The sequence below is a fragment of the Streptomyces sp. NPDC006544 genome (genome assembly GCF_040611715.1).
Classification (GTDB): Bacteria; Actinomycetota; Actinomycetes; order Streptomycetales; family Streptomycetaceae; genus Streptomyces.
Window position 1 is genome coordinate 1 of the sequence record NZ_JBEXOV010000023.1, and the last position, 51,994, is coordinate 51,994.

At 71.1% G+C, this 51,994-nt stretch carries 70 protein-coding genes, 2 pseudogenes and 1 riboswitch (1 of these 73 cut by a window edge); of the genes and pseudogenes, 19 read left to right on the top strand and 53 right to left on the bottom strand.

Features of this window, described 5'->3' with window-relative positions; translation table 11 throughout:
* Positions 1 to 223 precede the first annotated feature (223 nt).
* The 23 genes from ABZY44_RS13540 to ABZY44_RS13650 form a co-directional block, all read right to left on the bottom strand.
* On the bottom strand, positions 224 to 646 hold the full coding sequence (locus tag ABZY44_RS13540; RefSeq protein ID WP_356653148.1) for a minor capsid protein: 423 nt from the start codon (positions 644 to 646) through the stop codon (positions 224 to 226).
* Complete coding sequence (locus ABZY44_RS13545) at positions 639 to 992, bottom strand: hypothetical protein (protein WP_356653150.1); 354 nt, start codon at positions 990 to 992, stop codon at positions 639 to 641. The genes ABZY44_RS13540 and ABZY44_RS13545 overlap by 8 nt, the downstream gene beginning before the upstream one ends.
* Positions 989 to 1,309 (bottom strand): hypothetical protein, encoded by a 321-nt coding sequence (locus ABZY44_RS13550; protein ID WP_356653152.1) that lies wholly within the window; start codon positions 1,307 to 1,309, stop codon positions 989 to 991. Before ABZY44_RS13550 ends, ABZY44_RS13545 begins: the two co-directional genes overlap by 4 nt.
* Positions 1,306 to 1,722 carry a hypothetical protein gene (locus tag ABZY44_RS13555; protein ID WP_356653154.1) on the bottom strand — a complete coding sequence of 139 codons (417 nt, stop codon included), beginning with the start codon at positions 1,720 to 1,722 and terminating at the stop codon, positions 1,306 to 1,308. Before ABZY44_RS13555 ends, ABZY44_RS13550 begins: the two co-directional genes overlap by 4 nt.
* Before the next feature lie 11 nt (positions 1,723 to 1,733).
* Positions 1,734 to 2,240 (bottom strand): hypothetical protein, encoded by a 507-nt coding sequence (locus ABZY44_RS13560; RefSeq protein WP_356653156.1) that lies wholly within the window; start codon positions 2,238 to 2,240, stop codon positions 1,734 to 1,736.
* Positions 2,241 to 2,250: 10 nt separating this feature from the next.
* Complete coding sequence (locus tag ABZY44_RS13565; protein ID WP_356653158.1) at positions 2,251 to 2,838, bottom strand: hypothetical protein; 588 nt, start codon at positions 2,836 to 2,838, stop codon at positions 2,251 to 2,253.
* Positions 2,835 to 3,056, bottom strand: a complete 222-nt coding sequence (locus ABZY44_RS13570) for a hypothetical protein (RefSeq protein WP_356653160.1) — start codon at positions 3,054 to 3,056, stop codon at positions 2,835 to 2,837. Before ABZY44_RS13570 ends, ABZY44_RS13565 begins: the two co-directional genes overlap by 4 nt.
* Before the next feature lie 14 nt (positions 3,057 to 3,070).
* Positions 3,071 to 4,075, bottom strand: coding sequence for a major capsid protein (locus tag ABZY44_RS13575; protein ID WP_356653162.1), 1,005 nt, complete (start codon positions 4,073 to 4,075; stop codon positions 3,071 to 3,073).
* 16 nt (positions 4,076 to 4,091) lie between these two features.
* Positions 4,092 to 4,841, bottom strand: a complete 750-nt coding sequence (locus ABZY44_RS13580; RefSeq protein WP_356653164.1) for a hypothetical protein — start codon at positions 4,839 to 4,841, stop codon at positions 4,092 to 4,094.
* 43 nt (positions 4,842 to 4,884) lie between these two features.
* A complete protein-coding gene (locus ABZY44_RS13585) occupies positions 4,885 to 6,024 on the bottom strand; it encodes a phage minor capsid protein (protein WP_356653166.1) in 1,140 nt (379 codons plus the stop codon).
* Positions 6,024 to 7,562: a phage capsid protein gene (locus ABZY44_RS13590; RefSeq protein ID WP_356653168.1), complete on the bottom strand. Its 1,539-nt coding sequence runs from the start codon at positions 7,560 to 7,562 to the stop codon at positions 6,024 to 6,026. The genes ABZY44_RS13585 and ABZY44_RS13590 overlap by 1 nt, the downstream gene beginning before the upstream one ends.
* Positions 7,549 to 8,844, bottom strand: coding sequence for a PBSX family phage terminase large subunit (locus ABZY44_RS13595; RefSeq protein ID WP_356653170.1), 1,296 nt, complete (start codon positions 8,842 to 8,844; stop codon positions 7,549 to 7,551). Before ABZY44_RS13595 ends, ABZY44_RS13590 begins: the two co-directional genes overlap by 14 nt.
* The gene (locus tag ABZY44_RS13600) at positions 8,834 to 9,370 is read right to left on the bottom strand and encodes a helix-turn-helix domain-containing protein (protein ID WP_356653172.1); all 537 of its coding nucleotides are present in this window, start codon (positions 9,368 to 9,370) and stop codon (positions 8,834 to 8,836) included. Before ABZY44_RS13600 ends, ABZY44_RS13595 begins: the two co-directional genes overlap by 11 nt.
* 15 nt (positions 9,371 to 9,385) lie before the next feature.
* Positions 9,386 to 9,844, bottom strand: a complete 459-nt coding sequence (locus ABZY44_RS13605; RefSeq protein WP_356653174.1) for a hypothetical protein — start codon at positions 9,842 to 9,844, stop codon at positions 9,386 to 9,388.
* 284 nt (positions 9,845 to 10,128) lie between these two features.
* The gene (locus ABZY44_RS13610; RefSeq protein ID WP_356653176.1) at positions 10,129 to 10,548 is read right to left on the bottom strand and encodes a DUF6221 family protein; all 420 of its coding nucleotides are present in this window, start codon (positions 10,546 to 10,548) and stop codon (positions 10,129 to 10,131) included.
* Positions 10,548 to 10,748: a hypothetical protein gene (locus tag ABZY44_RS13615; protein ID WP_356653178.1), complete on the bottom strand. Its 201-nt coding sequence runs from the start codon at positions 10,746 to 10,748 to the stop codon at positions 10,548 to 10,550. The genes ABZY44_RS13610 and ABZY44_RS13615 overlap by 1 nt, the downstream gene beginning before the upstream one ends.
* 120 nt (positions 10,749 to 10,868) lie before the next feature.
* The gene (locus ABZY44_RS13620; protein ID WP_356653180.1) at positions 10,869 to 11,636 is read right to left on the bottom strand and encodes a hypothetical protein; all 768 of its coding nucleotides are present in this window, start codon (positions 11,634 to 11,636) and stop codon (positions 10,869 to 10,871) included.
* Positions 11,633 to 11,959 (bottom strand): hypothetical protein, encoded by a 327-nt coding sequence (locus ABZY44_RS13625; protein WP_356653182.1) that lies wholly within the window; start codon positions 11,957 to 11,959, stop codon positions 11,633 to 11,635. The genes ABZY44_RS13620 and ABZY44_RS13625 overlap by 4 nt, the downstream gene beginning before the upstream one ends.
* A 12-nt stretch (positions 11,960 to 11,971) precedes the next feature.
* Positions 11,972 to 12,130, bottom strand: coding sequence for a hypothetical protein (locus ABZY44_RS13630; protein WP_356653184.1), 159 nt, complete (start codon positions 12,128 to 12,130; stop codon positions 11,972 to 11,974).
* Positions 12,127 to 12,960 carry a protein transporter Sec31 gene (locus ABZY44_RS13635; RefSeq protein WP_356653186.1) on the bottom strand — a complete coding sequence of 278 codons (834 nt, stop codon included), beginning with the start codon at positions 12,958 to 12,960 and terminating at the stop codon, positions 12,127 to 12,129. Before ABZY44_RS13635 ends, ABZY44_RS13630 begins: the two co-directional genes overlap by 4 nt.
* 59 nt (positions 12,961 to 13,019) lie before the next feature.
* On the bottom strand, positions 13,020 to 13,235 hold the full coding sequence (locus ABZY44_RS13640) for a hypothetical protein (protein ID WP_356653188.1): 216 nt from the start codon (positions 13,233 to 13,235) through the stop codon (positions 13,020 to 13,022).
* A 115-nt stretch (positions 13,236 to 13,350) separates the two neighbouring features.
* Positions 13,351 to 13,662 (bottom strand): hypothetical protein, encoded by a 312-nt coding sequence (locus ABZY44_RS13645; RefSeq protein ID WP_356653190.1) that lies wholly within the window; start codon positions 13,660 to 13,662, stop codon positions 13,351 to 13,353.
* Positions 13,659 to 14,093: a hypothetical protein gene (locus tag ABZY44_RS13650; RefSeq protein ID WP_356653192.1), complete on the bottom strand. Its 435-nt coding sequence runs from the start codon at positions 14,091 to 14,093 to the stop codon at positions 13,659 to 13,661. Before ABZY44_RS13650 ends, ABZY44_RS13645 begins: the two co-directional genes overlap by 4 nt.
* 138 nt (positions 14,094 to 14,231) lie before the next feature.
* Between ABZY44_RS13650 and ABZY44_RS13655 the strand changes: the two genes are divergently transcribed.
* The gene (locus ABZY44_RS13655; RefSeq protein ID WP_356653194.1) at positions 14,232 to 14,483 is read left to right on the top strand and encodes a hypothetical protein; all 252 of its coding nucleotides are present in this window, start codon (positions 14,232 to 14,234) and stop codon (positions 14,481 to 14,483) included.
* 48 nt (positions 14,484 to 14,531) lie between these two features.
* Here the strand turns inward: ABZY44_RS13655 and ABZY44_RS13660 are convergent, their stop codons facing one another.
* From ABZY44_RS13660 to ABZY44_RS13770, 23 genes are all read right to left on the bottom strand, one after another.
* Positions 14,532 to 15,245: a hypothetical protein gene (locus ABZY44_RS13660; RefSeq protein WP_356653196.1), complete on the bottom strand. Its 714-nt coding sequence runs from the start codon at positions 15,243 to 15,245 to the stop codon at positions 14,532 to 14,534.
* Between the two features lie 91 nt (positions 15,246 to 15,336).
* On the bottom strand, positions 15,337 to 15,615 hold the full coding sequence (locus tag ABZY44_RS13665) for a hypothetical protein (protein ID WP_356653198.1): 279 nt from the start codon (positions 15,613 to 15,615) through the stop codon (positions 15,337 to 15,339).
* Entirely contained in the window at positions 15,612 to 16,040 is a 429-nt protein-coding gene (locus ABZY44_RS13670; RefSeq protein WP_356653200.1) for a hypothetical protein, read from the bottom strand. The genes ABZY44_RS13665 and ABZY44_RS13670 overlap by 4 nt, the downstream gene beginning before the upstream one ends.
* Positions 16,037 to 16,381, bottom strand: a complete 345-nt coding sequence (locus tag ABZY44_RS13675; RefSeq protein WP_356653202.1) for a hypothetical protein — start codon at positions 16,379 to 16,381, stop codon at positions 16,037 to 16,039. Before ABZY44_RS13675 ends, ABZY44_RS13670 begins: the two co-directional genes overlap by 4 nt.
* Positions 16,382 to 16,475: 94 nt before the next feature.
* Positions 16,476 to 16,778: a hypothetical protein gene (locus tag ABZY44_RS13680; RefSeq protein WP_356653204.1), complete on the bottom strand. Its 303-nt coding sequence runs from the start codon at positions 16,776 to 16,778 to the stop codon at positions 16,476 to 16,478.
* Complete coding sequence (locus tag ABZY44_RS13685; RefSeq protein ID WP_356653206.1) at positions 16,775 to 16,984, bottom strand: hypothetical protein; 210 nt, start codon at positions 16,982 to 16,984, stop codon at positions 16,775 to 16,777. Before ABZY44_RS13685 ends, ABZY44_RS13680 begins: the two co-directional genes overlap by 4 nt.
* The gene (locus ABZY44_RS13690) at positions 16,984 to 17,340 is read right to left on the bottom strand and encodes a hypothetical protein (RefSeq protein WP_356653208.1); all 357 of its coding nucleotides are present in this window, start codon (positions 17,338 to 17,340) and stop codon (positions 16,984 to 16,986) included. Before ABZY44_RS13690 ends, ABZY44_RS13685 begins: the two co-directional genes overlap by 1 nt.
* Positions 17,341 to 17,418: 78 nt before the next feature.
* Positions 17,419 to 17,688, bottom strand: a complete 270-nt coding sequence (locus tag ABZY44_RS13695) for a hypothetical protein (RefSeq protein WP_356653210.1) — start codon at positions 17,686 to 17,688, stop codon at positions 17,419 to 17,421.
* Between the two features lie 47 nt (positions 17,689 to 17,735).
* Complete coding sequence (locus ABZY44_RS13700) at positions 17,736 to 17,939, bottom strand: hypothetical protein (protein ID WP_356653212.1); 204 nt, start codon at positions 17,937 to 17,939, stop codon at positions 17,736 to 17,738.
* 10 nt (positions 17,940 to 17,949) lie between these two features.
* A complete protein-coding gene (locus tag ABZY44_RS13705; protein ID WP_356653214.1) occupies positions 17,950 to 19,737 on the bottom strand; it encodes an AAA family ATPase in 1,788 nt (595 codons plus the stop codon).
* A 78-nt stretch (positions 19,738 to 19,815) separates the two neighbouring features.
* Positions 19,816 to 20,037 (bottom strand): hypothetical protein, encoded by a 222-nt coding sequence (locus tag ABZY44_RS13710; RefSeq protein ID WP_356653216.1) that lies wholly within the window; start codon positions 20,035 to 20,037, stop codon positions 19,816 to 19,818.
* Entirely contained in the window at positions 20,034 to 20,318 is a 285-nt protein-coding gene (locus ABZY44_RS13715; protein WP_356653218.1) for a WhiB family transcriptional regulator, read from the bottom strand. Before ABZY44_RS13715 ends, ABZY44_RS13710 begins: the two co-directional genes overlap by 4 nt.
* Positions 20,315 to 20,908, bottom strand: a complete 594-nt coding sequence (locus ABZY44_RS13720) for a hypothetical protein (protein WP_356653340.1) — start codon at positions 20,906 to 20,908, stop codon at positions 20,315 to 20,317. Before ABZY44_RS13720 ends, ABZY44_RS13715 begins: the two co-directional genes overlap by 4 nt.
* Positions 20,909 to 20,913: 5 nt before the next feature.
* The gene (locus tag ABZY44_RS13725; protein WP_356653220.1) at positions 20,914 to 21,198 is read right to left on the bottom strand and encodes a hypothetical protein; all 285 of its coding nucleotides are present in this window, start codon (positions 21,196 to 21,198) and stop codon (positions 20,914 to 20,916) included.
* The gene (locus ABZY44_RS13730; RefSeq protein WP_356653222.1) at positions 21,198 to 21,944 is read right to left on the bottom strand and encodes an exonuclease domain-containing protein; all 747 of its coding nucleotides are present in this window, start codon (positions 21,942 to 21,944) and stop codon (positions 21,198 to 21,200) included. Before ABZY44_RS13730 ends, ABZY44_RS13725 begins: the two co-directional genes overlap by 1 nt.
* Positions 21,941 to 23,038, bottom strand: coding sequence for a hypothetical protein (locus tag ABZY44_RS13735; RefSeq protein WP_356653224.1), 1,098 nt, complete (start codon positions 23,036 to 23,038; stop codon positions 21,941 to 21,943). Before ABZY44_RS13735 ends, ABZY44_RS13730 begins: the two co-directional genes overlap by 4 nt.
* Complete coding sequence (locus tag ABZY44_RS13740; protein ID WP_356653226.1) at positions 23,038 to 23,958, bottom strand: hypothetical protein; 921 nt, start codon at positions 23,956 to 23,958, stop codon at positions 23,038 to 23,040. The genes ABZY44_RS13735 and ABZY44_RS13740 overlap by 1 nt, the downstream gene beginning before the upstream one ends.
* Positions 23,955 to 24,212, bottom strand: a complete 258-nt coding sequence (locus ABZY44_RS13745) for a hypothetical protein (protein ID WP_356653228.1) — start codon at positions 24,210 to 24,212, stop codon at positions 23,955 to 23,957. The genes ABZY44_RS13740 and ABZY44_RS13745 overlap by 4 nt, the downstream gene beginning before the upstream one ends.
* Positions 24,209 to 24,571 carry a hypothetical protein gene (locus ABZY44_RS13750; RefSeq protein ID WP_356653230.1) on the bottom strand — a complete coding sequence of 121 codons (363 nt, stop codon included), beginning with the start codon at positions 24,569 to 24,571 and terminating at the stop codon, positions 24,209 to 24,211. Before ABZY44_RS13750 ends, ABZY44_RS13745 begins: the two co-directional genes overlap by 4 nt.
* Entirely contained in the window at positions 24,564 to 25,445 is an 882-nt protein-coding gene (locus tag ABZY44_RS13755) for a hypothetical protein (protein WP_356653232.1), read from the bottom strand. Before ABZY44_RS13755 ends, ABZY44_RS13750 begins: the two co-directional genes overlap by 8 nt.
* On the bottom strand, positions 25,442 to 25,729 hold the full coding sequence (locus ABZY44_RS13760) for a hypothetical protein (RefSeq protein WP_356653234.1): 288 nt from the start codon (positions 25,727 to 25,729) through the stop codon (positions 25,442 to 25,444). The genes ABZY44_RS13755 and ABZY44_RS13760 overlap by 4 nt, the downstream gene beginning before the upstream one ends.
* An 83-nt stretch (positions 25,730 to 25,812) precedes the next feature.
* Entirely contained in the window at positions 25,813 to 25,989 is a 177-nt protein-coding gene (locus ABZY44_RS13765; RefSeq protein WP_356653236.1) for a hypothetical protein, read from the bottom strand.
* Positions 25,986 to 26,291, bottom strand: a complete 306-nt coding sequence (locus tag ABZY44_RS13770) for a helix-turn-helix domain-containing protein (protein ID WP_356653238.1) — start codon at positions 26,289 to 26,291, stop codon at positions 25,986 to 25,988. The genes ABZY44_RS13765 and ABZY44_RS13770 overlap by 4 nt, the downstream gene beginning before the upstream one ends.
* A 262-nt stretch (positions 26,292 to 26,553) precedes the next feature.
* Here ABZY44_RS13770 and ABZY44_RS13775 point away from each other — a divergent pair, with 262 nt between their 5' ends.
* From ABZY44_RS13775 to ABZY44_RS13800, 6 genes and pseudogenes are all read left to right on the top strand, one after another.
* Complete coding sequence (locus ABZY44_RS13775) at positions 26,554 to 26,955, top strand: hypothetical protein (protein ID WP_356653240.1); 402 nt, start codon at positions 26,554 to 26,556, stop codon at positions 26,953 to 26,955.
* A 194-nt stretch (positions 26,956 to 27,149) separates the two neighbouring features.
* Complete coding sequence (locus tag ABZY44_RS13780) at positions 27,150 to 27,407, top strand: hypothetical protein (RefSeq protein ID WP_356653242.1); 258 nt, start codon at positions 27,150 to 27,152, stop codon at positions 27,405 to 27,407.
* 18 nt (positions 27,408 to 27,425) lie between these two features.
* Positions 27,426 to 28,814, top strand: a pseudogene (locus tag ABZY44_RS13785) (ATP-binding protein); the annotation flags it as partial.
* Positions 28,811 to 30,148, top strand: a complete 1,338-nt coding sequence (dprA, locus tag ABZY44_RS13790; RefSeq protein ID WP_356653244.1) for a DNA-processing protein DprA — start codon at positions 28,811 to 28,813, stop codon at positions 30,146 to 30,148. The pseudogene ABZY44_RS13785 and the gene dprA, both read left to right, overlap by 4 nt.
* A 209-nt stretch (positions 30,149 to 30,357) precedes the next feature.
* The gene (whiG, locus tag ABZY44_RS13795) at positions 30,358 to 31,194 is read left to right on the top strand and encodes an RNA polymerase sigma factor WhiG (RefSeq protein WP_356653246.1); all 837 of its coding nucleotides are present in this window, start codon (positions 30,358 to 30,360) and stop codon (positions 31,192 to 31,194) included.
* Positions 31,195 to 31,256: 62 nt separating this feature from the next.
* Positions 31,257 to 31,814 carry a helix-turn-helix domain-containing protein gene (locus ABZY44_RS13800; protein WP_356653342.1) on the top strand — a complete coding sequence of 186 codons (558 nt, stop codon included), beginning with the start codon at positions 31,257 to 31,259 and terminating at the stop codon, positions 31,812 to 31,814.
* A gap of 101 nt (positions 31,815 to 31,915) precedes the next feature.
* Here ABZY44_RS13800 and ABZY44_RS13805 read toward each other — a convergent pair.
* Positions 31,916 to 32,434: pseudogene (locus tag ABZY44_RS13805) on the bottom strand (M23 family metallopeptidase); the annotation flags it as partial.
* 269 nt (positions 32,435 to 32,703) lie between these two features.
* Here ABZY44_RS13805 and rpsB point away from each other — a divergent pair.
* The 9 genes from rpsB (at position 32,704) to ABZY44_RS13850 (ending at position 42,636) form a co-directional block, all read left to right on the top strand.
* Complete coding sequence (gene rpsB, locus ABZY44_RS13810) at positions 32,704 to 33,627, top strand: 30S ribosomal protein S2 (protein WP_356653248.1); 924 nt, start codon at positions 32,704 to 32,706, stop codon at positions 33,625 to 33,627.
* Positions 33,628 to 33,791: 164 nt separating this feature from the next.
* Positions 33,792 to 34,628, top strand: coding sequence for a translation elongation factor Ts (gene tsf, locus ABZY44_RS13815; RefSeq protein ID WP_356653250.1), 837 nt, complete (start codon positions 33,792 to 33,794; stop codon positions 34,626 to 34,628).
* 162 nt (positions 34,629 to 34,790) lie between these two features.
* Positions 34,791 to 35,570, top strand: coding sequence for a UMP kinase (gene pyrH / locus ABZY44_RS13820; RefSeq protein WP_356653252.1), 780 nt, complete (start codon positions 34,791 to 34,793; stop codon positions 35,568 to 35,570).
* Positions 35,571 to 35,684: 114 nt separating this feature from the next.
* On the top strand, positions 35,685 to 36,242 hold the full coding sequence (gene frr, locus ABZY44_RS13825; RefSeq protein WP_214947881.1) for a ribosome recycling factor: 558 nt from the start codon (positions 35,685 to 35,687) through the stop codon (positions 36,240 to 36,242).
* A complete protein-coding gene (locus ABZY44_RS13830) occupies positions 36,242 to 37,321 on the top strand; it encodes a phosphatidate cytidylyltransferase (protein WP_356653254.1) in 1,080 nt (359 codons plus the stop codon). Before frr ends, ABZY44_RS13830 begins: the two co-directional genes overlap by 1 nt.
* A 158-nt stretch (positions 37,322 to 37,479) precedes the next feature.
* The gene (gene rlmN / locus ABZY44_RS13835; protein WP_356653256.1) at positions 37,480 to 38,592 is read left to right on the top strand and encodes a 23S rRNA (adenine(2503)-C(2))-methyltransferase RlmN; all 1,113 of its coding nucleotides are present in this window, start codon (positions 37,480 to 37,482) and stop codon (positions 38,590 to 38,592) included.
* A gap of 59 nt (positions 38,593 to 38,651) precedes the next feature.
* Positions 38,652 to 38,760, top strand: a riboswitch (TPP riboswitch).
* An 83-nt stretch (positions 38,761 to 38,843) separates the two neighbouring features.
* Positions 38,844 to 39,935 (top strand): thiamine ABC transporter substrate-binding protein, encoded by a 1,092-nt coding sequence (locus tag ABZY44_RS13840; RefSeq protein WP_356653258.1) that lies wholly within the window; start codon positions 38,844 to 38,846, stop codon positions 39,933 to 39,935.
* A 62-nt stretch (positions 39,936 to 39,997) separates the two neighbouring features.
* Positions 39,998 to 41,614, top strand: coding sequence for an iron ABC transporter permease (locus tag ABZY44_RS13845; RefSeq protein ID WP_356653344.1), 1,617 nt, complete (start codon positions 39,998 to 40,000; stop codon positions 41,612 to 41,614).
* The gene (locus ABZY44_RS13850) at positions 41,614 to 42,636 is read left to right on the top strand and encodes an ABC transporter ATP-binding protein (protein ID WP_356653260.1); all 1,023 of its coding nucleotides are present in this window, start codon (positions 41,614 to 41,616) and stop codon (positions 42,634 to 42,636) included. Before ABZY44_RS13845 ends, ABZY44_RS13850 begins: the two co-directional genes overlap by 1 nt.
* A gap of 106 nt (positions 42,637 to 42,742) precedes the next feature.
* On the opposite strand, the gene ABZY44_RS13855 is transcribed toward ABZY44_RS13850, so the two are convergent.
* From ABZY44_RS13855 to ABZY44_RS13880, 6 genes are all read right to left on the bottom strand, one after another.
* Positions 42,743 to 43,642, bottom strand: coding sequence for a hypothetical protein (locus ABZY44_RS13855; RefSeq protein WP_356653262.1), 900 nt, complete (start codon positions 43,640 to 43,642; stop codon positions 42,743 to 42,745).
* A gap of 90 nt (positions 43,643 to 43,732) precedes the next feature.
* On the bottom strand, positions 43,733 to 44,830 hold the full coding sequence (locus tag ABZY44_RS13860; RefSeq protein WP_356653264.1) for a Rossmann fold nucleotide-binding protein: 1,098 nt from the start codon (positions 44,828 to 44,830) through the stop codon (positions 43,733 to 43,735).
* Positions 44,831 to 44,856: 26 nt separating this feature from the next.
* Entirely contained in the window at positions 44,857 to 45,930 is a 1,074-nt protein-coding gene (locus ABZY44_RS13865; protein ID WP_356653266.1) for a hypothetical protein, read from the bottom strand.
* Positions 45,912 to 46,670, bottom strand: coding sequence for an ATP-binding cassette domain-containing protein (locus ABZY44_RS13870; protein ID WP_356653268.1), 759 nt, complete (start codon positions 46,668 to 46,670; stop codon positions 45,912 to 45,914). The genes ABZY44_RS13865 and ABZY44_RS13870 overlap by 19 nt, the downstream gene beginning before the upstream one ends.
* 182 nt (positions 46,671 to 46,852) lie before the next feature.
* Positions 46,853 to 48,232: an aspartate aminotransferase family protein gene (locus ABZY44_RS13875; protein ID WP_356653270.1), complete on the bottom strand. Its 1,380-nt coding sequence runs from the start codon at positions 48,230 to 48,232 to the stop codon at positions 46,853 to 46,855.
* Positions 48,217 to 48,720 (bottom strand): Lrp/AsnC family transcriptional regulator, encoded by a 504-nt coding sequence (locus tag ABZY44_RS13880; protein ID WP_356653272.1) that lies wholly within the window; start codon positions 48,718 to 48,720, stop codon positions 48,217 to 48,219. Before ABZY44_RS13880 ends, ABZY44_RS13875 begins: the two co-directional genes overlap by 16 nt.
* Before the next feature lie 171 nt (positions 48,721 to 48,891).
* Between ABZY44_RS13880 and ABZY44_RS13885 the strand changes: the two genes are divergently transcribed.
* The 3 genes from ABZY44_RS13885 to ABZY44_RS13895 form a co-directional block, all read left to right on the top strand.
* Positions 48,892 to 50,331, top strand: coding sequence for a gamma-aminobutyraldehyde dehydrogenase (locus tag ABZY44_RS13885; RefSeq protein ID WP_356653274.1), 1,440 nt, complete (start codon positions 48,892 to 48,894; stop codon positions 50,329 to 50,331).
* A gap of 104 nt (positions 50,332 to 50,435) precedes the next feature.
* On the top strand, positions 50,436 to 51,614 hold the full coding sequence (locus ABZY44_RS13890; RefSeq protein WP_356653276.1) for a spermidine/putrescine ABC transporter substrate-binding protein: 1,179 nt from the start codon (positions 50,436 to 50,438) through the stop codon (positions 51,612 to 51,614).
* Between the two features lie 92 nt (positions 51,615 to 51,706).
* Positions 51,707 to 51,994, top strand: the 5' portion of a protein-coding gene (locus ABZY44_RS13895) for a hypothetical protein (protein ID WP_356653278.1). It continues 252 nt past the right edge of the window; only the first 288 of its 540 coding nucleotides appear in the window; its start codon is at positions 51,707 to 51,709; its stop codon lies off the right edge, out of view.

The window sequence follows — 51,994 nt, forward strand, 5'->3', positions numbered from 1 at the left end:
GCCGAAGGTGGTGACGTCGGTGGTCTCCTCCTCCTCGCTCTTGGTCCACGTGTTGATCGCGCCGATCGCGATGTCCACCCAGGTGCCGGGCGCGTTGTAGTCCTCGATCTGGAAGCGCGCGTCACGCGCGTTGTACGTGGTCACTGCCATGGCTGTATCTCCTCCGGGCATGGCGAGGAGCCCGCCGGCAGTGCCGTACGGGCTGAAGGAAAGGGGTGGTAGGTCAGACGCGGTGCGCGGTCACGCTGCGGACCCGCATCCGCAGGTTGCACACGTGTTCGTGGCGCCGGTTCTCGTCCGTGCCGATGCCGGCCACGGCCTGGGTCGCGCGGGAGAGGAGTAGGTACGTGCCGTCGGGCAGCGTGGTCTCGCCGAGGCCGTGGAGCTCGGAGCGGATGTCCTGGCAGAGCTGGCGGGACACCCGCGGGTCGGTGGTGCCGCGTACCCGGACCTGCACGGGGGCGTCGTCGTAGCCGAGTTGGCTGTCGGACTCGGCGCCGTCGTCGTAGATGGTCAGCACGATGCACACGTCGGGGGTGGAGGGCTTGGCCTCGAGGAAGATGCTGCCGGTGACGCCGGTCTCGTCGTAGACGCCCAGGCCCTTCGCGGCGAGGTGGCGGGCGAGGCCGTCGAGGAGGTCAGCCACGCAGCCACCTCCGAAGGGACACCTGCATAAGCCGGAGCATGACGTCCTTGTCCCTGTTGAAGGGGATCTCCAGGTACTTCGCGGAGCGGCCCGGCAAGTGCTTCCAGGTCAGCTCCTCGTGCTGGCGGCGGGCGTACACAGTGTCGTAGGTGACGAACCCGTTCAGCCCGGCCCGGACGACCCGCCCGGACCGTTCGAGGGTGCCCTCGTCGAGCGGCACGAGCTTCCGGGACTCGGTGAGGAGGTGCTCCAGAGCTCTCTGGAGGCCCTCCTCCGCTGCGGCCCGGCCGCGGGTGGTCGCTCCGAGGCGACCGCCCCGCCAGCTCATGCGCACGTACTGGCTCACGTGCAGGTCACCTCCCGGTGATCCGGTGTCCGCAGGCCGCCGCCGGTGTACAGCGTCGAGGAGATGACCGAGGCGACCCGCCCGGATGGAAGCGTCATCCGGGACTCCGGGGGGCACTCCTGGTCGGGGAACAGCCAGACCTTCGTGTCCTTCGAGGTGACCTCCTCGCCGTCCTTGGTTCGGGCTGTACGGGCCGTCTCCTCAACGTAGGCCCGCGCAGTGACCGGCGCCGCGTACAGCGGGCCGTAGGCCGCCTCTCCGGTGTAGATCTCGATGGTGACCGTGGAGAGGAGGAGCGATCCGGGGATGGTGCTCACCAGGCCACCGCCCCGAGCTGGATCCGGTCCGGAGTGAGGTCCGGGGCCCGGAGCGCGTCCCATACCGCGGGGGCGATCTGCCGGGCCGGGGAGTCGTCGCCGGAGACTGCGGTGACGGATCGGCTCAGGGTGACCGAGCCAATCTGTACCGACCCGTACCCGACGCCGGCCGCCCCGGTGGTGTCGCCGACCTCGACGCCCCACTGAGCCTGCGCGCAGACCGCGTCGGCGAACGCGGCGGCGACCACGGTGTCTGTGGGGAGGCCGGTGTCGCCGACGGTGTACGCGCAGAGCCGGAAGACCTGCGCGTCGAGCATCTGGCTCGCGCGGGTCAGCCGAGAGTCGATGTCTGCCGGGGCTGCGGCGCCGGTGTACGTCTCGTACTGGTCGGCGGTCGCGTAGATGCGGGCCATGCCGCCACCTCCTACGCGCTGGAGCCGATGATCACGATGTCGTACGTGACGGACGTGGACCCGGCCGAGTTGGTGATCTTCAGGACGTCGCCGGTGGCCGCGGTGACCGCGTAGGTAGTGGCGTCCGCCGCGCCCGCCCCGAGCACGAAGAACGCGCCGGGCCGGAGGGTGATGGTGCCCGTGCTGTTGAGCGCGGTGATCCACGGGTTCGTGCCCGCGCCCACGACCACGTTGTTCGTGTTCGTGGCGGCCGCGGCGATGACGATCGCCTTGATCTTCGCGAAGGTGAGCGTGGCCCCGTAGATGTCCACCAGGACACCCGCGAGGTCGATGTCCTCCGTCGCGGACGCAGTCAGAGTGCGCGTGTCCGCGAACCGCAGGTCCGCCTTTCCGGCGCCGGTGCCCGAAGCGAGGTACGCGCCGTACCGCTTCGACATGTTGTCCGCGGCGGTCGAAAGGTCGGCGGTCTTGGTGTAGATCCCATCGACGGTGACGCCGATCGTGGTGGTCAGAGCCATGCCAGCCCCCTCACGTGGCCACGACGTACGGCACGAACTGCTTTGCCGTAGGCGTCGCGATAGTGGCCGGTGCGGTCGTGGTGAGCGACGAGCCGGACGACTGGGACAGATTCCGCTCCCCGGTCACGATGGCCGGCGCGGCGCACGCGCCGAGCAGGGTCGGCGGGGTCGTCGCCGTGACGTTGATCGCCGCCCAGTAGACGCCGGTCTTCGGGACCGTGTACGCGGCCGACAGGGCCTTCGTCATGGTCGTGTTGGCGGCCCACGCGGTGGACGTCTGGTCGGCGGTCTGTGCGAGCAGCGCCGGAGTCGCCGCGTCGCTGTACAGGGCGAACCACCACGCGGTGGGCGTACCGGCTGCGGTCGCTCCGGAGCGGAACGACAGGTTGGTGATGACGTCTCCGGCCTGGAGGTAGATCGGCACGGAGGTCATGACGCCGGTGGCGAGGGCGGCCTGCCCGGTGTCGCTGGCCGAGTCGTACAGGCCCACGCGCGGCAGGTTGCGCCGGTAGAAGGTGTCCGGCGACGCGGGGTCGGCCAGGTTGAGGTGCGCGAGCGCGTCGCGCACGTTGCGGGTGTAGGCACCGAGCTGGCTCACTGGTCAGCCCCCTTCGGAGTCGTCTTGCGGGTGCTGGCGGGCTTCTCCGGCTCGATCTCGTCGACGCCGTAGCCCTGGGACCGGAAGTAGGCCAGCGCCCGCGCGTTCGGGTGCTGGGGGTCGTCCGGGACGTCGATGTCCGCGGTGCCGCCGGTGAAGTTGACGCCGGCAGAGACGCCGGTGAAGTCGATGACGGGCGCGGTGATGCGGTACTGCATGCGGTCCACCCCTCTCAGACGACGTCGATGCCGCGGAGTACGCCGGCGGCCTTGGTGTTCTTGACGACGAGCGCGGCCGGGCCCATCTCGATCTCGCCGGTCTTGACGGCGCCCGCAGTGCTGAAGTCGGGCAGCCATGTCTGGACGAGGGGCTGTCCGGCGGCGGATGCGGCGTGGACGGAGTCGAGGCCGAAGGTGACCGCGTACAGGTCCGTCGAGCTGGAGGAGACGGGGATGATCGGGGCGGAGCCGTCGGCGCGGTCGCCGAGGTCGACGAGGACCCAGTCGCCGTACCGTTCGATCTTCCGGCCGAGGGAGTCCTGCTCCATGCTGTAGAGCGCCGCCCAGCGGGCCAGCGCCTTGAACCGGGTGATCGACTTGGTGTTGCCGAGGATGGCCTTCGTGCCCGGCGGGAGGGCGCCGGGGGTGCCCTGGTCGCCGCCGCCGGTGTGGGAGGGGACGATCGAGGACAGCCACTCGTCGACTTCGTCGAGGCGGGCCATGGCCAGCGCCTGCGTGATGACCGTGGAGGCGGTCCAGTCGGCGACCACGGCCGTCTTCTCCGTGGAGGAGCCGACGAGGAGCTTGGACAGGCCGTCGTAGCCGTTCGCGTCGACCGCGGTGTCACCGAGGATGAGTTCCTGGGCGAAGCGGGTCCGGATGGAGGTCTCCAGCTGCTGCATCTGGAACGTGACCTCGTTGGTCGCCGCGGCGCCGAGGTTCTTCAGGACGCGGTCGACGGAGAACGAGCCACCCATGGGCTTGAGGTCCACGGTGTAGCGGGTCCGGGTCGCCTGGCCGGGCGTGTACTCCGAGTTGATCGCTCGGAAGGCAGCCGGCGCGGCGGTCGTCAGGCGGGTGTAGCCGTAGGTGAGGCTCCCGCCGGCCGTGCCGGGGGTGACCGTGTCGTCGAAGACGATCTGGTCGAGCAGCCACGAGTAGCGGCGGAGGTTGTCGATGACGGCGTAGTCGATGTCCGCCTGGGTGTTCACCTGCGCCTGCGCGAGGGTGATGGGCATGGATGGCTCCTTGGTGTCAGCCGCCGCTGAGGGCGGCGGCTACGGCTTGTCCGAGGGAAGCGGGGCGTCCTGTGGTGCCGGGCCCGCCGGCGAAGTCGCCCCCGCCCCGCCTCGGCACCTGGCCGCCGCGGAGCTGCTGGTTCTGCTCGACGGCAGCCGTGATGGCGGCGTCGAGGAGGGTGGTGAAGTCCGCCCCGGTGGGGTCCAGCCCCTGGACGGAAGTGAGGAAGGCCCTGCTGTCGAGGAGGGCGGGCGCGTTCGCGCCGAGGCGGGCTGCCGCGCCGTGCACGGCAAGCTCTACGGCCTGGGTGCGGGCGGCGGTTTCCAGCTCGGCGATGCGGCTGGTCTGGGTGGTGATGGTCTGGGTGAGCTCGGCGGGGTCGGCGGGCTTGTCGTTCTGGACGAGGCCGAGGGCCTTGCCGATCTCCTGCGCGAGCGCGTTGCGGGCCTCGGTGGCGGCGTTGGCCTTCGCGGTGGTCCGTTCCTTGCCGGCTTCGGCGCGGGCCGCGGCAAGGTCTTTCTCCAGGCGGGCGATCGTCGACGCGGTGTCGTCAGCGGCCAGCGGGGCCGCAGCCGGGGGCTGGGCGGCTGGTGCGGCGGGCTTGGGCGGGTCACCGGCGGGCTGGTGCCCTTCGGTTCCTGAGACGCCTTCGCCCTCGCCGCTGCCACCCGCGATGGGATGGATCGGCCGTCCGTCGCGGCGCCACCCCAGGATCACGCGGGGCGCGTGGGAGGCGTGCGGGTGCCGGAAAGGGATGGTGTGCATGTGTGCCCTCCTGGGGCGCATCGGGCCCGCGCCTGGCGGGCGTTCAGCGTGCTTGGCCGATTTGCTCGCGCGCCGGCTTGCGGATGATCGCGTCGTGCGCGGCCACGTTGGCGCGGGCTGCGGCCTGCCAGTCGCGGACTTTCGCGGCGGCGGCCTTGCGGGTCTTCTCGTCGATCGCGGCGGCTTGGCGGCGTTTCCACTGGCGGATGGTCCGCTCGATCTCGCGCTGCCGCTGCGAGTCCTCGTACGTTGTGCCGGGCGTCGCGTGGTGCGGCGGGCGGGTCGTCACGCCGGGCAGGTACAGGCCCAGGCTGTGGCGGCAATTGGGGTGGAACAGGCCGGCGGCGCGGGCCGCGGCGAGGCTTCCGGCGACGTGTACGGCGACGGTCTCCGTCCGGGCGAACAGGCTGCTCGGCTGGATGGCGTGGTCAAGGCGAACCGTGTGCGGCCCGGCCTCGCCCTGGAGGGCCAGGATCTCGCCCTCCCAGGGTCGGCAGCGCTCGCACTCCAGCGGTGCGTCAGAGACCATGACGAGCGCGGCGCCGATCTCGCCGAGGGCGTCGATGTGGCCTTCGATGGCGGCCCGCGCGGTGATCGACCGGACGGCCATCTCCGCGTAGGCGGCAAGCTCCCAGGCGTGGCCGCGGGAGTCGATGAACCCGGTGACGCCACGCCGCGCGAAGTCGTTCAAGGCGCGCTGGGAGGCGTCGCGGCGGGACTGCCCGGTGAGGAGCTGCGTGCTGGCCGCCCGCGACGTAACGTTGCGGAACACGTCCAGGACCGCCCGGGTGATCCGCTGGTACAGGGGGCGGGTGTCCCGCGCGTAGGACGCGGCCAGCCGGTCAACGGCGGGCGCACCGGGGAGGATCCGGCGGGCTTGAAGCTCCCGGCCGATGTCCAGCGCGCCCAGCTCGGCGACCGCGGCTTGCCGGCCCCGCCCGTAGGCCGTAGCGAGGGCTTGCGCGACGGCGCCGTTCGCGTCGGTCTGGAGCGCCTGGGCGACCGCCTCGACGGCCTCGCGGAGGTCGCCGATGGAGCGGAGCTTCAGTTCGGCCCATCGGGGGCTGTCGATGCCCTCGGCGAGGGCTTTGCGGAGGATCTCGATGAGGGCGATCTCGGCGTCCTCGTACAGCACGGTGATCGCTGCGGCGAGGTCTTCGGCCATGGCCGGGGAGACGGGCATCAGACCGCCTCCTCACCGCCAGAACCGCCGAAGCCGGGGGCGCCCGGGCCCTCGGCGCCGGTCATCGCCGGGTCGGCGACGAGCGCGCCGGTCTCCTTGAGGATCCGCTCGGTCTCCTCCTTCACCGCGGTGTCGTCCCAGTCGGGGTTCCGGATCCGCACTTTCATCTCGGTGCTCACGGCGGTGCCGCGGGCGAGGAGCTCGATGGTCTCGGCGACCGTCTTGGGGTCCTCCGAGACGGAGTCGGCCAGCTCAATGCGGGGCCGCTCAGGCTTCACCGTGGAGAAGCCGAGGGCGTTGTCGAGCTGCAGCACGGTCTCGATGAACCCTGGGAGCTCGGTGATCCAGTAGCCGCCCTTCTGGCCCTTGGTGAGCAGCGAGCTGCGCTCCTGGGACACCACCTCAGTCGCGGTGATCGCGGTGGAGTCGCCGAGCCCGAAGGACTGCGCGGAGTAGCCGGCGGACTCGACGGCCTTACGGCTGAAGGAGCGCCAGGACTGCTCGTGCTCGGTGACCCGGATCGCGAATTGGACCATGGTCAGGCCCTCGCCGGAGGTGGGCGAGGCGTTGATGGGGGTCCAGATTTCCTTGTCGTCGTCGAAGGAGACGCCCTTCCCCAGGCCCTCGCTGTTGAGGAAGCCGCCCGGGACGACGAGGCGGGCCTTTGCAAGGCGGATGTCCCGCATCCACGACGTGTACGTCTCGTCGAGGGACATGAACAGGTCGCGGATACCGTCGTCCTGCCAGTCGGAGCGGCCGAGCATCGAGCCCCGGTACTTCCGGTTCGGCCGCATGTTGGGGATGTAGCAGCAAGTCAGGCCCTTGATGCCCGTCGTGATGGTCTCGCCGTCGGCGTCGAGGCCGGCCGCGATGCCCGCGGTGTCGGGGTGCTCGGTGAGCGGGACCCGCATTCCCAGGTTGATCGCGGTGCCCTCGTACAGGGCGTGGAGGACCTTGCCGGGTTCGTGGCGCTCCAGGTGCCGGAGCACGCGATTGCCTTCGCGGAGGATTTCCCGCCACAGGGTGATGCCGGTCATGACGCCGTACTGCCACTCAGGGAGGACCCCGTCAGCGTGCACGGCGGTGATCAGGACGCGCTGCGCCAGCTCGGTGTTCCAGGTGGCCCGCAGCGCGGTGCCCCCGAGCGCGGACGCAACCTCGGCGCCTTCCCTTAGGATCGCGTCGAACCCGCCCGCTTCGGAGATCTCCTCCCACCGGTCTTGGGTCTCCGTGGTCTCGAAAGACACTGTGGGCGGTTCGGCGAAGAGCAGGGCCGCGCTCTTCGCGGCGATGTCGGCGGCCAGCGGGACATGGAGGCGGCCGTCGCGGCGCCCCTGCGGCCGGGGGCGCTCCCAGAACCGCCACGGCCGGCCGGAGCCGTCGCGCTCATTGTGGCCATAGCCGAGGCCCTCGGTCGCGTAGACGCGGCGGAGTCGGGTCTTGTCGCCGGAGTACCAGGCGTCATCGACGGCCATGTCGGCGAGCTGCGGGGCGATGGCGGGCGGCGGCCAGGGCACGTTGTTCTCAGGCAGCGGCACTGGTCGCCTCCTCGTAGTCGATCAGATGGCGCCACTCGTGCACTGTGGAGTGCAGGGCGTACCGCAACGCGTCGGCGGAGTGGTCTTCGATCTTCAGCGGTTTGTCCTCGCCGCGTTCGGCGGCCCGCTCGTCCCAGGCGTAGCCGGGGAGTTCGCCGAGGAGGCCCTCGCAGGAGCGGTGGATACGGAGCAGGCCGGAGCCGAGGGCGACACCGACGGAGCGGATGCCGTCCAAGACGTCGTTGACGGCGGGCGAGATGCCGGGCACGCGTTCGGTCCAGAGCTGGTTCATGAAGGACGCGGCCGACGGGTCCACGAAGATCCATTCGGGGCGGACGCCACGGTCTGATCCCTGCTCGCCGGGCCGGCGCACGTTCGCGAGCCAGCTGCGGACGTTCAGGGAGTACTGGGCGTCGGTGAGCTGCCGACGCGCGAGGACGCTGTCGTGTCGGTACTCGGACACGGCGTACAGGTGGTCGTCCTCGCCCTGCCCGATGAGGACGGCGGAGAAGGGGTTCACGGTGCCGTAGTCGATGCCCACGCACGTCCAGCGGCGCATGTACGGAAGGATGTCGACGACGTGGCGGTGCTCGTCGAACATGTCGTAGACGGCGCCGGACGCGAGGACCCAGTCGCCGAGGATGAAGCGGCGATACCAGAGCCCCGTGTACTGGCGTTTCAGCCGTTCGACCATGCCCGGGTCCAAGCTCGGGTTGTCGTCGAGGGTGAAGTGCCAGTGGTGCAGGCCGACCTCGCGGCCCCGGTTGACGAAGTCCTTCTTCAGCCAGTGAAACGGGCCGTCAGGGTTCGTCGTGGCCATCAGACGGGACTGATCGCCGACGCGCAGCCGGGACAGGAGCATCATCCAGAACGCGTGCGGGACGAGGGTGGCCTCGTCGACGTAGGCGAGGGCGATGGTCGAGCCGCGGATCCGGCCCTCCGCGCGGGCGTCCGAGGCGCCCACGAGGTGCACGGTCCGACCCAGGATCGTTGCCGTCGTCGACCCGGTGGTGTGTTGGACGTGCTTGGCCAGCGGCCCGAACAGGTGGACGCTCGACAGCGGATCGAGGAGGTTGCGTTCGATGGTCTGGAGAGTCCGGCCGACGATGACGACCAGGCCCTGATCTGGCGTTACCGACAGACGGAGGAGGAACGCCAGGAGCGAGGCGATCGTCTTGCCGCTGGAGACCGCCCCGGACCACAGGGCGATGGGCGCGTCCTGGGACTCGACCACAGACCGGATCTGGGCGGGCGAGAGGGGGAGGGGGACGTCACGGAGCATCACCGGCCCCCTCGTCCATGGCCTGGTAGGCAGCGGTGAGACCGGCGGCAAGCTGGCCGAGCATGCTCTTCGCGTCGCCGACGCCGTTGTCGGAGTCCAGGGCTTCCAGCTTCGCGGCCTGCGTGGTCGCGGTGGCTACGGCCTGCATGAGGTTGCGGACGTCCTGCGACGGCAGGTCTTCGGCCTCGTAGGTAACGACTTTCCCGAAGGAGACTTCACGGATGCGATGGCTGGGCCGGTCCAGGCGGTCGAGGAGCTTTCCGATCTGCGCGTGGTATCGGTCGACGAGGTCGAGGCGGCGGGCCCGGCTGTCGATGACGCGGGCCTCCGTGGCCACGGCGGTGGCGGTGCGGTCGAAGGACAGTCCGAGGCGCTCGGCGTAGATGCTGATGGTGCGCTGGCCGCGGTCCATGAGGCGGGCGATCTCGTTGCGGCCTTTGCCCTCGGCGTGGAGGCGTCGGAGGGTGTCGAGTTCCTCTGGGGTGACCTGGCCGCCGGTCGACTGGTTCGCCCCGACTGCGGCCATGGTCACCACCTCCGTTCAGCAGCCGTCGTACTTCCAGGCCCCGCCCTCGCGCGCCCACGGCTGGCTGGTCTGGTTGAGCTTGGGCACCGAGTACGTGTAGGTGACGCGGGCCATGTCGCCGGCAAGCTGGTCGATGGTGAGCGTCTGGATTTCCTGCTTGCCGTAGGCCTTGGCTGCGGTGTCGACGATGACGGCGAAGATGTCGGCGTCTCCGGCCTTGTCCTGGCAGCGCTTCGACAGTGCGGCGTAGGCGGCGGCGCCGTCGGGCTTGAAGTAGGCGGCGGAGTAGGCGCGGACGGCCTTGTCGAGGTTGGCGCGCTCCGGGTCGATCTTCGGCGCGGGGGCGGAAGGCGCCGAGGACGCGGGGGCTGGCGCGCCCTTGTCCGGGGCTGGGTCGCTTGAGTCGCTGGAGCACGCGGTGAGGGCGAGGAGCCCGGCGGCCGCGAGCAGGGTGATGGCGGTGTGTGTGCGCATCGCGCCATGTTGTCGGCGGCCGGGCGGCTGTGGGGCGGCTGTGACCGTCCTGTGACGCGCGAAAGCCCCGCGTGGTGGCGGGGCTTTGGGGCGCTGGCCTGGTCCGGGCACGCCGGACGTGAGGTCAGGATGGCGGACGGGCGCCGGTTTTGCAACTAGGTGCAGAAGAACCCCGACCGTGTCCGAGCACGGCCGGGGTTCTTCAGGGGGTGGCCCCACCATCAGCGGAGGCCCACGCTACGCCCGGGATGGCCGGTACGACACCCCTCGCGCATGGCCGGATTTCAGCTCTCGTCGTCTGGGTCGGGCGGCTGGATGGCCCACTCGGCGCGGTAGTCCGGATGGTCGGAGTACGGGGTGAGCATCAGCCTGAGCGTGGGGCAGGGCCAGCGAACGTGGAGGACGTCCATGTAGTCGCGCCAGGAGCAGGTACGGCACCCGTCGAAGGGATCCCCTGTGTCCTCGGAGGCGTGCACGTCGAGGATCTGCCGCTTGGCGTCGACCTCGGCGAGGACGCGCGCCGGATCGTGGCGGGCGATGTGCCGGGCATCAGTGAATGCGCTGGTCTCGGCTACCAGCCCGTTGGCGCTCATGACGAAGATGCTGGGGGCTTCGGCCTTCGTCCACGCCCCCACGCTGGCGTCGCGTGCGATCAGCTCGTCTTCGTCGAGGCGGGCGCGGAGGAACTGCACGAGGTCGTCCATCAGCCCTCTCCCCGCATCTCACGCAGGTGCTCCTCGACAATCGCGGTGGCCTCTGCCCGTGGAATCGAGTCAGTGGCCAAGCCGCAAGCGCAGGTGACCTTAGCCAAGGTGTCCGGTTCCACGATCCGCAGGATCAACTCGGGGTTCTCCTGCCACGGGACCTCCCGCGAACCAGCTTCGAGCGTCAGATAGTGGTCCATGCCGTCCATCATCCCTTCTTCGGTGCGGGCTTGGGCTGCTCCTGCGGCGGCTTCGCGGCGGCGGCCTTCGTGGTCTCGTTGCGGTCGCGGAGTTCGCTGATGCTCATGCTGGTCTTGAAGTCACCCACGGCGGGCCTCCTTCGAGTAGTGGTGGGCGACCATCCAGCGGCCGGGGCGCTCGGGGTCAGGGATGATCGACATCCCCACTGCTTCCCCGGCGGCGACCTGTAGCTCAGGGGTTGTAGTCGACGATGTAGTCGTGTCCTGACCTGCAACAACTACAGCTACGACCGGGGCCGGGGGAGCGGTCTGAGAGGGGCTGGGGAGGTCTTTCAGGCGGACCCCCGTGGACACCCCCCGGCCGGGCATCCGTACGGACCCCCATACGGGCACCTGCACGCGCTTGAGGTAGGCGCGGACAGCGGCCGGCTGCCAGTCCTCCCCGGTGACCCGGCGGAGGTGGTCGGCGAGGGACGTGAGGTGGGCTCCCTTCGCACTGCCGGCGGCGGCCCGAACATGCTCCGCGAACTCGGCCACGGACAGAGCCTCGAGGGGGCTAGCGGGCTGCTCCCGGTTGTCCTCGGCGACCGGCTCCGGGCGCTCCGGAGCGTCGGACCCGGCAACCATGAACGCGGCCACGACCCAGGCGAGGGCGCCCCCGGCGACGGCGTAGGTCGTGTAGTCAGTGGCGGCCACCGCGTATCCGGCGCCCGCGAGGCCTACCAGCCGCTTCAGGGGAGCCCCCTTGTCCTGCTCGGGCTTGGCGTCCTGAGGAGCGTCGTCGGGGAGGTCTCGGTAGCGGGGCCGGGCCACCCAGGCGGTCGCCCGGCGGCCGAGGAGGACCGATCCGTCGTAGAGCGGTCCCCCGAGCGCCTGAAGGTGCTTCACCGGCCGAGGGTGGTCTGAGTCAGAGAGTTGCCGACGCTGTTCCCGGTCTGCTGGACGGTGGAGAACGCGGTGGCGACGAGGCCGGATGCGGACCCGGCGAGGAGGGCGACGGCGAGCGCGGTGATCATGATGGCCTTCTTCTCGGAGTCCTTGTAGACGCTGTTCCGCCACTTCACGACGATCATCGTGCAGAGGATGATCCCGAGGATCAGGGCTCCGAGCGCTCCCCCGTTGACATCCACCGCAGGCGCCAGTTGCGGGGCCGGCGCGGCCATGGCGTGTCGCTGGACGGTGTCGATCGCGGCGGCGAGGTGCTGGGGCATGGTGAGGGCCTTTCAGTAGCCGAGGAGCTTGGCGATGGTGATGGTGGAGGCGGCGACGACCGCCCAGGTGCCGAGCCGGTCGCGGATTTTCTGGGGCAGGAGGGCGCCGACGATGCGGAGCAGCAGGTAGGCGAGGAGGCCCCAGCCAGCGAAGTAGGCGAGATCGATCACGCGGTCCTCCGGGCCATCCGGAGCGTCCGGAGGATGCTGTCCTCCTTGGCGTTGGCGTCGGCGACCTTGCGGACGTAGCGGACGACGGCGTCCGGCTCCGTGATGCCGCAGGAGACGGCCGTCCGGACTGCATCCGCCATGGTCATAGGCCCAGACGTGGGGAGCTGCGGAGCACTCTCCGGAGTCTCCAACTGGTCCGCCGGAGGCTCCGGATCCGCGTCCGGAGTCGTCCGGACAGCGGCCCGCGCCTCCACTGCGGCAAGACGACGTAGCTGCGCAGAGAGAGCGAGGCGGGCGCCGATACGGGCCTGTCGGCGGAGTAGCCATGCCTGCGTGCGCGGGTCGAGGGGGCGGGCATGCTCGCGCAGGACGAGGGTCCAGCCGCCCTTGGCGAGTGCGGACACTGCGGCGGCGACGAGGCCGACCTCGATGGAGTCGGCGAGGTAGCCGTGGAGGCAGACGGCAGCCATGGCGATGGCGAGGGCGACATGGCCGGCGCGGCGGAAGGTGGCGGCTCGGTGTGGGTCGTAGCGGGCGAGCCACTCCAGGATCATGCAGTTGATCCACAGGAGGTCGAAAACTGCGGCGGCGCTGTAGGCCGCCCCGCTGGGTGCGATGCGGGTGAGGAGGTCGCCGATGCCGGTGGTTGACCATCCGATCGAGGCGAGGACGATCGCGGCGGTGGATCCGGTGACGGCGGCGAGGGCGATGCTGTCCCAGTCGCGCGGCGGCCGGGGGACGGTGACGTCGTACTGCTCGTCGATGAGCTCGGTCTCGCCATCGACGGTGTGGGTGACCTGCCGGGTGCGGGTCTCGGTGCGGGTGCGCACGGGGTGCTCCAGGGCGGTGGGGCCGGGCGCGCGAGGGCGGCCCGGCCGGGTGGAGTGGGTCAGGCTTGCGGGCAGGCGGTGCAGCCAGCAGCGGGCACTAGGTGGTAGCGGCAGAGCGCGGCCACGTAGGAGCCGGGCGGCGCCCAGTCGCCAGCGGCCGCGAGTACGGCCTCAGCACGAGCCCACGTCTCGGCGCCGGTGTCGCCGGTCGAGGAGATGCCGAGGAGAGCGTGGTCCGGGCCGAAGATCCCGTGGAAGGTCAGGGGGCTGGTCACTGGCCAGTCCCGGCTGTGCGGTGCGACTCGGCGTCCCGGGCGGGCGCGGCGTCGCGGTAGTCCTCGGCGGCGCGCTCCAGGAGCTCGGCGGCCGTGGCGTTGGCGTCCTCGATCATCAGGCGGCCGTCGCGGCGGCGCGGAGCTGGAGGGCGTACTCGCCGTCGGTGAGGGCCGTGCGGACGGCCGGGGCGTGCGGCAGTGCGTCGAGGGCCCGGTCGAGGGCGACTTCGCGGACGGCGCGCGGGTACTGGGCGAGGAGCTCGGCGCCGGCCTGGGTGAAAGCGCGGCCGAGGCTGCGGATGCTGACCGGGTCCGTGGGCTCGTGGTTGCTGAGGACGTCGGCGACAGCGTGGAGGAGCTGCGCGGTGACGCTCAAGTTCTCGCGGGTACGGCGCAGGGCTTCCTCGGCCTGCTGCCGGGCGGTCATCGGGCACCGGCCAGGATGTGCAGCATCGCGACGACGGCCGGGGCGCCGGTGGTGTGTGCGGCCGTGACGAGGTGGCCGACGGCGGCGGCGTGCTGGTCGCGGATGGTGTTCGGCTCGGTGGTGATCCGCGTGGCGTACGCGGTGCAGGTCTCGACGGGGAGCGGCTCGGGGAGGGTCCGAAGGAGCTGCTCCTGTGCCTGGTCGGTGTCGGCCTGGACGCCGGGGCCGGTGAGGGCACGGGCGGTGGCGTAGGTGAGGTCTTCGAGGTAGGTGGTGGTGAGGGGCGCGAGGCGCGCGGCGTGAAGACGGCGGACGAGCCGTTCGCGGAGGGTGTTGGTGGGGATGCTGACGGCGGGCGCGGTGAGGGCCTGGTTGAGCTGGCGTCGCGCCGGGCTGTCGGGCCGGGTGGGGAGCTGGCTACTGTGGTCCATGGCTGTCCGTCCTGTTAGCGCAGGTGGATGGCGGCCCCGGCCGGGCTCTCACACACCGGCCGGGGCTGTTCTGTTGTGCTGGATCCAACGTAGCGACCTTGTTGCCATGTGGCAATAAGGTCAGGGAAGATGGTGCCCATGACCGAGCCCGAAGGAGGGCCTGACATGGTGAGCTTCAGGGCGCTGGCGCGCCGGCTGGTCGCGGACGGCGTGGTGCCGACAATGAGCCATCAGCGGCTGTCGAAGATCGCTGCGACCGACCCGGACTTCCCGCCGGTGGTGTCGATCGGGAGCTCGAAGGCCGTGGACTACCGGCTTGCCCTGCCGTTCTTCCGGGCTCGGAAGGTGCGTCCGGGTGAGCGCACCGACCTGAAGCCGCGCTCCGAGTAGCCGCCCCGTGAGCCCCCGGTCCCTGGCGGATCGGGGGCTCCGTGCTGCCTACGCGGCGACCGCGTCGGCCATCGTCCAGCCGCTGGCGCAGTCGTCGCAGCGCGCGGACGGCGGGCGGCCGGCGCCGGTGGTGACGACGAGCCGCCCGGAGCAGCGCGGGCACGGCCGGGCGTCCGGAACGTGGCGGGTGGTGAGGTCGAGGGCGGCCGCGATGCGGTCGGCGCAGCCCGCGGCGACCTGCTCGACGTGCAGGAGCTGCGCGGCGGACAGCGGGCGGAAGGGGCCGTCCTCGCCCTGGACGCGAGCGTGGAGCCAGCCGGCCGCGTACTCGGCGGTGCGCAGGCCGACGTACCGCCAGCGGGCCGGGTCGCCCTGCTCGAATGCGGCCGTGGTGTCTCGGCGGCGGGCGTCGGCCGGGGTCCAGCCGCGCGCGGGCCAGTCTGCTGGGGCGTGCGTGGACGCGGCTTCGGTGATCTGCGGGGCGAGGGTGTCGGCGAGGTGCACGAGGGTGCCCTCGACCAGCCGGGCCGTGTCGAGGATGCGGATGGACAGCGGGGCGCGGGTCTCGCCGAGCTGCGCGGGGTCGCGTTCGAGGGCGCGGAGGGCGGCGGCTTCCTCGGCGTCGGCCTGGTCGATGCTGGCGAGGTAGTCGGACATGCGGCCGGCGGGCGGCCAGGTGGCGGCGCCGTGCTGGTCGAGGGCGTCGTCGAGGTGGGGCCAGAGGATGCCGATTTGTGCGAGGTGGTATGCGGCGGTGGTCATCGCGGTGCTCCTGGGGCGGTGGGGCGGTACGGTGATCGCACCTGGGGGCGCGCCGGTCTGGGGAGACAAGCGGCGCGCCCCTCGCGCATGCTCAGGCGGGAAAGCGGTCGGGGGCGGGGATGAGGAGCGGGGCTTCTCGGGTCTCGCGCCACGGGTGAGGCGGCGGGGGGCTGATCACGCGCTGGCCGGCCGTCAGCCGCTCGTGGAGGATCCCGCCGCTGGGCAGGTCGCGGATGATCACCTCGTAGCGGATGACGCCAGCGGTCTGGTCCTCGACGATCCGGCCGTCGAGGGGGATGTCGGCGAAGTCGATGTTGTTCGCGGTGAGCCAGTCGCAGATGGCTTCACGGCGTTCGGGGCTGAGGCTCACGGGCGGGGCTCCTTGGACTCGTCGAGGGCGGCGCGGATGTCGTCGAGGGCGCGCATGGTCTGCGGCATGACGGTGTTGAGGGCCCAGCGGTCGAGCTCGGCGCGGACGCGGGCGGTGGCGGCCTGCTCGGCGCGGAGTCGTGCGTCTCGGGCACAGCCGTTGACCATGCGGTTGGTGCGCTTCATTCGCTCGATCGTCGCCTCGGCCTGTTCGGCGCGGGCCCGCATGGTCACCCAGTCCTTGCGGAGCCGGTCAGCCTCTCGACCGTGCATGTCGCGTTCGGCGTACAGCTGGTCGAGGGCGTCGCTGGTGATCGTGTCGACGGTGTGCCGGGTCTGGTAGCTGTCGACGGCACCGGCGGTGACGGTGTCGCGGCTGTCGTCGGGGTCGAGGGAGGCGTACGGGTGGGCGTGGGGCTCGGTCACGGCTGGCTCCCCAGAATCTCGCGGGCCACGGCGAGGGCGTGCACCACGTACGTCGGGTGGGTAGGGCCGGGGGTGTAGTAGCTGGCCATCGTGTCGAGCCAGTCGGCGAGGGCGAGTCCGGTGGCCGGGCCGAGCAGCGCGAGGTACCGGTTCACGGCCTCCAGGCGGGCCGCGTAGGTCTCGATGAAAACGCTGGGCTGTTCCTGGTCGTCGACGACGACGGGGGACTTGCTGCCGAGCGTCTGGCCGGTGGCCCAGGTTCGGCGGTCCTCGTGGATCGCTCCGGTGGCCCGGTCGCGGAGGAGGCTGGCCGCGGCGTGGAGTTCTTCGGCGGGTGTCATTGGTGGCTCCTGCGGTAGAGGGCGCGGAGGGTGCTGTAGGCGGCCGCGGTGGCGATGCTGAGCAGGCACCAGGCGGCGGCGACGTAGAGGACGATCACGGCTCGTCGTCCTCGTCGGTGGCCGGGGTCCAGCCGGTGATCGTCGGGTACAGGTCGGGGAAGACGAGGCAGGCGGCCAGGACACCGAAGGCAATCTGTCGATCCTTGGGGATGTCCTGGCCCGCCGAGTGCCGGGTTCCCTGGACGTAGCCCATGACGGCCGCCTCCTTGATCAGGAGCGCCTCGCGGTCGGTGCAGCGGGACAGGAGCTCATTGACGTCGGCGGTGCGTTGGGCTTCGCGTGCGGCGAAGTAGTCGACGAGGAACGCGTCCGCGCCGGGTGCGGGCTGCTGGCTCACGCTCCGGCCGCCTGTCCACCGGCCTGGCGGGCCATGTCGCGCAGGCCCGCAACGACCTCCTCCACGTGGTCGAGCGGGATGCGGGCGATCATGGCCTTGCCCTTGGGGTCGCCGATGAGAACCAACAGGGACTGGCCGTCGCGGTAGGTGACGGGTGCGATGTGCAGGCCGCAGCCCTCGGGGTCGATGTACTCGAAGCGGCCCATCAGGGCTCCAAGGTGAGTTGGCCGGCGGCCTCGACCGCGGCACGGCGGGTGCTGGCGGCGGTCTGGCGGTGGTGGTCGGCGTCGTAGTGGAGGTGACAGCCCTGGCACATGGCTCGCAGGTTGCCGGGGTCGCAGTTCTCGGGGGTGTGGTCGAGGTGCGCGGTGGTGAGGATGACGTGGCTGCCGGTGCCGTAGGCGGGCCGTCCGTGGACGTTCGGGCAGCGGTCGGGGTGAGTGTCCCGGCCGCACTCCCCGAGGCACTCACAGCGGGACTGCGCGCGGTCGAAGCGAATGTGGCGGCTGATCTCGGGCCAGTCCTTCGGGTAGCGCGCGCGGTTCTCGGGGCGGATCGGCACGGCCTGGTCCTTTCGGGGTGGTGGATGCTGGTGGGGGCTGCCCGTCCCGCGCTGCCTGCGGGACGGGCAGCGTGCGGGCTACTCGGCGGCGGTGCCCCACCGGCAGCCGGTGCACATCCAGGCCGGGAAGGGCCGGGAGCCGTCGGCGGCGGCGTGGTCGAGCTCGAACGTGGTGGTGCCGCATTCGGGGCACTCGTTGGGCGGCGGGGTGCAGGTGTCGTGCCGGGCGCAGCGGCAGGATCCACAGGCGGCGCACAGTTCGTCGGGTTCGGTGTCGCAGTGGCCACAGCCGCCGGTGATGGCGATGCGGAGGCTGTCGGCGAGGAGGATGCGGTCGAGGGCGGTCATGGTCGTTTCTCCTTGTGCGCGCGGATCGGGGAACCGAGTTCAGGCGGTCAGGCGGCGTCTCGGGGTGCCAGCCCGAGGACCACCGCGGTGCCACAGGGCCAGCGGACGGCTCGGGTGTAGCGGGTGGGCTTGTAGGCCTCGTCGTAGTGGGTGGTGGTGGTCTGGCAGCGGGGGCAGATGTTGCCGAGGGCTCTTCCGTCGGTGAAGCCGAGGGTGGGTTCGTGGCCGAAGGTCTCGGGCTGGTTGGTCATGGCGTGCCTTTCAGGCGGCGTCGGGGTGGCTGCCGGTGGTGGGGTCGCAGCCGAGGTGGGTGTCATATCCGCGGTCGGCCCATTCGGTGTTGATGGGGCGGTTGCAGATGGTGCAGAGGGGGGGTTCGGGGGTGGCGGTTTGAGGGTGGTCTCCCGCACCTCCCCCCTCCCTAGAGGAGGGGCGGGGGGAGGGAGGTGCTGTTGGGGCCTCCCCCCGACCTCCCCCCGGGTTTGGGGGGAGGTTTGACCTGGTGTTTTGGTCGAACTCCCCCCGCCTCCCCCCAAGATCACGGGAAGGAGGGCTTTCAAGATCGCGGGGGAGGTTTGGGGGGACCCAATTTGCCCCGTTTCGCGGGTCCTCGAAAGTGTTCCTCGTCTTGCGGAACCGGACGGCCTCCTCGACCTTCGATTTCCGCATCTGGATGCCCGCGTCGGCGCACCAACTGATGACCTTCGGTGAGCCCCATGTGAGGGGAATGTCCGCCTTGTCGAGGACCGCGACGAGCCACTCTGGGCTACCGGCCTCGACGGGCCGGGGACGGGTGTCCAGAGACTCCAGGACCACGGAGGTGACCGGCCGGCCGTCGGCCTTGAACTCGCCGTCGATGGTGACGACCTTGAGGGCGAACTGGAGGTCGTTGCCCTCCTCGTCGTCCTTCTGCTTGCCCGTCTTGATCGTGACGATGATGTTGGAGGCGTTGTCGCCCTTCTTCGACACGTGGAGCTCGGACTGAAGGGCGCCCTTCGCGGAGCTGGAGCCGCGGCCGTGCTCGCCAACGTGCCCGGTGTGGTGGACAAGGAGGACGCACGCGGCGGTCGCGGCGCGCAGCTGCTCCAGGCGGTCGACAACGAGGCCCAACTCCTTGGCGGAGTTCTCCTCGACGCCGACGGATACGCGGGCCTGGGTGTCGACGACGATCAGGGCCGGTTCGAGGCGGCGCATGGCCTCGATGAGGGTGTCCCACTCCGGGCTCATGGCCTGGACGGGCCGGGGGAGGAAGAGGACGTTGTCCATCTTCAGGCCGTAGTGCTTCTCCCAGGCCCGGACGCGCTTGCGGATGCCGCGGGCGCCCTCGGCGACGAGGTAGACGACGGTGCCCTGACGTACGTACTGGCCGTGCCACTTCAGGCCGGTCCCGACGTGCCCGGCCATGTCGATGACCGCGAAGCTCTTCATGTGGCCGGAGGGGCCGACGACTCGGGCGAGGCTGTCGAGGTGGAGCATGTCCCCGATCAGCGGCTCCAGGGTCGGCATGTTGTCGAGGCTGGACGCGTCGAGAAGCTCGGCGAGCAGCGCGTCCACGGGGTCGCCGGAGCGGCCGGCGAGGCGTTCCTTTTGCCGTTGGAGGTAGTCGTCGATGAAGGTGACGGCCCGGCCGGGTTCGGCGTCCGGGGCGGTGGCCTGCTGGACGATGCGGCGGCCGAGTTCGGCTTCGGCGCGGAGCTCGGCCGCCGCCCGGATGCGCTCGGCGTAGAAGAGCGGGTCGCCGGATACGTAGTTGGCGAGGTCGGCGACGAAGTTGGGTCCGCCGGCGCGGCCGAGGAGCTTCTTGCGCTCCAGGGTCTTGCGGAGGTTGGCCGGGTCGGTGGGCTGTCCGGCGTCGTACAGCTCGCCGAGGACGTCCCAGATGACCTCGTGCGAGGGCCGGTAGAAGTCGGAGCGCTGGAGCACCAGGCGGAGACGGGGGACGTGGTGGGCGTCGTGGATGCAGTCGCCGAGGACGTACAGCTCCGCCTCGACGAACTCGGGCACGCGCTCGTCCACCTGCTGGTGCGGGAAGGGGTGGACGTTCTCCACGGGGCGGGCTCCTCAACAGGGTCGGGTCGGGGCTTCGGCAGGCCGGGCGCTGGGTGGTGCTGGCGCCCGGCTGCCGGGTTATGCGGCCTGGGCCGTGGGCTGGTGGCTGGCGGCGTAGTGGTCGGCGCGGATGCTTGCTACGAACCGTTGGACTTCGGCTGCGCCGGTGACGATCGGGGAGGAGTAGCCGCAGTCGAGGCACTCGTAGCGGGCGCGGGGCGGCCGGCTCCAGCCGCCGCCGCGGAGCGACTGGCCCATGTCGATGAACAGGGCTCCGGTGACCCGCGCCTTGCCGGTCATGCGGCCGTGTCCAGCTGGTTGGGCTGGGCGCGGGCCTTCGCGATGCGGGTCCGCTCCTTGGGGCTGTGGCCGCCCCAGACCCCGAACCGGCCGGACGCCGAGCGGTCGCCTTCGCGGGTCAGAGCGTCATCGAGGCACAGGGCACGGACCGGGCAGCTCTGGCAGATCTGCTTGGCGGAGCGGGTCTTGTCGGACTCGCCCTTCTCGGGGAAGAACTCGTCGGGGTCGGTCTGGGCGCAGACGGCGTAGACGGTCCAGGCGGGTACGGGGGACCAGGTCACAGGGCACCCCCCGAAAGGAGGTCGGGCCAGGCGACGCCGGCCATGGCTCGCGAGTGGGTGTCCGGCACGTTGGCGAGCGAATGGCCGAGGTGGGCCATGCCCATAGCCATGAGGATGTAGGCGTCGGCCTCGTCGTACCGGCGGGGGCCGGTGCAGTCGACGCCGTAGCGGACGGCGACGGCGTCCCTGACGCGGCCCTTGACCTCGCGGGACGTCTCGCCTTTCCAGCGGGCCTTGCCGGTGGCGTAGACGGACCGGGCGTCGGGGGTGACGACGGCGAAGGGGATGCCGCGCTTGATGAGGTCGCAGCGGATCATCCAGCGGGCGGCGGCGAGTTCGTCGTGTCCGGCCTGGTTGGCCTTGGAGTAGGCGGGGCCTTCGATGACGACGAAGTCGGCGGCCCGGTAGAAGGAGGCGGCGGTCTGAACGACGCAGAGCAGCCGCTGTTCGCCGCGGCGGGCGCCGGTGCGGATGGTGTCGGTCCAGCCGGGTCCGGCGACTCCGGTGGTGACGAGGGCGACGTCGAGGCCGATGACGAGGGGGGTGGTGCCCGCGGCCGGGAGGGCGGGCATCCCGGCCGCGGGGGTCATGGTGGTCACAGGGCGACGCCCTTCACCTTGTCGTGGCGGCGCTCCTGCCACCGTGCGCCCGCGTCGAGGGCCGGGGAGTCGAGGCCGACGGCGTGGTCGAGGCGTTCCTGAAGGCGCGCAGCGTGGCGGGCGAGGTCCTTCGAGGCGCTCTCCTGGTCGGCGAGCTGCTGGACGAGGTACCGCAGGTCGGCGTGTGCCGCTTTGTAGTCCCCACGGGCCTCGTCGCGTTCGGCGGTGCGGACGCGGACGAGTCGCTCCAGGTCTCTGATCTTCTGCGCCTTACCGAACATCACAGGTCTCCGTCCTGCTGGTGGGGGATGAGCGGCCAGGAGCCGTCGATGACCTTGTTGGGGTCGCCGCCCTGCTCCGATGTCGCCTTCGTGCGGAACCACTGCTGCAAGCCGGCCTGTTGGTCGGCCCGCCATCGCTTCTGCTGGTCGAAGAGCGACGCCGGCATGTAGCCGCCGAGGAGCGGGAATCGCTCGAACTGGGCCTCGGCGATGAGGAGCGCGGCGAGGGCGTCGGCCTCGGCGGTGTGCCAGTCGGTCAGCTCGACGCCGTACCGTTCGGCGGTGGGCTTCAGCTTTCGCATGCCGGTGCCCTTGACGTACCGGTCGAACTGCTTGTCGATGACGTGCGGGTCCAGGAGCGTCGGCGCGGCCCCGTAGGGGAGACGCTCGGCCATGGTCGGGAGCTGGTGGCGCTCCAGGTCGCGGGCGAGGACCGTCCAGTCGAAGGACAGATTGAACGCGATCACCGGCATGCCGTACACGAGGGCCTTCGCGAGGTGGTCGGCGATGTCGTCGAGCGCGGCGGCCGGGTCGGCGCCCGTGGCGGCCTTCGCGTCGTCGATACCGTGGACCTCGGTGGCCTCGGCCGGGATGGGGATGCCGGGGTTGATGAGCCAGGACATGGTCTTGTCGGGGAGGCCGCCGCCGCGAGCGATGAGGGCGGCGGTGATGATGCGGTCCTGGGTGGGGTCGGGTCCGGTGGTCTCGGTGTCGAACGCGAGTTTGCGGACGTCGGTGAACTTCATGAGCGCACCGCCTTCAGCGCGGTGAGGAACTCGCGGAGCCGTGCCGCGTTCGCGGTGCCGGGGTGAAGGCCCCCGTTCTGCTCGGCGAACTGGGCTTCGACCTGCGCGGTGTTGAGGCCGATCTGGCCGGCGGCGGCGATGATCTGGAACCACAGCCCGTCGACGTCGTCGTCCTCGACGAACTCAGCCTCGTGGACCTCCTCGACCGGCGCCGGGGCAGGAGCGGGGACAGCCCCGGCCGTCGAGGCGGGCGGCTTCAGCGCGGCGGCGCGGGCCTTGAACGTCGCGGCGAGCGCGTCGTCGAGGTGCCCGGCCCGGTTCGCCTGCTTCCACAGGACGCCTACCGCCTCAGCCGTCGTAGCCTCAGCAGCGAGTACCGCGTAGTCGGGGCGGCCGCCGGTGATGGCGACCCGCTCCGGGCCGGAAGCGACCGCCGGGGCGCCGGTGACCTGCCCGGCCATCAGCGCGGCCGGGGTGATCTCGACGTCCAGCGTGGGGACCATGAATCGGGCCGGGCCTTCGTCGCGCTGTACGAGCTTCTCCTCCATGCCCAACCAGCCCGACACGTAGCCGCCCGCCTGCGCCAGGAGCTCGGCGGCCGGGGGCAGCGTCACCGCCGCGTAGAAGCCCTTCGAGACCAGCAGCCACTGGCCGAGGGCGGGCACGTCGCGGAGCATCACGTTGACGCGGGTCGTGATCTTGCACTCGCGATTGTCGGGGTCGCAGATGCACGGCCGGTCCCGCTTGTGCTCCGTCACGCCGTCGCAACGCCGCTGGCACTTCGATCCGGCGTACAGCTCGTACCACTGGGAGACGGCGTCGTTCGGCGGGATCAACACCGGTAGCCGGTTGGCCTTCGAGTACACCTCGAACTCCGACGGGCCCCCGTTTGCAGGCGTCCACGGCTTGACCTCGCCGCCGTACAGCTCGGCGACCGAGGCGAGGATCTCCCGGGACGGGCTAGTGAAGCGGAAGTGCTGGAGCTTGGCCGGGCTGGTGTAGGCGTTGCCCTTCTTGGAGACGCCGGAGACAACGTGGCCGATCCGGATCTCGCCGAGCTGCCGCATGCGGCGCTGAAGATCGATGATGGGCATCAGACAGCCCTCTCTGTGCTGGTGGTCGGCAGGGTGAGCGCGGGCTGGATGACCTTCTTCGACAACCCCGAGGCCCACTCCGCGGCCTTCTGGATGGTCAGGAACGCGCGGAACACGTCGTCGCCGCAGAACACCGGGATCAGCCGGTAGCCCTCCGGCCGCAGGTGCAGGACCACGCCGGTCGAGTACGTCGGCGGCATCGGCACCCGGGTACCGTCCGGAAGCCAGGCCACTGCCGCGTTGCGGTAGGCAGCCATCTGGAGCGCGGCCTCCGGGTAGACACCCTTGATATCCAGCTCGCCGCCGGTCTTCGTGTCGCCCATGAACAGCTGCGCGGGCGGGAGACCGTAGACGTCGGCGAGGAGCGGCGAGCGGAGGAGGTAGTCGAGAGTCCCCGCGTACCCGGCCTGGGCCGAGCCGACGACCATCTCGGAGGCCTCGAAGTCGACCTGCCACTCCTTCACGAAGCGGCCGAAATGGTGGAGGAACGGGGCCAGCTCGGGGCTTTCGAGGAGTTCCGCGGGCATCGGCTTGCCGAGTACCTCGGCTTCGATGAGCTCGTGGACGGCGGACCCGACGTCCTTACGTTCGTCCTTCTTGCGCATGTGGGCGCGCTTCAGCCACGTCGTCCACTCTGCGCGCTGCTCCGGGATCCGGGACGCGGTGACGAGCTGGGGCAGGTGCTCCATCGCGGTCTCGGCGGTGATGTTCCCGGCCCAGATGGTGAGGGCGTCGCCCTTGGCACAGCCCTGCTCCAGGATGGTTGTGACGCGGCGCATCTTGTCGCCGGTGACGGGGTCGCGGTACCAGCCCTGGGAGGGCTTGGGGATGCGGTCAGCTCCGGTGGGGGCCGGTGCGGCGGCCTTCCTGCGGCGGCCGGCGGCCGGGGCCGAAGCCCCGACCATCACGGTCTCGGTCATCGAGCCTCGCCGCCCTTCGCAGGCTGCGTACCGGCGGCCTTGTACCAGGCGGTGGCGTCAGCGGGCGGCATCCCCGAGTCGGTCTCCTGGTCGACGGGTGCGGCCATGGCGGTTGCAGCGGCCAGGGCGAGCAGCGCGTGCACCTGGGCCTCGGCCCGGCGGTCGCGCGCCAACTCCGTGGCCTGGTCGTCCTCGTACGAGTCCGCGTCGGCGAGCAGCTGCTCGGCCTTGTGGTAGTGCTCGGGCCCGGTCATGCGGCACCGCGCTGTCCGGGGATCGGCCGGACTGCGGACACGGCCTGGAGCTTCGCGGCCATCTTCAGCACCGCCGGCCCGTACAGCGGGACCCGCGACGAGCAGCGGCCGGCCAGCGCGGCCACCAGCTCCTCGTACGGCAAGCGCCCGGCGTCGGCCTCGGCCTGCGCGGTCTCCGGGGTGAGCTCGGCGACCTCGTGGAGCCGGTCCCACAGAGTGGTGTCCTGCTCCAACAGGGCTTCGAGGACGTCTTGCACGACGATCTCGGTGAGCGCGGCCATGTCGAGGACGGCACCGGCCGGGATGGCCTCGACGTAGATGGGGATGGGCCCGGCGATGGGCGTGCGGTCGTTAGACATTGCGGGTCTCCGGAAGGTCGTGGCCGAGCCGGTAGGTGTGGTGGAGGGGCGAGTCGTGCGGGTCCTCGACGGAAGCGCGCTGGCTGCCCAGTTGGGCCGGGCCGCCGCTCTCGACCACGGCCGAGGTCTCGACCCAGCGGACGATCCGGTACGGCGCGCTGGGGAAGTGGGCGCGGTAGGACGCGACGTTCTTACGGGCCTCGTCGAGAGACGGGCGCTTGTGACTGAGCGGCGACAGCGGGCCGTCCATCTCAACCACGTAGCTCGTCTTCGGCGGGTAGGGACCGACGACGGCCTGCGCGGTCTCCAGCTCGGCCACCCGGGCCCGCAGCTGGGCCTGCTCACCGAGGAGCCGCGCGAGGTGTCCGCTGACGATGGCTGCCGAGCGCTCCGGCATCAGGGCCAGCAGATCCAGCGACCTCGCCGGGTCCTCGACCTTCGGCACGTCCGCTGCCGCGTCCCGCAGTCCGGCCAGTTCGTCGGCCTCGACCGTGGCCCGCATCGACTCCCATGCGCCGATCACGGCCGCCATGCCGATGTCGAACGCGGCCGTGTCCCAACGCCCGGCGAAGTAGCGGCCGCCGGTCGTCGCGCAGCTCTCCGGCCAGTCCGAGCAGTGGCACAGGTCGTCGTGGTAGTAATCGTTCAGGGCCCGGTTACCGGCCTCCGCCAGCGCATCAGTCTGCGCCTCGGTCAGCTCGGCCGGCACAGCGTTCTGAAGGAGCCGCAGCCGAACCAACTCGGCCTGCGCCTCCGTCGTGTTCAGCCAGCCGCCCGCCTCCAGCGCCACGGCGATCGTCGCCGGGACCGCATTCGGGCGGCCCATGGCCTCACAGATCACACGGGACGCGCCCGCGATCGACTTCGTGTTCACGCGGCACGCTCCAGCCGGGTCAGCGTGCCGACCGTCTCCGCGAGTTCGTCCTCGCGGGCCCACACCATCCGGGGGCACGACGCGGGGTTGACCTGCTCCGGGACGAACAGGCGCCCGTCCTGGCCGTCCTCGACCAGCTTCCAGACGAAGCCGCGGGGGTCGACGTACAGCTCGACCAGCGGGGTGGGGAGCGCCGGGAGCGGACGGACCGGCAGCGGGATGTGGTGGGTGATGCCGGACTGACCCGGAAGGCCGGTCGGGGTGGGGCTAGGCTTGTGGTTCACGGTGTACCTCTCTGTCTGTGTGTGAGGTGTGCCGAGGGGCTTCACGGACCAGGCCCGGTCTGTGCGGCCCCGTTTTTCGTGGATCAGGCGGCGAGGCTGCGCGGCGGGGCCGGCGCTTCGGCCGAGCGGAAGACGTCCTGGATCTGCATGCGCAGCTCGACGCGGAGCGGCGGAGCAGCCGCCACGAGGTCGCGGATGGCCTGGACGGCGGCCGGGCCCAGGCGCTGCTCGGCGGCAGCCCGGTTGAACGGGGCGGTCACGCTGCGGCCTTGAGTCGGGTGCGACCGGAGTGACGTGTCGAACGCCCGGTCGGGGTGAACAGGATCAGGACATCCACACCGATTGCTGCGGCGATCTGGCAGGCCGTCGGATAGAACACGGACTCCTGTCCGCCGGAGAGCAGGTTGCCGATGGTGCTCCGCGGTACGCCGGCCTCTGTGGCCAGTTCCCGGACGGACATGGAAGCCCCGGATCCGGTGCGCTTCATGAGTGTGGCCAGCAGGTCACGGTTCACGAGCCGGAGGAGTGGAATGGGCGAGTGGTCAGACATGTAGGCGTCCACCTCATGCAGTGAGTCGTTGCACTGCTTGGATGGATGAAGCATTGCACAGCTTGGACGGTGCGTCCAGCCTCTTGGGTGACGTGTGCAGATTTGGCCAAACTGGCCAGTGCGCTCTAGCGTGCGCCGTCGTACTGCATGGACACTCTGTCCGACGACTGGGACGGCAGGCCCATCGCCATCTGGGGGGATAGGTGGACCGCCGCACTGGTCACATGGACACCCCACGGCCCATGACATGACTCGGAGTGGCAGGATGACCCTCATGGCTGCACAAGATCGTTCCCCCACGGCGGGGCGGAGTCAGCTGAGAGACCTCGCGCGCGACCGCAAGAACGCTCTCGGACTGAGCTACGAGCGGCTCGCCGCGCGCTGCATCGACCCCGAAACGGGCGAGCGGACCGTGAAGTCGTCCTGGCTCCACCGGCTCGCAACCGACCTCCCGGTGCAGATCCCGGACTATCCGATGCTGCGCGGGCTGGCTGTCGGCCTCGATGTGCCGCTCGGCCGCGTGCAGGATGCGGCCGGCGCCGAATTTTTCGGCGTGGACGTCGAATGGTCAGCGTCGGGTGAGGCTCGTGCGCTGATTGAGAGTGCTGCACCCCTGACGCCTACTCAGCGTGAGCAGCTGCAACGGCTCATTGAATCGTTCACCCGACAGGAATAGCGGGTTGCGCATATGCCACCGGGCAGGGCGGCCACGCTCTGTAGTTTTTGCATGCTCGGTGTAGTCAGAAGCTGTTCAATGCGGCACCATTGGCGGCACCGCCTGGGGGCGCGATGGGTCCGATAGTCTGCATTTGCGCGCTGTGATTCGAACGTCAGCGCGGATTGTGATGCAGGCAGCGCCAAGGGGGTCGCATGGCTGACAGTGACAGCAACCAGCGGGAGCGCCCGCGCCCAGTCGAGGCCGAAGTAGTGGTTTCCGCGCTCGTGCCCGACGGCTACGCCATGATCCCCATTCAGCTCAAAGGCAAGACAGTCATCGCCGTCCACCCCGACCACGGCAGCGAGCAGCTCGCCAAGGAGCTGACCCACCACCTCGCGCACGCCACCCGGGTCGGGATGGCCGTCCTCTATAACCCCGTGGACGAGGTCCGGCCCCGGCCTGAAGTCTAGAACTGGCTTTCGCGGGCTTTCGATCTCGCCGTGGCCGCCGCGGTCCTGGGCGCCGCAGAGGTGGTCGACCCCGGTGTGATCGCCGACCTCGTCCTCATCGGGGAGCTGGGCCTGGACGGCCGGGTGCGGCCCGTCCGGGGGATCCTGCCGGCGGTGCTCGCCGCCGCCGGGGCCGGATACCGGCAGGTCGTGGTCCCGCAGCAGTGCGCGGCCGAGGCCATGCTGGTCCCGGACGTGTCGGTGCTCGGCGTGCGGAGCCTGCGCCAGCTGATCGCGGTGCTGACCGGCGGGGAGGTCCCCGAGGAGGATCCGCCGGACTCGCCGCCCGGGCGGCCCGACCCGATGCTGGCCGGGCTGGTCCTGCCGGGCGCGGGACTCGGCGCGGGGGTGGCCCTGGACGGGGCGGACGGGCGGGACTTCCCCGACCTCGCCGACGTCGCCGGACAGCACGGGGCCCGCCGGGCGCTGGAGGTCGCGGCCGCCGGGGGCCACCACCTCTTCCTGAGCGGGCCCCCGGGGGCCGGCAAGACGATGCTCGCCGAGCGGATCCCCTGGATCCTGCCGCCGCTCACCCGACAGGACTCCCTGGAGGTCACGGCCGTCCACTCGGTCGCGGGGATCCTGCCACCGGGCGAACCGCTCGTCACCCGGCCGCCCTACTGCGCCCCTCACCACTCCGCGACCATGCAGTCCCTCGTCGGCGGCGGTGCGGGAGTGCCGCGGCCCGGGGCGGTGTCGCTGGCCCACCGGGGGGTGCTGTTCATGGACGAGGCGGCGGAGTTCGGGGCCAAGGCCCTGGACGCCCTGCGGCAGCCCCTCGAAGCCGGGCACGTGGTCATCGCGCGGGCCGCGGGGGTGGTGAGGCTGCCGGCCCGGTTCCTCATGGTCCTCGCCGCCAACCCGTGCCCGTGCGGACGGCACACCTTGCACGGGGCCGGCTGCGAATGCCCGGCCTCGGTGATCCGTCGCTACCAGGCCCGGCTGTCGGGGCCGCTGCTGGACCGGGTGGACCTCAGGGTGGAGGTCGAGCCGGTCACCCGCTCCGATCTGCTGGGGCGAGGTGGCCGCGGCGAAACCACGGCGGTGGTCGCCGAGCGGGTCCGCGAAGCCCGGGACCGGGCGGCGGCCCGGCTGGCCGACACCCCGTGGCGGCGCAACTCCGAGGTGCCGGGGCACGAGCTCCGGACCCGCTGGCAGCCCGCCCCCGGCGCGCTGGCCCAGGCGGAGCGGGACCTGGAGCGCGGACTGCTCACCGCGCGGGGCCTGGACCGGGTGTTGCGGGTGGCCTGGACGATGGCGGACCTGCGCGGCCGCGACCGCCCCGACCCGCTGGACGTGGCCGTCGCGCTGGAACTCCGTACGGGCATCGCCCGGGGGGCCGCGGTGGCGAGGGGATCGGGCTCATGAACGGCCCGGACACCTCCGCCGCGGGACCCGAGCCGCGACCGGAGCCGGGACCCGAGCCGGAGCCGGGACCCGAGCCGGAGCCGGGACCCGAGCCGGAGCCGGGACCCGAGCCGGGGCCGGGATCCGAGCCGGGGCCGGAGCAGGAGTCCGGGGCGGGGACTGAGACGGAGACGGAGGCGGAGGTGCTGGCGCGGGCTGCGCTGACACGGGTGCTGGAGCCGGGGGACGAACGCGGGGGGCGCTGGCTGCGGGAGTACGGGGCGGTCGGGCTGATGCGACTGCTGACCGGCCCGGGGCCGGAGGCCGGGGCGCTGGCCGGGGTCGGCGCCGAGCGGCTCGCCGGGTACCGCAGACGTGCGGCACTGGCCGACCCCCAGCGGGACCTGGCGGACGCCGCCGAGGCCGGCGGCCGGTTCGTCTGCCCCGTTTCGGCGGAGTGGCCGACCCAGTTGGACGACCTGGGGGACGCCCGGCCCGTCGGGCTGTGGGTGCGGGGCGCACCGAGCCTGCGGACCTGGGCCCTGCGCTCGGTGTCCGTGGTGGGAGCCCGCGCCTGCACGCCGTACGGCGCGCACATGGCCCAGCTCCTCGCCGCCGGGCTCGCCGAGCGCGGCTGGGTGGTCGTCTCGGGCGCGGCGTACGGGATCGACGGGGCCGCCCATCGCGGCGCCCTCGCCGCCGGCGGCGCCACGGCAGCCGTGCTGGCCTGCGGAGTGGACGTGCCCTACCCGCGCGGGCACGCCGGACTGCTCGGCCGGATCGCCGCGCAGGGGATCGTGCTCGGGGAGCTCCCGCCGGGCAGCCACCCCACGCCGAGCCGGTTCGTCCTGCGCAACCGCGTCATCGCCGCGCTGACCCGGGGGACGGTCGTCGTGGAGGCGGCCCACCGTAGCGGATCCCTGGTCACCGCCCGCCGGGCCCTGGCGCTGGGGAGGTTCACCATGGGCGTCCCCGGCCCGGCCACCAGCGGGCTCTCCGCCGGGGTGCACGAACTGCTCCGTGCCGAGGCGGTGCTGGTCACGGACGCGGCGGAGGTCGTCGAGCTCGTCGGTGCGATGGGCGAGCTGGCCCCCGAGCGGCGCGGGCCGGTGGTCGCCCGGGACCTGCTGGACCCCCGGGCGGCCCGGGTGCTCGAGGCGCTCCCGGGCGGCCGGACCGCCGATCTGGAGGAGGTGGCCCTTGCCACGGGCAAAAGCACCGATGAAGTCATCGGCAGACTGTACGAACTTCACTCTCTGGGGTTCGTCGAACGGCAGGGCGACGGCTGGCAGTTGACCCCGCGGCGGCCGAGAGGAGGCGCACAAACCGGAGGGACCCGGCGAGGCGGTCGTTGACCTGGGGCGTTCCGGTGGAAGAGTGAAGCCGATGAGAGACGCGGTCTTCCCGATGGCAGCCGCCGGGACCGTGCGCCGAGCGCCGGTCCCGGGTCGCCCGTGCGAGCCGGGGCGCCCTTGCGGGCCCGCGCGATCCCGTACTCTTCGCGCACCGCGACACTTCCGTCACGCTACGCTCCCAACGAATCCGGCTCCGGCAAAGGCGAAGCATGCCCCAGCACACCTCAGGGTCTGACCGCGCTGCGGTGCCCCCCGCTGCGCGCGGCAGCGAGCGGTCCACCGCCCCCTCGTCCCTGGAGGTGCTGTGGCGCTCGTACAAGGACTCGGGTGACGAGCGGCTGCGGGAGCAGCTGATCCTGCACTACTCGCCCCTGGTGAAGTACGTGGCCGGGCGGGTCAGCGTCGGTCTTCCGCCCAACGTGGAGCAGGCCGACTTCGTCTCCTCCGGGGTCTTCGGGCTGATCGACGCCATCGAGAAGTTCGACATCGAACGGTCCATCAAGTTCGAGACGTACGCGATCACCCGGATCCGGGGCGCGATGATCGACGAACTGCGCGCGCTGGACTGGATCCCCCGCTCGGTGCGGCAGAAGGCGCGGGCCGTCGAGCGCGCCTACGCCACGCTGGAGGCGCAGCTGCGGCGCACGCCGACCGAGCACGAGGTCGCGGGGGAGATGGGCATCGGGGTCGAGGAACTCCACGCGGTCTTCAGTCAGCTGTCACTGGCCAACGTGGTCGCCCTGGAAGAGCTGCTGCACGCCGGCGGGGAGGGCGGCGACCGGCTCTCCCTGATGGACACGCTGGAGGACACCGCGGCCGACGACCCGGTGGAGGTGGCGGAGGACAGGGAGCTGCGCCGGCTGCTCGCGCGGGCCATCAACACCCTGCCCGAGCGGGAGAAGACGGTGGTGACCCTCTACTACTACGAGGGCCTCACGCTCGCCGAGATCGGCAACGTCCTCGGCGTCACCGAGAGCCGCGTCAGCCAGATCCACACCAAGTCGGTGCTACAGCTGCGGGCGAAGCTGGCCGACGTCGGCCGCTAGCGTGCGGAGGCCTTGCGGCACCTCCGTAGAGTGGACGCGTGCCCAGGATTCGAGCGGCCTCCGTGGCCGAGCACCGGTCGATGCAACGCGGCTCCCTGCTGGACGCCGCGCGTTCCCTGCTGTCCGAAGGGGGGACGGAAGCGCTGACCTTCCCCGCCCTCGCCGAGCGGACCGGTCTCGCCCGGTCCTCCGTGTACGAGTACTTCCGCTCGCGCGCGGCCGTCGTCGAAGAGCTCTGCGCGGTGGACTTCCCCGTGTGGGCCGCCGAGATCGAGGCGGCGATGTCCGAGGCCGGGACGCCGGAGGCGAAGATCGAGGCGTACGTCCGCAGCCAGCTGGGTCTGGTGGGGGACCGCCGGCACCGCGCCGTCGTGGCGATCTCCGCCAGTGAGCTGGACGCGGGTGCGCGCGAGAAGATCCGCGCGGCGCACGGGGGGCTGATCGCGATGATCGTCGAGGCCCTGGGGGCACTCGGGCAGACCGAACCCAGGCTGGCGGCCATGCTGCTCCAGGGGGTCGTGGACGCCGCCGTCCGCCGTATCGAGGCCGCCTCCGGCGAGGATCCGTCCGTGGTCACGGACGCGGCCGTCGCCATGGCACTGCGGGGCGTCCGGGGGTAGTCCCCCGCGGGGACGGCTTCGGGTGGGACGGGGGCCGCCCCCGGGTCCAAGGGGAGCAGGCGCGGTGTCGGCCGGGGGGTGAGGGCCAGGGGATTGAGGTACGCCTCGCCCCGCAGGAGGCCCCAGTGGAGGCAGGGGCGCGCGCAGTGGGAGCCGTCCGTGAGGACGGCCACCACCTGGCCCGCCGTGACGCCGACGCCTTCCGCCACCAAGGGGCGGACCGGTTCGTACGTCGTGCGCAGGCCGTTCGGAAGGGTCAGGGAGAGGACTCCGCGGCCCGCGACCTGCCCGGCGTAGTGGACCCGGCCCGGGCCGACCGCGCGCAGCTCCGCGCCCACCGGGGCTGCCAGGTCCACCCCGCGGTGGCCGGCCGCGTACGGGGTCGGGGGCGGGTCCCACCAGCGGACCACCGCGAGCGGGGCGGGGAGCGGGCGCGCCGCTGTGACGGGAGCCGCGGCCGAGGGGGATCCGAGGGGGTCGGCGGGCGGTGAAGCCCCCGCGGATCCGGAGGGCCCGCTGGATCCCGAGGACCCCGAGGACCCCGCGAGGCCCAGGGGGGCCGTCGCCGGGGCGACCGTGAGTGACAGCGTCAGCAGCAGGCCGAGCAGGAGAGTCGTCATACGGCCCAGGGTCCCGCCCGCGGGCGGTTCGCCGCCGGGCCTGTGGACAACCGGCACCCTGTGGACAACCGGAGGCCCGAGGACAACGCGTCACCCGGCATACCACCGGGTCCCGTACACTTCTTGTGGCGATCCGGGTCACCGGGTCGACTTCGCACGCCCCAGCACCGGCCGCTCAGGCCGGGTCACAGCGCCTCTCGGTCCCCTTCGTCGGGGGCAGGGCGCGACAGGGGTGTCAGGAACCAAACCGAGAAAACAAGGAGATGGCCATGGCCGTCGTCACGATGCGGGAGCTGCTGGAAAGCGGCGTCCACTTCGGTCACCAGACCCGCCGCTGGAACCCGAAGATGAAGCGCTTCATCTTCACGGAGCGCAACGGCATCTACATCATCGACCTGCTCCAGTCGCTGTCGTACATCGACCGCGCCTACGAGTTCGTGAAGGAGACCGTCGCCCACGGCGGTTCCATCATGTTCGTCGGTACCAAGAAGCAGGCCCAGGAGGCCATCGCCGAGCAGGCGACGCGTGTCGGTATGCCGTACGTCAACCAGCGCTGGCTGGGTGGCATGCTCACCAACTTCTCCACCGTCTACAAGCGCCTCCAGCGTCTGAAGGAGCTTGAGGCGATCGACTTCGACGACGTCGCGGCGTCGGGTCTCACCAAGAAGGAGCTCCTGGTCCTCTCTCGCGAGAAGATCAAGCTGGAGAAGACCCTCGGTGGTATCCGCGAGATGTCGAAGGTCCCCAGCGCCGTCTGGATCGTCGACACCAAGAAGGAGCACATCGCCGTCGGTGAGGCGCGCAAGCTCCACATCCCGGTCGTCGCGATCCTCGACACCAACTGCGACCCCGACGAGGTCGACTACAAGATCCCGGGCAACGACGACGCGATCCGCTCCGTCGGTCTGCTCACCCGCGTGATCGCCGACGCCGTCGCCGAGGGCCTCATCGCCCGTTCCGGTGCCGCGACCGGCGACTCGAAGCCGGGCGAGAAGGCCGCTGCCGAGCCGCTCGCCGAGTGGGAGCGCGACCTCCTCGAGGGCGAGAAGAAGGCCGACGACGCCGAGGCCGCTCCGGCCGAGGCCGCTGTCGAGACCCCCGCCGCCGAGACCGAGGCCGCTCCGGCCGCCGAGGCCGAGGTTGTCGCCGAGCCCGTCGTCGAGGCCCCGGCCGCCGACGCCGAGCAGGCCTGACCCACTGAGAGCGCCCGGCGTTCACGCGCCGGGCACTCGCAGCACGGGCGATGACGGCGGGGGAGGGCCGCGCCACGAGCGCGCCTCCTCCGCCATCCCCCAGCTACCGCTGGGAGGGGCCCCCAGCCCGTAGATCTACGACTTCGAGAGAGAATCACAGACTCATGGCGAACTACACCGCCGCTGACGTCAAGAAGCTCCGCGAGCTCACCGGCGTCGGCATGCTGGACTGCAAGAACGCGCTGGTCGAGGCCGACGGTGACGTCGACAAGGCCGTCGAGGCGCTCCGTATCAAGGGTCAGAAGGGCGTCGCCAAGCGCGAAGGCCGTTCTGCCGAGAACGGTGCGGTCGTCTCCGTCATCTCCGACGACAACACCTCCGGTGTTCTGGTCGAGCTGAAGTGCGAGACGGACTTCGTCGCCAAGGGCGACAAGTTCCTGGCTGTCACCAACCAGCTGGCCAACCACATCGCCGCGACCTCCCCGGCCGACATCGAGGCGCTGCTCGCGTCCGAGATCGAGCCCGGCAAGACCGTGCAGGCGTTCGTCGACGAGGCCAACGCCAACCTCGGCGAGAAGATCGTCCTGGACCGCTTCGCGCAGTTCACTGGCGGTTACGTCTCGGCGTACATGCACCGCACGATGCCCGACCTGCCGTTCCAGATCGGTGTCCTCGTCGAGCTCGACAAGGAGAACGCCGAGGTCGCCCGCGGCGTCGCGCAGCACATCGCCGCGTTCGCGCCGAAGTGGCTCTCCAAGGACGACGTCCCGGCCGACGTGGTCGAGTCCGAGCGCCGCGTCGCCGAAGAGGTCACCCGCGCGGAGGGCAAGCCCGAGGCCGCCCTCCCGAAGATCGTCGAAGGCCGTGTGAACGGTTTCTTCCGCGACAACACCCTGCTCGGCCAGGCCTACGCCCTGGACGCCAAGAAGTCCGTCCAGAAGGTTCTGGACGAGGCCGGTGTCAACCTGGTGCGCTTCTCGCGCATCAAGGTCGGCATCTGAGTCCGTCCGTACGCGACGGACACCGGACCCCGGTAGGGTCTGAAGCAGTCGCCCGCGTTCGCGCAGGACGACCGCAGATCTGACGAGGAGGCCATTGCCGTAGAGGGAACCGCAAGGACCCACCGGCAATGGCCTTCTTCGTATGTGCACGAGGAGATCTCCATGAATCAGGGCGTGGACACCCACACCGTTCCCGACGACAAGAGCGACCAGGACAAGAAGGGCCGCCGCTTCATGCTGAAGCTGTCGGGCGAGGCCTTCTCCGGTGGCGGAGGACTGGGCGTCGACCCCGACGTCGTCCACGCCATCGCGCGCGAGATCGCCGCGGTGGTCCGCGACGGCGCCGAGATCGCCATCGTGATCGGCGGCGGCAACTTCTTCCGCGGCGCCGAACTCCAGCAGCGCGGCATGGACCGGGCGCGGTCCGACTACATGGGCATGCTCGGCACCGTCATGAACTGCCTCGCACTCCAGGACTTCCTGGAGAAGGAGGGCATCGACTCCCGGGTCCAGACCGCCATCACCATGGGCCAGGTCGCCGAGCCGTACATCCCGCTGCGCGCCGTGCGACACCTGGAGAAGGGCCGCGTCGTCATCTTCGGCGCCGGCATGGGCATGCCCTACTTCTCCACCGACACCACGGCCGCCCAGCGCGCCCTGGAGATCGACGCGGAAGCCCTGCTCATGGGCAAGAACGGCGTCGACGGGGTCTACGACTCGGACCCCAAGAAGAACCCCGACGCCGTGAAGTTCGACGCGCTGGAGTACAGCGAGGTGCTCTCCCGCGACCTCAAGGTCGCCGACGCCACCGCCATCACGCTGTGCCGCGACAACAAGCTGCCGATCCTGGTCTTCGAACTGCTCGCCGAGGGCAATATCGCCCGCGCGGTCAAGGGTGAGAAGATCGGCACGCTCGTGAGCGACCAGGGCACCCGGACCTGAGCACTCCGGACCTGGGCACTCCGGGTCCGAGCACCCGCCGCCGGTCCGAGCCCCGCGGGGCCGCGCCGGCCCCGCCCGCCCGAACCATCCATTTCTGACATGCAGGAGCACGTGGTGACCGAAGAGATCCTCCTCGAGGCCGAGGAGAAGATGGAAAAGGCCGTCGTCGTCGCCAAGGAAGACTTCGCCGCGATTCGCACCGGTCGTGCGCACCCGGCGATGTTCAACAAGATCGTGGCGGAGTACTACGGCGCCATCACGCCCATCAACCAGCTCGCCTCCTTCTCGGTTCCCGAGCCGCGCATGGCGATCGTGACCCCGTTCGACAAGAGCGCCCTGCGCAACATCGAGCAGGCCATTCGCGACTCGGACCTCGGTGTCAACCCGAGCAACGACGGCAGCATCATCCGGGTGACCTTCCCCGAGCTGACGCAGGACCGCCGCAAGGAGTACATCAAGGTCGCGCGCACCAAGGCCGAGGACTCCAAGGTGTCGATCCGCGCCATCCGCCGCAAGGCGAAGGACGCCCTCGACAAGCTCGTCAAGGACAAGGAAGCCGGCGAGGACGAAGTGCGCCGCGCCGAGAAGGAGCTCGACGACACCACCGCGAAGTACGTCGCGCAGGTGGACGAGCTGCTCAAGCACAAGGAAGCCGAGCTCCTCGAAGTCTGATGAACGACTCTTCCTGGCAGCCGGAGCCGGTTCCGGCGGGTCCCGCATACGATGCGCAGGTGGGCCCGCACACTCGGCCCATGCCCATCGTGCCCGATGCCGCCGGCCGTGACTTCGACGACCGGGAAGCACGCGATCGGGGGGCCGCCGCTGACGGCGGCTCCCTCTTCCGCGCCGAGACGCCGCCGCAGGAGCCCATGCCCAGCCCCCCGTCGCCCCCGCCTTCGTCGGCGCCGCAGGACCCCACTCCGCCGCCTCAGAAGAAGCGCGCGGGACGGGATCTGCGGGCCGCCATAGGGGTCGGCGTCGGCCTCGGAGCGGTGATCTTCGCTTCCCTCTTCATCGTCAAGGCGGTCTTCGTCGGCGTCGTCGTCGTGGCGGTCGTCGTCGGCCTGTGGGAGCTCACCTCCAGGCTCCAGGAGAAGAAGGGCATCAAGGCCCCCCTGGTGCCGCTCGCGATCGGCGGCGCGGCGATGGTCATCGCCGGGTACGTCCGCGGGGCCGAGGGCGCCTGGGTGGCCATGGCCCTGACGGCGCTGGCCGTCCTGGTCTGGCGGATGACCGAGCCGCCCGAGGACTACCTCAAGGACGTCACCGCCGGCATCTTCGCGGCGTTCTACGTGCCCTTCCTGGCCACGTTCGTCGCGATGCTGCTCACCGCCGACGACGGGCCGCAGCGGGTCGTCACCTTCCTGGTCCTGACCGTGGTCAGCGATACCGGGGCCTACGCGGTGGGCTGGCGCTTCGGCAAGACCAAGCTCGCGCCGCGCATCAGCCCCGGCAAGACCCGCGAGGGCCTCCTCGGAGCGGTGGCCTTCGCGATGGTGGCCGGCGCGCTGTGCATGGAGTTCCTGATCGACGGGGGCTCGTGGTGGCAGGGCCTGGTCCTGGGCTTCGCGGTAGCCGTCAGCGCCACGCTGGGCGACCTCGGCGAGTCGATGATCAAGCGCGACCTCGGCATCAAGGACATGGGCACGCTGCTGCCCGGCCACGGCGGCATCATGGACCGGCTGGACTCGCTGCTTCCCACGGCTCCGGTGGTCTGGCTGCTGCTCGCCGCCTTCGTCGGCGCCGGCTGATCCGGTCGGCGCGGCTCCCGGCCGCGGGCTCCTCATCGGCGGAGCTCCGCCGGGTGGGGGCGGCGTACGACGGAAGGCTTCGGCAGGGCCGGGGCGGTTACTCTTGAAGGGCGTGCTGCTTCTGCGGCGCGCCTTTCGTCTTACAAGGAGTACCTGCCATGGCCCGCCCTGTTCCGGGAGAGCTCACTTTCGTCGCCCCCCGTGGAGCGAAGAAGCCGCCCCGGCACCTCGCCGACCTCACCCCCGAGGAGCGCCGGGAGGCCGTCGCCGCGATCGGTGAGAAGCCGTTCCGGGCCAAGCAGCTCTCGCAGCACTACTTCGCCCGGTACGCGCACGACCCGGCGGAGTGGACCGACATCCCGGCCGCGTCCCGCGAGAAGCTCCAGAAGGAGCTGCTGCCGGACCTGATGAACGTCCTGCGGCACATCTCCTGCGACGACGACACCACCCGCAAGACGCTGTGGAAGCTGCACGACGGCACGCTCGTCGAGTCCGTGCTCATGCGCTACCCCGACCGGGTGACCATGTGCATCTCCTCGCAGGCCGGGTGCGGCATGAACTGTCCGTTCTGCGCCACCGGCCAGGCGGGCCTGGACCGCAACCTGTCCACCGCGGAGATCGTCCACCAGATCGTCGACGGCATGCGCGCGCTGCGCGACGGAGAGGTCCCCGGCGGTCCGGCGCGCCTGTCGAACATCGTCTTCATGGGCATGGGCGAGCCGCTCGCGAACTACAACCGCGTCGTCGGCGCCATCCGCCGGCTCACCGACCCGGAGCCCGACGGCCTGGGCCTGTCCCAGCGCGGGATCACCGTCTCCACCGTCGGCCTCGTCCCGGCCATGCTGCGGTTCGCCGACGAGGGCTTCAAGTGCCGCCTCGCCGTCTCCCTGCACGCCCCGGACGACGAGCTGCGCGACACCCTCGTGCCCGTGAACACCCGCTGGAACGTGCGCGAGGTGCTCGGCGCGGCCTGGGAGTACGCGGAGAAGTCCGGCCGGCGGATCTCCATCGAGTACGCCCTGATCCGCGACATCAACGACCAGGCCTGGCGGGGCGACCTGCTCGGCAGGCTGCTCAAGGGCAAGCGCGTGCACGTCAACCTGATCCCGCTGAACCCGACGCCCGGTTCGAAGTGGACCGCCTCGCGGCCCGAGGACGAGAAGGCGTTCGTGGAGGCCATCGCCCGCCACGGCGTGCCGGTGACCGTGCGTGACACCCGTGGCCAGGAGATCGACGGGGCGTGCGGCCAGCTCGCGGCCTCGGAGCGCTAGTTTCCGCCAGTGAAAGGGCGCATTCGGCCGCGGGGTACCCTGTGGCCGAACCAATTTCATATTTCCGACAGGGGAGCGCCACAGCGCTGAGAGTGCGGTAACCGTCACCGCAGACCCTCTGAACCTCGCCCCGGTCATTCGGGGTAGGAAGTTCGGTCACCACTCAAGCTGTTGCGCCCTGCCCGGCGTCCGATCGACAGAGCGCCGGGCAGGGCCGCGTCTTCTCCTGGACATCCCAGGAGGAATCACCAGTGAGCACCACCAAGAAGCTCGCGGGCGTCGCGCTCGCGGCCGCGCTCGGCGTCAGCACGCTCAGCGCCTGCGGCGGCAAGGCCGAGGACAAGTCCGGGGGCGACGCCCCCGGGTCCAAGACGATCACCCTGGTCTCGCACGACTCCTTCAACGTGACCGACACGGTCCTCAAGGAGTTCGAGCAGCAGAGCGGTTACAGCGTCAAGGTCCTGAAGTCGGGCGACGCCGGCGCCGCGCTGAACCAGGAGATCCTGACCAAGGGCTCCCCGCGCGGCGACGTCTTCTTCGGCGTGGACAACACGCTCCTCTCCCGCGCACTCGACAACGGCATCTTCACGCCGTACGAGGCCGAGGGGCTCGCCGGCGTGAAGCCCGAGTTCGTGCTCGACAAGGAGCACCGCGTCACCCCGGTCGACTCCGGTGACATCTGCGTCAACTACGACAAGGCCTACTTCGCCGACAAGAAGCTCGCCCCGCCGCAGACGCTGGACGACCTCGTCAAGCCCGAGTACAAGGACCTGCTGGTCACCGAGAACGCCGCGACCTCCTCGCCCGGCCTCGGCTTCCTCCTCGCCTCCGCCGGCAAGTACGGCGAGGACGGCTGGAAGGACTACTGGAGCAAGCTCAAGGCCAACGGCGTCGAGGTCGTCGACGGCTGGGAGCAGGCCTACAACGAGCGGTTCTCCGGCTCGGCCGGCGGCAAGAAGGCCAAGGGCGACCGCCCGCTCGTCGTCTCCTACGCCTCCAGCCCGCCGGTCGAGGTCCTCTACGGCGAGCCGCAGCCGGCCGAGGCCCCCACGGGCGTCGCGACGGGTACCTGCTTCCGGCAGACCGAGTTCGCGGGCCTGCTGAAGGGCGCGAAGAACGTGGAGGGCGGCAAGGCGCTCCTCGACTTCCTGATCTCCAAGAAGTTCCAGGAGGACATGCCGCTCCAGATGTTCGTGAACCCGGTGACCCGGGACGCGAAGCTGCCGGAGCTGTTCACGAAGCACGGCGTCGTGATCGAGAAGCCGGAGACGGTGACCCCCGACGCCATCGCGAAGAACCGCGACGAGTGGGTCAAGGCCTGGTCCGCGCTCGTCGTGAAGTAGCGGGACCCGTGCACACCGCACCGAAGGAGAGCGGGCGGGCCACGGCCGTCAGGCTCGGTCTGATGGCCGTGCCGCTCGTCTTCTTCGGGCTGTTCTTCGCCTACCCCGTCGCCGCGATCGTCGGACGCGGGCTCAAGACCGACGAGGGCTGGCAGTTCGGCCGGATCGGGGAGGTGCTGGCCCGGCCCGACATCGGCGACGTGCTCTGGTTCACCACCTGGCAGGCGCTCGCGTCGACGGCGCTCACCCTCCTGGTCGCACTCCCCGGCGCGTACGTCTTCGCGCGCTTCGAGTTCCCCGGCAAACAGCTGCTGCGGGCGCTGGTGACCGTGCCCTTCGTCCTGCCCACGGTGGTGGTCGGCACCGCCTTCCTGGCGCTGGTGGGGCGCGGCGGTCTGCTGGACGAGGTGTGGGGGATCCGCCTCGACACGACCGTGTGGGCGATCCTGCTCGCCCACGTCTTCTTCAACTACGCCGTCGTCGTCCGGACCGTCGGCGGACTGTGGGCGCAGCTGGACCCGCGCCAGGAGGAGGCCGCCCGGGTGCTGGGCGCCGGGCGGTTCGCCGCCTGGCGGCGGGTGACGCTGCCCGCGCTCGTCCCGGCGGTGGGCGCCGCCTCGCTCATGGTGTTCCTGTTCACCTTCAGCTCCTTCGGGGTCGTGCAGATCCTCGGCGGCCCCGCGTACTCCACCCTGGAGGTGGAGGTCTACCGGCAGACCGCGCAGCTCCTGGACCTGTCGACCGCCGCGGTACTGACGATGGTGCAGTTCGCCGCCATCGGAGGGATCCTCGGCGTGCACGCCTGGACCGTGCGCCGACGGGAGACCGCGCTGCGTCTCGTCGACCCGGCGCGCACCGCGCACCGGCCGCGCGGCTGGGCGCAGCGCTCCCTGCTCGGCGGGGTCCTGCTGACGGTGCTGCTGCTGATCGTGGCGCCCCTCGCCGTGCTGGTCGAGAGGTCGCTGGACGCCCCCGGCGGACACGGGTTCGGCTTCTACCGGGCGCTCCAGGAGGCCGGCGCGGGCGGTGGGACGTTTCTGGTGCCTCCGCTGGAGGCCGTCTGGAACTCCCTGCGGTACGCGCTCGCCGCCACCGCCATCGCGCTGGTCGTCGGCGGACTCGCGGCCGCCGCCCTGACCCGGCGCGCGGGCCGCTTCGTACGGGGCTTCGACGTGCTGCTGATGCTGCCGCTCGGGGTGTCGGCCGTGACGGTCGGCTTCGGCTTCCTCATCACCCTGGACGAGCCGCCCCTGGACCTGCGGACCTCGTGGATCCTGGTGCCGCTGGCCCAGGCGCTGGTGGGCGTCCCCTTCGTCGTACGGACCATGCTGCCCGTGCTGCGGGCGGTGGACGCGCGGCTGCGTGAGGCCGCCGCCGTGCTCGGGGCCTCGCCGCTGCGGGCCTGGCGGGAGGTGGACCTGCCGATGGTGCGCCGGGCCCTGCTGATCGCGGCGGGCTTCGCCTTCGCCGTGTCCCTCGGGGAGTTCGGGGCGACCGTGTTCATCGCGCGCCCCGACCGTCCGACGCTGCCCGTCGCGGTCGCTCGGCTGCTGGGGCGGCCCGGGGAGATGAACTACGGGCAGGCGATGGCCCTGAGCACGATCCTGATGCTGGTGTGCGCGGTGTCGCTGCTCCTGCTGGAGCGACTGCGGTCCGACAAGACTTCCGGAGAGTTCTGATGACACTGCTTCAGCTGGAAGAGGTGTCGGTCCGCTTCGGTGAGCGGGCGGTCGTCGACGCCGTGGACCTGAAGGTCGCCGAGCACGAGATCGTGTGCGTGCTCGGGCCGAGCGGGAGCGGCAAGTCCACCCTGCTGCGGGTGGTGGCCGGGCTCCAGCCCGTCGCGCGGGGGCGGGTGCTGCTCGGCGGCGCCGACCAGGCTGGCGTGCCCGTGCACAAGCGGGGGGTGGGCCTGATGTTCCAGGACCACCAGCTGTTCCCGCACCGGGACGTGGGCGGGAACATCGCGTTCGGACTGCGGATGCGGGGCTCCTCGAAGGCGTCCTCCGGGAACCGGGTCGCGGAGCTCCTGGAGCTGGTCGGCCTCCCCGGGGCCCAGGGCCGGGCGGTGGCCTCGCTGTCCGGCGGCGAGCAGCAGCGCGTGGCGCTGGCGCGGGCGCTGGCGCCGTCACCGAGGCTCCTGATGCTGGACGAGCCCCTGGGACAACTGGACCGGGGGCTGCGGGAGCGGCTGGTCGTGGAGCTCCAGGGGCTGTTCTCGCGACTGGGGACGACCGTCCTGGCCGTCACGCACGATCAGGGCGAGGCGTTCGCGCTGGCCGACCGGGTGGTCGTGATGCGGGACGGGCGGATCGCGCAGGCGGGGACTCCGCTGGAGGTGTGGGAGCGGCCGGCCTCGGAGTTCGTGGCCCGGTTCCTCGGCTTCGAGAACGTGGCGCCGGCGGTGGTGTCGGACGGGGTGGCGGCGACGCCCTGGGGCGCCGTGCCGGTTCCCGACGGGGCCGCGCGGGGGGCGCGGCGCGTACTGATCCGGCCGGCGGGGGTGGTGCTGTCACCCGAAGGGCTCGCCTGCGAGGTGATGTCGCGGACGTTCCGGGGAACCCACGTCGCGCTGTTGCTGCGGCCGAGGGAGGGGCCGGTGCTGGAGGCGGAGTGCTCTCTGGCCGGGGCCCCGGCCGTCGGGGACCGGGTTGCGGTGACCTTCGCCCCGGGCGAGGTGGTCGTGCTGCCCGAGGAGTAGGGCGCCGCCGCGCGGACGCCCTGCCTCACCCGGACGCCCTCCCTCACCCGGATGCCCTCCCTCACCCGGGCCCCCGAGGACGCGGCCGCGCGCCGTACCCCGTGCCTCAGACGCCCGCGGGGCTGAGCTCCGCGGGTGCCTGTGCCTCGTCGTGGTTGCCGTACCAGGCCACCGCCACCGCGCCGGCGACGGCCAGGACGAAGCCGAGGACCGCCAGCCAGGCCAGGCCGGGGCGGGACGCGTCGCCGAGCCACAGGACGCCGATCGCGCCGGGGAGGACGGTTTCGCCGACCACGAGGGCGGCGGTCGCGCCGTTCACCGAGCCGATCTGGAGCGCCACCGTGTGGAGGTACATGCCGCCGGCTCCCGCCAGGACGATGGCGTAGAGGGCCGGGTCGGCGAGGAGCGACGTGAGGGAGAAGGGCTCGATGCCGTTCAGGATGCGGACCCCGACACCCAGCGCGCCGAAGGCCAGACCCGACAGCAGGCCCGCCAGGATCGCGGCCCGGGCGCCGAGGAGGCGTACCGCCACCGTGCCGCCGACGATGATCAGTACGGTCACCGCCAGCAGCCACCAGTGCGTGGCGGCCGGCGCGTAGTGGCCGCCCTCGTGCCCCGCCGCCGTCGCCAGGAGGACGAGCGCGGCGCAGACCACGCCGATCGAGGTCCATTCCTTGCGCGTCAGCCGGATCCCGAGCATCTTCACGCTCAGCACGGCGGTGATCACCAGGTTGGCGCTGATGACCGTCTGGGAGAGGAACAGCGGCAGGAGGCGCGCGGCCAGGGCCCCGAGGCCGAAGCCCACGAAGTCCAGGATCGTGCCGACGATGAACTCCCAGGTCATCGCGGCCTTCGCGGTGGACGCGAGGTTCGGGCCGCCGTGCTGGGTGACCCCGGCGGCGGCCGGGGACGTCCGGGCCGCGCGCCGGGAGCCCACGGCTTGCAGGACGGATCCCGTGCCGTAGCAGATGGACGCCGCGATAGCGGTCAGCAGGCCTATGAGCACCCGGGGGCTCCGTTCACGTCTGGCAGGTTTTGCGGTGTGGGCGTACCTCTGCCAGACGTGCGGAACGCCCGGGAAGTTGCCTGGCCGCGGTCAGGACATTGTGGCGAGTACCGCCGGAACCTCTTCCACCGAGTCCACGAGGGCGATCCGCGACTCCATCGCGCGGCCGCGCGCCAGCGCCTGGAGCAGCGGCCAGGCCGGGAGGTGCTCGGTCCAGTGGGCCCGGTCGACGAGGATCATCGGCGTGGGCTCGGCCCGCGACGCGTAGTAGTTCGGCGTCGCGTTGTCGAAGATCTCCTGGACCGTGCCCGCGGCACCCGGCAGGAACACCACGCCGGCGTCGCACCGGGCGAGGAGCCCGTCCTCCCGGGTGGCGTTCGCGAAGTACTTCGCGATGTGCCCGGCGAAGACGTTCGGCGGCTCGTGTCCGTAGAACCAGGTGGGGATGCCCACCGAGTCGCCGCCGAGGACGGCCGGCCAGCGCTCGCGGACGGCGAAGGCGGCCCGGGCCCAGTCGGAGACGGAGGGTGCGAAGGACGGGGCCTCGGCCAGGATCTTCAGGGCTTCGGGCAGGGCGTCGTCGGGGGCGGGGGCGAGGTACGCGCCGAGATTGGCCGCCTCCATGGCGCCGGGGCCGCCGCCGGTGGCCACGGTGAGCCCGGAGCGGCTCAGGGACCGGCCGAGTTCCGCCGCGCCCCGGTACGCGTCGCCGCCGCGGACCATGGCGTGGCCGCCCATCACGCCGACCACGCGGGCGCCGGCGAGGTGCTCGTCGAGGGCGTCGGAGATGGCGTCGTCGTGGATGGAGCGGAGCATCGAGGCGTAGACGTCCCCGTCCGCCCGGGTCTCCTGGAACCAGGCGTAGGCCTCGGCGTCCGGGGTGGCCCCGTATCCCTGCGCGAGTCCCGTGAACAGCTCCTCGGCCGTGTACAGGAGGCCCCGGTAGGGGTTGAAGGGCAGGTCGGGGACGGGTGGGAAGACCAGCGCGCCGTCCGCGCGCACCTTCGCCGAGGCGTCGGACTCCATCGCGCAGCCCAGGAACACGGCCGCGGAGGTGTCGGCGGACAGCAGGGCGAAGGTCCGCTCCAGCAGGTTGAGCGACTGGATCCGGTACCCGCTGAGTGAGCCGCGGGCCGCGACCCGGTCGAATTCGGCGAGCGTCTCGATCTCGATGTCTGCGTTGACCATTCGGCCCACACTAAGGGCTGCCCGCCTCAGCGGGTCAATGCCAGCGACGTCAGCTGTGCCACACCCCAGACGAGCGGCAGGGCCACGGCGACCAGTGCGCCGGCCCGCAACGTCGCGGCGCCGCGCAGTACTTTGCCCGGGGCTCCGAGCCCGGCCAGGGTCGCGCGGGTGCCGGTGCGGGCCTGGTGCACCTCGACCGCGGATGTGAGCAACGTCGCGGCCGCGCACAGCACCACCAGGGCGACGGCGGGTGCGGTGAGCGGGCCGAACGGGACCTGGAGGCCGCCGCGCCCGCGCAGCGCCACGACGCTGAGCGCTCCCGCCCCGATCGCGCACAGCACGCCCAGCGGTGCGCCGAGCCGCGGGGCCTCCTCCTGGAGGGCCCGCCCGGCCAGCAGCCGCAGCGCGCCGGGGCGTACGGCCTGGACGAGTGCTCCGCAGGCGTAGGCGAGCCCGGGACCGGCGAGGGCGAGCCCGACGGCGGTCAGCGCCCAGCCCGCCGGCAGGCCGATGCCGGCGGGCCCGGTGGTGGCCAGGGCGGCGAGTCCGCAGGCGGTGAGGGCGATGCCCCAGGGCAGGACGGCGTGCGGGGCCGGCCGGGGGCGGGGCCGCAGGGCGAGGGCGGTGGCGGCCGAGGCGGCCACCGGGAGCAGGGACAGCAGGGTGAGGGCTGCGGCCACGGGCAGGGGCAGCTCGGCGTGGAGCAGTTTCGCCCCGGCCCCGTCGAAGGGCAGCCCGGTGACGTCTCCCCGCAGGTGGAGGAAGACGGCCAGGGCCACGGCGCTGCCGAGGGTGCAGGCGACGGCGGTGGAGACCGCCGCGACCAGGGTGAGCCGTACGGGTCCCAGCCCGGCGGCGTCCAGCCCTTCCCGGGGGCGGGTCGCCGGGTCGCAGCGGGCCACGGAGACGGCGAACTGGACGGTGGCGGCGAGCGGCACCAGGGCCCACAGCAGCTGGGGGAACGATCCGGCGGGCCGGGCCGCGGCCTGCGCGAGCACGTAGAGCAGCAGGAAGCCGCTGCCGGCGGAAGCCGCGGCGACGAGCAGCCGGCGCAGTTGGACGAGCGGCCCGGAGCCGCGGGCTAGGCGGAGAGCGAGCACGCGGCCTGGTCCTCCGGGGGCTGGGGGAAGGCGGTCTGGGGGGAGGCTGCGGCCCCGGCGGGCCGGCCGTCGAGCAGGGCGACGTGCCGGTCGGCGGCGGCCGCGGTCTCCCCGTCGTGGGTGGCCAGCAGCACGGTGATCTCGTGCGTGCGGGCCGCGCTGGTGAGCGTGCGCAGCAGCAGGGCGTGCTCGCCGCGGTGCAGGGGGGCCGTGGGCTCGTCCGCGAAGATCACGGCGGGCTCGCTCACGAGGGCGCGGGCGAGGGCGACGCGCTGGGACTCGGCCCGGGTGAGCGCGCCGGGGTGCTTGCGGGCGAAGGCACCGATGTCGAGGCGCTCCAGCCATTCGCAGGCGGCCCGTTTGGCCCTGCGGTGGCTCGTGCCCGCGAGCAGCAGCGGCAGGGCGGCGTTCTCCCACACCCGGAGCTCGGGCAGCAGCTGCGGTTCGGGGCCGATCCAGCCGAAGCGGTCGCGGCGCAGCCGCTCGCGGACCGATGGCCCCATGGTGTGCAGGGCGACGCCGTTGAACCAGACCTCGCCCTGTTCGGGCAGCAGCTGCCCCGACAGGCAGCGCAGCAGGGTGGTCTTTCCACTGCCGCGGGGGCCGGTGACGGCGAGGATCTCACCCGCGCGGACGCCGATCGAGACTCCGATGAGGCCGGGCGAACCGCAGTGGGAGTAGTGCAGGGACCGTGCCCACAGGACGTCATCATCCGGTGGGGCGTTGTCCGGAGCCACCATGGCGTACACCTCCGTCCGGGGAACGAAGCGGAGCCCGCGTAGGTCACTGGCGCCGCAATGAGATGTAAGGAGATGAACGTCTTGGATGGTGACAGCACACGGCCCGGACCCCCGCGTTCTCACTCGAACGGAGGATCCGGGCCGTGTGACCGGACGATGTGCGGCCTGTTGCCGGCTGCTGGTTAGAGCTTGGTCCAGGCCTCGGTGAGGACGCGGCGCAGGATGCCCTCGATCTCGTCGAAGGTGCCCTGGTCGGCCGTCAGCGGCGGGGCCAGCTGGATGACCGGGTCGCCACGGTCGTCGGCGCGGCAGTACAGCCCGTTCTCGAAGAGGGCCTTGGAGAGGAAGCCGTAGAGGACGCGCTCCGTCTCCTCGTCCGTGAAGGACTCCTTGGTGACCTTGTCCTTGACGAGCTCGATGCCGTAGAAGTAGCCGTTGCCGCGGACGTCGCCGACGATCGGCAGGTCGTGCAGCTTCTCCAGCGTCGAGCGGAAGGCGTCCTCGTTGTCCAGCACGTGCTGGTTGAGGCCTTCCTTGTCGAAGATGTCGAGGTTGGCGAGCGCCACCGCGGAGGACACCGGGTGCCCGCCGAAGGTGTAGCCGTGCAGGAAGGTGTTGTCACCCTTGTAGAACGGCTCGGCGAGCCGGTCCGAGATGATGCAGGCACCGATCGGGGAGTAGCCCGAGGTCATGCCCTTCGCGCAGGTGATCATGTCCGGGATGTAGTCGAACTTGTCACAGGCGAACATCGTGCCGAGACGGCCGAACGCGCAGATCGTCTCGTCGGAGACGAGCAGGACGTCGTACTCGTCGCAGATCTCGCGGACCCGCTGGAAGTACCCGGGCGGCGGCGGGAAGCAGCCGCCGGCGTTCTGCACCGGCTCGAGGAACACGGCGGCGACGGTGTCGGCGCCCTCGAAGAGGATCTCCTGCTCGATCTGGTCGGCGCACCAGCGGCCGTAGGCCTCGGGGTCGTCGCCGTAGATCGGGGCGCGGTAGATGTTGGTGTTCGGCACCTTGTGCGCGCCGGGGACCAGCGGCTCGAAGGGGGCCTTCAGGGCCGGCAGGCCGGTGATCGACAGGGCGCCCTGCGGGGTGCCGTGGTAGGCGACCGCACGCGAGATGACCTTGTACTTGGTGTGCTTGCCCTGCAGCTTGAAGTACTGCTTGGCGAGCTTCCACGCGGTCTCGACGGCCTCGCCGCCGCCGGTGGTGAAGAAGACCTTGTTCAGGTCGCCCGGGGCATAGTGCGCGAGGCGCTCGGCGAGCTCGACGGCCTTGGGGTGCGCGTACGACCAGATGGGGAAGAAGGCCAGCTCCTGGGCCTGCTTGTACGCGACCTCGGCCAGTTCCTTGCGGCCGTGACCGGCGTTGACCACGAAGAGTCCGGCGAGACCGTCCAGGTAGCGCTTGCCCTTGTCGTCGAAGATGTAGGTGCCCTCGCCGCGCACGATGGTGGGGACGGGCGAGTTCTCGTACGACGACATGCGGGTGAAGTGCATCCACAGGTGGTCGTAGGCGGTCTTGGAGAGGTCCTGGCTCACGGCTATCGCGTTCCCCACATGTAGGTCTGCTTCTTCAGCTTCAGGTAAACGAAGCTTTCGGTTGATCGCACGCCGGGGAGCGCACGGATCTTCTTGTTGATCGTTTCGAGTAGGTGGTCGTCGTCCTCGCAGACGATTTCCACCATCAGGTCGAACGAGCCCGCGGTCATCACCACGTACTCGCACTCGGCCATGGCGGTCAGCGCGTCGGCCACCGGGTCGAGGTCTCCCTCGACGTTGATGCCGACCATCGCCTGGCGCCGCAGCCCCACGGTGAGCGGGTCGGTGACGGCGACGATCTGCATGACGCCCTGGTCGAGGAGCTTCTGTACCCGCTGGCGCACCGCCGCTTCGGACAGGCCTACGGCCTTGCCGATCGCTGCGTAGGGACGGCGACCGTCCTCTTGCAGTTGCTCGATGATCGCCAGGGACACAGCATCGACCGAAGGGGACGGTTGTCTGTTCCTGGAATCTGCGCTTCGACTGACCACGAGCTCACTCTGCACGAGGAGTCGTCTGTTCCGCAAGGCGGGAACGATGTAATTCGTTGTTTCGGAAGTCAGATCTCACTGATTCCGTAGTTGGTGGTGGGTGGGCCTGTCGAAAACGGCGTCCGAGGGGTTAAGCTGGGTAGCTGTCTCATCCATTGGACATGTGATCACGGGAGTGTGGCTGTAGTGACCACCGAACTGCGTCGTCTGCGCAACTACATCGGCGGGGAGTTCAAGGACGCCGCCGACGGGCGCACCACCGAGGTGGTCAACCCCGCCACGGGCGAGGCGTACGCGACCGCTCCGCTCTCCGGCCAGGCGGACGTGGACGCCGCGATGGCCGCCGCCGCGGCCGCCTTCCCGGGCTGGCGCGACACGACCCCCGCCGCGCGCCAGAAGGCGCTGCTCAGGATCGCGGACGCCTTCGAGGCGCGCGCCGACGAGCTCGTCGCCACCGAATCGGAGAACACCGGCAAGCCGCTCGGCCTCACGGCCAGCGAGGAGCTGCCGCCGATGGTGGACCAGATCCGCTTCTTCGCGGGCGCCGCGCGCCTGCTCGAGGGCCGTTCGGCCGGCGAGTACATGGAGGGAATGACCTCCATCGTCCGCCGTGAGCCGGTCGGCGTCTGCGCCCAGGTGGCGCCGTGGAACTACCCGATGATGATGGCCGTCTGGAAGTTCGCCCCGGCCCTCGCCGCCGGCAACACCGTGGTCCTCAAGCCCTCGGACACCACGCCGGCCTCCACCATCCTGATGGCCGAGATCATCGACTCGATCCTGCCCAAGGGCGTCTTCAACGTCGTCTGCGGCGACCGCGAGACCGGCAGGGCCATGGTCGAGCACCCCACCCCGGCGATGGCTTCCATCACGGGCTCCGTGCGCGCGGGCATGCAGGTCGCCGAGAGCGCCGCCAAGGACGTCAAGCGCGTCCACCTGGAGCTCGGCGGCAAGGCCCCGGTCGTGGTCTTCGAGGACGCGGACATCGCCAAGGCCGCCGAGGACATCGCGGTCGCGGGCTTCTTCAACGCCGGCCAGGACTGCACCGCGGCCACCCGCGTCATCGTCCACGAGTCGATCCACGACGAGTTCGTCGCGGCGCTCGCCAAGAACGCGGCGGACACCAAGACCGGGCAGCCGGACGACGAGGACGTGCTCTACGGCCCGCTGAACAACCCGAACCAGCTGAAGCAGGTCGCCGGCTTCATCGAGCGCCTCCCCGCGCACGCCAAGGTCGAGGCGGGCGGCCACCAGGTCGGCGAGAAGGGCTACTTCTACGCCCCGACCGTGGTCTCGGGCCTCGAGCAGGACGACGAGATCATCCAGAACGAGGTCTTCGGACCCGTCATCACGGTCCAGTCCTTCACGGACGAGGGCCAGGCCCTGGAGTACGCGAACGGCGTCGAGTTCGCCCTCGCCTCCTCGGTGTGGACCAAGAACCACGGCCGCGCGATGCGGATGTCCAAGAACCTCGACTTCGGCTGCGTGTGGATCAACACCCACATCCCGCTCGTCGCCGAGATGCCCCACGGCGGATTCAAGAAGTCCGGCTACGGCAAGGACCTCTCCGCCTACGGCTTCGAGGACTACACCCGCATCAAGCACGTGATGACCTCGCTCGACGGCTGACCGGTCGCCGCACCGGGCGCACTGTTCAGGGCAAGGCCTTGAAGGGGCGGGCAGTAGACAACATGTCTATTGCCCGCCCCTTCGCGTTCGCCGAGGCTTTGCGCATGCCTGAACTCGCCTTCTCCCGCCGCGCGGCGATGCGCGGCCTCGGTGCCGCGGGCCTGCTGGCCGCCCTCACCGGCTGTGGCGTCCCCGCCGCCTACGTCCCCGAGACCCGGCGGGAGGGCCGGGACCGCTCGGAGCACGACCGACGCGTCTCCTTCTCCAACTGGCCGCTCTACATCGACACGGACGACGAGGACGAGAGCCGGCGGCCGACGCTGGACGCCTTCTCGGAGAAGACCGGCATCGAGGTCCGGTACACCGAGGAGATCAACGACAACGACGAGTTCTTCGGCAAGGTCAGCCCGGCGCTGATGAACCACCAGGAGACCGGCCACGACGTGCTCGTGGTCAGCGACTGGATGGCCGCCCGCTTCGTCCACCTGGGCTGGGCCCAGAAGATGGACCGCTCGACGCAGGGCAACGTCGCGAAGTACCTGGACCCCCAGCTGCGCTCCCCGGCCTTCGACGAGGGCCGGCTGCACACCGTGCCCTGGCAGTCCGGGATCACCGGCATCGCCTACAACCGCAAGGCGCTCGGCCGGGAGATCAGGTCGGTCGAGGACCTGTGGCAGCCGGACCTGGCCGGCAAGGTCACGCTGTTCTCCGGGCTCGACGAGTCCTTCTCCCTGCTGATGCAGGGCGAGGGCGTCGACGTCACCCGGTGGACCGAGTCCGACTTCCACCGGATGTGCGACCGGGTGGAGAGCATGGTGAAGAAGAAGCACATCCGCCGCTTCACCGGCAACGACTACACCTCCGATCTCAGCAAGGGCGACGTCCTGGCCTGCCAGGCCTACTCCGGGGACGTGATCCAGCTGCAGGCCGACAACCCCGACATCGAGTTCGTGGTCCCCGAGGAGGGGGCCGAACTCTGGGCGGAGAGCCTGCTCATCCCCAACCTCGCCCGGCACAAGGCCAACGCGGAGGCCCTGGTCGACTACTACTACGACCCCGCCGTGGCCGCGGAGCTCGCCGCTTCCGTCAACTACGTCTGCCCGGTCCCCGCCGCCCGCGAGGTGCTGGCCGCCTCCGACGACAAGGAGACCGCCGAACTGGCCGAGAACCCGCTGATCTTCCCCGACGAGGAGATGCGCAAGCGGCTCGTCGTGTCCCGCGACATCTCCTCCGCCGAGCGGGCGCCCTTCGCCAAGCGCTGGAACGCCCTCGTCGGTCTGTGAGGAGCGGGCGCCCGGTCACGGTCCGACCACGGAACTGAACGTGTTCAGAGATTGTGCTGAACATGTTCAGAAACCTGGGTAGGCTTCCTTCCATGAGTGAGAGAAGCGCCCTTGAGCGGCGGATCCGTGCCTGGTTGACCCTGTTCCTCGTCTGCCTGGTGCTCAGCGGACTCACGGCCTTCCCCCTGGTCAGTGAACTCCACTGGGCCAATGCCCTGATGGACAACGAGTGGCTGCGGCGGGTCGGCGACGGACTGGACGAGGCGGATTCCCGGTACCCCTTCCTCCTCTACGGCACCGACTGGCTCGCCTTCGCCCACCTGGTGATCGCCGTCTTCTTCTACGGGGTCCACCGCGACCCGGTCCGCAACGTCTGGATC

Excerpts from the sequence above, each read along its gene's own strand:
- ABZY44_RS13555 (WP_356653154.1), bottom strand. The coding sequence starts at position 1,722 with ATGGCCCGCATCTACGCGACCGCCGACCAGTACGAGACGTACACCGGC.
- ABZY44_RS13560 (WP_356653156.1), bottom strand. The coding sequence starts at position 2,240 with ATGGCTCTGACCACCACGATCGGCGTCACCGTCGATGGGATCTACACC.
- ABZY44_RS13570 (WP_356653160.1), bottom strand. The coding sequence starts at position 3,056 with ATGCAGTACCGCATCACCGCGCCCGTCATCGACTTCACCGGCGTCTCT.
- ABZY44_RS13575 (WP_356653162.1), bottom strand. The coding sequence starts at position 4,075 with ATGCCCATCACCCTCGCGCAGGCGCAGGTGAACACCCAGGCGGACATC.
- ABZY44_RS13580 (WP_356653164.1), bottom strand. The coding sequence starts at position 4,841 with ATGCACACCATCCCTTTCCGGCACCCGCACGCCTCCCACGCGCCCCGC.
- ABZY44_RS13585 (WP_356653166.1), bottom strand. The coding sequence starts at position 6,024 with ATGCCCGTCTCCCCGGCCATGGCCGAAGACCTCGCCGCAGCGATCACC.
- ABZY44_RS13595 (WP_356653170.1), bottom strand. The coding sequence starts at position 8,844 with ATGCTCCGTGACGTCCCCCTCCCCCTCTCGCCCGCCCAGATCCGGTCT.
- ABZY44_RS13600 (WP_356653172.1), bottom strand. The coding sequence starts at position 9,370 with ATGGCCGCAGTCGGGGCGAACCAGTCGACCGGCGGCCAGGTCACCCCA.
- ABZY44_RS13605 (WP_356653174.1), bottom strand. The coding sequence starts at position 9,844 with ATGCGCACACACACCGCCATCACCCTGCTCGCGGCCGCCGGGCTCCTC.
- ABZY44_RS13610 (WP_356653176.1), bottom strand. The coding sequence starts at position 10,548 with ATGGACGACCTCGTGCAGTTCCTCCGCGCCCGCCTCGACGAAGACGAG.
- ABZY44_RS13615 (WP_356653178.1), bottom strand. The coding sequence starts at position 10,748 with ATGGACCACTATCTGACGCTCGAAGCTGGTTCGCGGGAGGTCCCGTGG.
- ABZY44_RS13625 (WP_356653182.1), bottom strand. The coding sequence starts at position 11,959 with ATGCCCCAGCACCTCGCCGCCGCGATCGACACCGTCCAGCGACACGCC.
- ABZY44_RS13645 (WP_356653190.1), bottom strand. The coding sequence starts at position 13,662 with ATGACCGCCCGGCAGCAGGCCGAGGAAGCCCTGCGCCGTACCCGCGAG.
- ABZY44_RS13650 (WP_356653192.1), bottom strand. The coding sequence starts at position 14,093 with ATGGACCACAGTAGCCAGCTCCCCACCCGGCCCGACAGCCCGGCGCGA.
- ABZY44_RS13655 (WP_356653194.1), top strand. The coding sequence starts at position 14,232 with ATGACCGAGCCCGAAGGAGGGCCTGACATGGTGAGCTTCAGGGCGCTG.
- ABZY44_RS13660 (WP_356653196.1), bottom strand. The coding sequence starts at position 15,245 with ATGACCACCGCCGCATACCACCTCGCACAAATCGGCATCCTCTGGCCC.
- ABZY44_RS13675 (WP_356653202.1), bottom strand. The coding sequence starts at position 16,381 with ATGACACCCGCCGAAGAACTCCACGCCGCGGCCAGCCTCCTCCGCGAC.
- ABZY44_RS13685 (WP_356653206.1), bottom strand. The coding sequence starts at position 16,984 with ATGGGCCGCTTCGAGTACATCGACCCCGAGGGCTGCGGCCTGCACATC.
- ABZY44_RS13695 (WP_356653210.1), bottom strand. The coding sequence starts at position 17,688 with ATGACCGCCCTCGACCGCATCCTCCTCGCCGACAGCCTCCGCATCGCC.
- ABZY44_RS13700 (WP_356653212.1), bottom strand. The coding sequence starts at position 17,939 with ATGACCAACCAGCCCGAGACCTTCGGCCACGAACCCACCCTCGGCTTC.
- ABZY44_RS13710 (WP_356653216.1), bottom strand. The coding sequence starts at position 20,037 with ATGACCGGCAAGGCGCGGGTCACCGGAGCCCTGTTCATCGACATGGGC.
- ABZY44_RS13720 (WP_356653340.1), bottom strand. The coding sequence starts at position 20,908 with ATGACCCCCGCGGCCGGGATGCCCGCCCTCCCGGCCGCGGGCACCACC.
- ABZY44_RS13725 (WP_356653220.1), bottom strand. The coding sequence starts at position 21,198 with ATGTTCGGTAAGGCGCAGAAGATCAGAGACCTGGAGCGACTCGTCCGC.
- ABZY44_RS13730 (WP_356653222.1), bottom strand. The coding sequence starts at position 21,944 with ATGAAGTTCACCGACGTCCGCAAACTCGCGTTCGACACCGAGACCACC.
- ABZY44_RS13735 (WP_356653224.1), bottom strand. The coding sequence starts at position 23,038 with ATGCCCATCATCGATCTTCAGCGCCGCATGCGGCAGCTCGGCGAGATC.
- ABZY44_RS13740 (WP_356653226.1), bottom strand. The coding sequence starts at position 23,958 with ATGACCGAGACCGTGATGGTCGGGGCTTCGGCCCCGGCCGCCGGCCGC.
- ABZY44_RS13745 (WP_356653228.1), bottom strand. The coding sequence starts at position 24,212 with ATGACCGGGCCCGAGCACTACCACAAGGCCGAGCAGCTGCTCGCCGAC.
- ABZY44_RS13750 (WP_356653230.1), bottom strand. The coding sequence starts at position 24,571 with ATGTCTAACGACCGCACGCCCATCGCCGGGCCCATCCCCATCTACGTC.
- ABZY44_RS13775 (WP_356653240.1), top strand. The coding sequence starts at position 26,554 with ATGGCTGCACAAGATCGTTCCCCCACGGCGGGGCGGAGTCAGCTGAGA.
- ABZY44_RS13780 (WP_356653242.1), top strand. The coding sequence starts at position 27,150 with ATGGCTGACAGTGACAGCAACCAGCGGGAGCGCCCGCGCCCAGTCGAG.
- dprA (WP_356653244.1), top strand. The coding sequence starts at position 28,811 with ATGAACGGCCCGGACACCTCCGCCGCGGGACCCGAGCCGCGACCGGAG.
- whiG (WP_356653246.1), top strand. The coding sequence starts at position 30,358 with ATGCCCCAGCACACCTCAGGGTCTGACCGCGCTGCGGTGCCCCCCGCT.
- rpsB (WP_356653248.1), top strand. The coding sequence starts at position 32,704 with ATGGCCGTCGTCACGATGCGGGAGCTGCTGGAAAGCGGCGTCCACTTC.
- tsf (WP_356653250.1), top strand. The coding sequence starts at position 33,792 with ATGGCGAACTACACCGCCGCTGACGTCAAGAAGCTCCGCGAGCTCACC.
- pyrH (WP_356653252.1), top strand. The coding sequence starts at position 34,791 with ATGAATCAGGGCGTGGACACCCACACCGTTCCCGACGACAAGAGCGAC.
- ABZY44_RS13830 (WP_356653254.1), top strand. The coding sequence starts at position 36,242 with ATGAACGACTCTTCCTGGCAGCCGGAGCCGGTTCCGGCGGGTCCCGCA.
- rlmN (WP_356653256.1), top strand. The coding sequence starts at position 37,480 with ATGGCCCGCCCTGTTCCGGGAGAGCTCACTTTCGTCGCCCCCCGTGGA.
- ABZY44_RS13845 (WP_356653344.1), top strand. The coding sequence starts at position 39,998 with ATGGCCGTGCCGCTCGTCTTCTTCGGGCTGTTCTTCGCCTACCCCGTC.
- ABZY44_RS13850 (WP_356653260.1), top strand. The coding sequence starts at position 41,614 with ATGACACTGCTTCAGCTGGAAGAGGTGTCGGTCCGCTTCGGTGAGCGG.
- ABZY44_RS13860 (WP_356653264.1), bottom strand. The coding sequence starts at position 44,830 with ATGGTCAACGCAGACATCGAGATCGAGACGCTCGCCGAATTCGACCGG.
- ABZY44_RS13870 (WP_356653268.1), bottom strand. The coding sequence starts at position 46,670 with ATGGTGGCTCCGGACAACGCCCCACCGGATGATGACGTCCTGTGGGCA.
- ABZY44_RS13890 (WP_356653276.1), top strand. The coding sequence starts at position 50,436 with ATGCCTGAACTCGCCTTCTCCCGCCGCGCGGCGATGCGCGGCCTCGGT.